The organism is Kribbella italica, assembly GCF_014205135.1.
GTDB classification, from domain to species: domain Bacteria; phylum Actinomycetota; class Actinomycetes; order Propionibacteriales; family Kribbellaceae; genus Kribbella; species Kribbella italica.
This window is the reverse complement of the sequence record NZ_JACHMY010000001.1, coordinates 8838609-8885108: the sequence shown is the minus strand read 5'-3', so window position 1 is coordinate 8885108 and position 46500 is coordinate 8838609. Positions and strand designations below refer to the sequence as shown.

Annotated in this window: 43 protein-coding genes and 1 pseudogene (1 of these 44 cut by a window edge); 19 read left to right on the top strand and 25 right to left on the bottom strand. The window is 67.1% G+C overall.

Features of this window, described 5'->3' with window-relative positions; genetic code table 11:
* The 6 genes from HDA39_RS44235 to HDA39_RS41720 form a co-directional block, all read right to left on the bottom strand.
* The coding region (locus HDA39_RS44235; RefSeq protein ID WP_202893295.1) for an IS5 family transposase at window positions 1–875 on the bottom strand (875 nt) is incomplete at its 3' end.
* Between the two features lie 469 nt (window positions 876–1344).
* Entirely contained in the window at window positions 1345–2355 is a 1011-nt protein-coding gene (locus HDA39_RS41740; protein WP_184805322.1) for an ArdC-like ssDNA-binding domain-containing protein, read from the bottom strand.
* Window positions 2352–2726 (bottom strand): hypothetical protein, encoded by a 375-nt coding sequence (locus tag HDA39_RS41735; protein WP_184805319.1) that lies wholly within the window; start codon window positions 2724–2726, stop codon window positions 2352–2354. Before HDA39_RS41735 ends, HDA39_RS41740 begins: the two co-directional genes overlap by 4 nt.
* Window positions 2727–2808: 82 nt before the next feature.
* A complete protein-coding gene (locus tag HDA39_RS41730; RefSeq protein WP_184805316.1) occupies window positions 2809–4059 on the bottom strand; it encodes a substrate-binding domain-containing protein in 1251 nt (416 codons plus the stop codon).
* Between the two features lie 386 nt (window positions 4060–4445).
* Complete coding sequence (locus HDA39_RS41725) at window positions 4446–4832, bottom strand: hypothetical protein (RefSeq protein ID WP_184805312.1); 387 nt, start codon at window positions 4830–4832, stop codon at window positions 4446–4448.
* A gap of 152 nt (window positions 4833–4984) precedes the next feature.
* The gene (locus tag HDA39_RS41720) at window positions 4985–6001 is read right to left on the bottom strand and encodes a helix-turn-helix transcriptional regulator (protein ID WP_184805310.1); all 1017 of its coding nucleotides are present in this window, start codon (window positions 5999–6001) and stop codon (window positions 4985–4987) included.
* Window positions 6002–6102: 101 nt separating this feature from the next.
* On the opposite strand from HDA39_RS41720, the gene HDA39_RS41715 reads away from it, so the two are divergent.
* On the top strand, window positions 6103–7416 hold the full coding sequence (locus HDA39_RS41715; protein ID WP_184805308.1) for an FAD-dependent oxidoreductase: 1314 nt from the start codon (window positions 6103–6105) through the stop codon (window positions 7414–7416).
* Window positions 7417–8107: 691 nt separating this feature from the next.
* Here the strand turns inward: HDA39_RS41715 and HDA39_RS41710 are convergent.
* From HDA39_RS41710 to HDA39_RS41660, 11 genes are all read right to left on the bottom strand, one after another.
* Complete coding sequence (locus tag HDA39_RS41710) at window positions 8108–8482, bottom strand: hypothetical protein (protein ID WP_184805306.1); 375 nt, start codon at window positions 8480–8482, stop codon at window positions 8108–8110.
* The gene (locus HDA39_RS41705; protein ID WP_337926116.1) at window positions 8479–10230 is read right to left on the bottom strand and encodes a type IV secretory system conjugative DNA transfer family protein; all 1752 of its coding nucleotides are present in this window, start codon (window positions 10228–10230) and stop codon (window positions 8479–8481) included. The genes HDA39_RS41710 and HDA39_RS41705 overlap by 4 nt, the downstream gene beginning before the upstream one ends.
* Window positions 10231–10234: 4 nt before the next feature.
* The gene (locus HDA39_RS41700; protein ID WP_337926115.1) at window positions 10235–11536 is read right to left on the bottom strand and encodes an ATP-binding protein; all 1302 of its coding nucleotides are present in this window, start codon (window positions 11534–11536) and stop codon (window positions 10235–10237) included.
* Between the two features lie 140 nt (window positions 11537–11676).
* Window positions 11677–13110, bottom strand: a complete 1434-nt coding sequence (locus HDA39_RS41695) for an SCO6880 family protein (RefSeq protein ID WP_184805302.1) — start codon at window positions 13108–13110, stop codon at window positions 11677–11679.
* A complete protein-coding gene (locus HDA39_RS41690) occupies window positions 13107–14378 on the bottom strand; it encodes a TrbL/VirB6 family protein (protein WP_475584056.1) in 1272 nt (423 codons plus the stop codon). The genes HDA39_RS41695 and HDA39_RS41690 overlap by 4 nt, the downstream gene beginning before the upstream one ends.
* 6 nt (window positions 14379–14384) lie before the next feature.
* Entirely contained in the window at window positions 14385–14753 is a 369-nt protein-coding gene (locus tag HDA39_RS41685; protein ID WP_238356294.1) for a DUF6112 family protein, read from the bottom strand.
* Entirely contained in the window at window positions 14750–15691 is a 942-nt protein-coding gene (locus HDA39_RS41680; RefSeq protein ID WP_184805298.1) for a C40 family peptidase, read from the bottom strand. The genes HDA39_RS41685 and HDA39_RS41680 overlap by 4 nt, the downstream gene beginning before the upstream one ends.
* Window positions 15688–16287: a hypothetical protein gene (locus HDA39_RS41675; protein WP_184805296.1), complete on the bottom strand. Its 600-nt coding sequence runs from the start codon at window positions 16285–16287 to the stop codon at window positions 15688–15690. Before HDA39_RS41675 ends, HDA39_RS41680 begins: the two co-directional genes overlap by 4 nt.
* 1 nt (window position 16288) lies before the next feature.
* Window positions 16289–16450, bottom strand: a complete 162-nt coding sequence (locus tag HDA39_RS41670; RefSeq protein ID WP_184805294.1) for a hypothetical protein — start codon at window positions 16448–16450, stop codon at window positions 16289–16291.
* A gap of 44 nt (window positions 16451–16494) precedes the next feature.
* Window positions 16495–17235, bottom strand: a complete 741-nt coding sequence (locus HDA39_RS41665) for a hypothetical protein (RefSeq protein ID WP_184805291.1) — start codon at window positions 17233–17235, stop codon at window positions 16495–16497.
* A 104-nt stretch (window positions 17236–17339) separates the two neighbouring features.
* A complete protein-coding gene (locus tag HDA39_RS41660; RefSeq protein WP_184805288.1) occupies window positions 17340–18431 on the bottom strand; it encodes a toprim domain-containing protein in 1092 nt (363 codons plus the stop codon).
* A gap of 343 nt (window positions 18432–18774) precedes the next feature.
* Here HDA39_RS41660 and HDA39_RS42025 point away from each other — a divergent pair, with 343 nt between their 5' ends.
* A complete protein-coding gene (locus HDA39_RS42025) occupies window positions 18775–18957 on the top strand; it encodes a hypothetical protein (protein WP_202893294.1) in 183 nt (60 codons plus the stop codon).
* Here the strand turns inward: HDA39_RS42025 and HDA39_RS41650 are convergent.
* The 3 genes from HDA39_RS41650 to HDA39_RS41640 are packed head-to-tail and all read right to left on the bottom strand — an operon-like array spanning window position 18944 to window position 21501.
* Window positions 18944–20005, bottom strand: coding sequence for an alcohol dehydrogenase catalytic domain-containing protein (locus HDA39_RS41650; RefSeq protein WP_184805285.1), 1062 nt, complete (start codon window positions 20003–20005; stop codon window positions 18944–18946). The two genes, HDA39_RS42025 and HDA39_RS41650, sit on opposite strands and share 14 nt — an antisense overlap.
* Entirely contained in the window at window positions 20006–20773 is a 768-nt protein-coding gene (locus tag HDA39_RS41645) for an SDR family oxidoreductase (RefSeq protein WP_184805282.1), read from the bottom strand.
* Window positions 20773–21501 carry a FadR/GntR family transcriptional regulator gene (locus HDA39_RS41640; RefSeq protein WP_184805280.1) on the bottom strand — a complete coding sequence of 243 codons (729 nt, stop codon included), beginning with the start codon at window positions 21499–21501 and terminating at the stop codon, window positions 20773–20775. The genes HDA39_RS41645 and HDA39_RS41640 overlap by 1 nt, the downstream gene beginning before the upstream one ends.
* A gap of 157 nt (window positions 21502–21658) precedes the next feature.
* On the opposite strand from HDA39_RS41640, the gene HDA39_RS41635 reads away from it, so the two are divergent.
* The 10 genes from HDA39_RS41635 to HDA39_RS41590 all read left to right on the top strand — a co-directional run bounded on the left by HDA39_RS41635 (window position 21659) and on the right by HDA39_RS41590 (window position 33229).
* The gene (locus tag HDA39_RS41635; RefSeq protein ID WP_184805277.1) at window positions 21659–22783 is read left to right on the top strand and encodes a substrate-binding domain-containing protein; all 1125 of its coding nucleotides are present in this window, start codon (window positions 21659–21661) and stop codon (window positions 22781–22783) included.
* The gene (locus HDA39_RS41630) at window positions 22780–24285 is read left to right on the top strand and encodes an ATP-binding cassette domain-containing protein (protein WP_184805274.1); all 1506 of its coding nucleotides are present in this window, start codon (window positions 22780–22782) and stop codon (window positions 24283–24285) included. The genes HDA39_RS41635 and HDA39_RS41630 overlap by 4 nt, the downstream gene beginning before the upstream one ends.
* Complete coding sequence (locus HDA39_RS41625) at window positions 24282–25295, top strand: ABC transporter permease (RefSeq protein WP_184805271.1); 1014 nt, start codon at window positions 24282–24284, stop codon at window positions 25293–25295. The genes HDA39_RS41630 and HDA39_RS41625 overlap by 4 nt, the downstream gene beginning before the upstream one ends.
* Window positions 25292–26272: a Gfo/Idh/MocA family protein gene (locus tag HDA39_RS41620; RefSeq protein ID WP_184805268.1), complete on the top strand. Its 981-nt coding sequence runs from the start codon at window positions 25292–25294 to the stop codon at window positions 26270–26272. Before HDA39_RS41625 ends, HDA39_RS41620 begins: the two co-directional genes overlap by 4 nt.
* Window positions 26269–27891, top strand: a complete 1623-nt coding sequence (locus HDA39_RS41615; RefSeq protein ID WP_184805266.1) for a glycoside hydrolase family protein — start codon at window positions 26269–26271, stop codon at window positions 27889–27891. The genes HDA39_RS41620 and HDA39_RS41615 overlap by 4 nt, the downstream gene beginning before the upstream one ends.
* A 145-nt stretch (window positions 27892–28036) precedes the next feature.
* Entirely contained in the window at window positions 28037–28654 is a 618-nt protein-coding gene (locus tag HDA39_RS41610) for an FMN-binding negative transcriptional regulator (protein ID WP_184805264.1), read from the top strand.
* Between the two features lie 238 nt (window positions 28655–28892).
* A complete protein-coding gene (locus HDA39_RS41605) occupies window positions 28893–30272 on the top strand; it encodes an FAD-dependent oxidoreductase (RefSeq protein WP_184805263.1) in 1380 nt (459 codons plus the stop codon).
* Window positions 30269–31585, top strand: coding sequence for an amidohydrolase family protein (locus HDA39_RS41600; protein ID WP_184805262.1), 1317 nt, complete (start codon window positions 30269–30271; stop codon window positions 31583–31585). Before HDA39_RS41605 ends, HDA39_RS41600 begins: the two co-directional genes overlap by 4 nt.
* Complete coding sequence (locus tag HDA39_RS41595; RefSeq protein ID WP_184805261.1) at window positions 31582–32013, top strand: MarR family winged helix-turn-helix transcriptional regulator; 432 nt, start codon at window positions 31582–31584, stop codon at window positions 32011–32013. Before HDA39_RS41600 ends, HDA39_RS41595 begins: the two co-directional genes overlap by 4 nt.
* A gap of 178 nt (window positions 32014–32191) precedes the next feature.
* Window positions 32192–33229, top strand: a complete 1038-nt coding sequence (locus tag HDA39_RS41590) for a methyltransferase (RefSeq protein WP_184805260.1) — start codon at window positions 32192–32194, stop codon at window positions 33227–33229.
* Window positions 33230–33257: 28 nt separating this feature from the next.
* Here HDA39_RS41590 and HDA39_RS41585 read toward each other — a convergent pair whose 3' ends face one another.
* A complete protein-coding gene (locus tag HDA39_RS41585) occupies window positions 33258–33980 on the bottom strand; it encodes an SDR family oxidoreductase (protein WP_184805259.1) in 723 nt (240 codons plus the stop codon).
* Window positions 33977–34774, bottom strand: coding sequence for an SDR family NAD(P)-dependent oxidoreductase (locus tag HDA39_RS41580; protein WP_184805258.1), 798 nt, complete (start codon window positions 34772–34774; stop codon window positions 33977–33979). The genes HDA39_RS41585 and HDA39_RS41580 overlap by 4 nt, the downstream gene beginning before the upstream one ends.
* A gap of 72 nt (window positions 34775–34846) precedes the next feature.
* Here HDA39_RS41580 and HDA39_RS44215 point away from each other — a divergent pair.
* Window positions 34847–35733 (top strand): annotated as a pseudogene (locus tag HDA39_RS44215) (SDR family NAD(P)-dependent oxidoreductase).
* A 609-nt stretch (window positions 35734–36342) separates the two neighbouring features.
* Here HDA39_RS44215 and xdhC read toward each other — a convergent pair.
* The 3 genes from xdhC to HDA39_RS41560 are packed head-to-tail and all read right to left on the bottom strand — an operon-like array spanning window position 36343 to window position 40981.
* Window positions 36343–37152, bottom strand: a complete 810-nt coding sequence (xdhC, locus tag HDA39_RS41570; RefSeq protein ID WP_238356291.1) for a xanthine dehydrogenase accessory protein XdhC — start codon at window positions 37150–37152, stop codon at window positions 36343–36345.
* Between the two features lie 17 nt (window positions 37153–37169).
* The gene (xdhB, locus tag HDA39_RS41565) at window positions 37170–39545 is read right to left on the bottom strand and encodes a xanthine dehydrogenase molybdopterin binding subunit (protein ID WP_184805253.1); all 2376 of its coding nucleotides are present in this window, start codon (window positions 39543–39545) and stop codon (window positions 37170–37172) included.
* On the bottom strand, window positions 39542–40981 hold the full coding sequence (locus HDA39_RS41560; protein ID WP_184805250.1) for a xanthine dehydrogenase small subunit: 1440 nt from the start codon (window positions 40979–40981) through the stop codon (window positions 39542–39544). Before HDA39_RS41560 ends, xdhB begins: the two co-directional genes overlap by 4 nt.
* An 874-nt stretch (window positions 40982–41855) precedes the next feature.
* Here HDA39_RS41560 and HDA39_RS41555 point away from each other — a divergent pair.
* The 6 genes from HDA39_RS41555 to HDA39_RS41535 form a co-directional block, all read left to right on the top strand.
* Window positions 41856–42446 carry an RNA polymerase sigma factor gene (locus HDA39_RS41555; RefSeq protein WP_184805248.1) on the top strand — a complete coding sequence of 197 codons (591 nt, stop codon included), beginning with the start codon at window positions 41856–41858 and terminating at the stop codon, window positions 42444–42446.
* The gene (locus tag HDA39_RS41550; RefSeq protein ID WP_184805245.1) at window positions 42443–43546 is read left to right on the top strand and encodes a CU044_5270 family protein; all 1104 of its coding nucleotides are present in this window, start codon (window positions 42443–42445) and stop codon (window positions 43544–43546) included. The genes HDA39_RS41555 and HDA39_RS41550 overlap by 4 nt, the downstream gene beginning before the upstream one ends.
* A gap of 433 nt (window positions 43547–43979) precedes the next feature.
* Window positions 43980–44327, top strand: a complete 348-nt coding sequence (locus tag HDA39_RS41545) for a hypothetical protein (protein ID WP_184805242.1) — start codon at window positions 43980–43982, stop codon at window positions 44325–44327.
* Between the two features lie 10 nt (window positions 44328–44337).
* Entirely contained in the window at window positions 44338–45354 is a 1017-nt protein-coding gene (locus HDA39_RS41540) for an NAD(P)/FAD-dependent oxidoreductase (protein ID WP_184805239.1), read from the top strand.
* Complete coding sequence (locus HDA39_RS42945; RefSeq protein WP_337926114.1) at window positions 45351–45689, top strand: MFS transporter; 339 nt, start codon at window positions 45351–45353, stop codon at window positions 45687–45689. Before HDA39_RS41540 ends, HDA39_RS42945 begins: the two co-directional genes overlap by 4 nt.
* A 213-nt stretch (window positions 45690–45902) precedes the next feature.
* On the top strand, window positions 45903–46500 hold the 5' portion of the coding sequence (locus HDA39_RS41535) for an MFS transporter (protein WP_337926150.1). Its footprint extends 443 nt past the window's final position; only the first 598 of its 1041 coding nucleotides appear in the window; its start codon is at window positions 45903–45905; its stop codon lies beyond the right edge, outside the window.

The following is a 46500-nucleotide window of genomic DNA, read 5'->3' as shown; positions in this document are numbered from 1 at the left end:
GAGTGCTGCCGCTGATCACGCTGACCCAGATCGGCATCATCGTGTGCATCGGCGTTCTGCTCGACACTTTGCTGGTCCGCACCGTCGTCGTCCCCGCGCTCGCTTTCCTCCTCGGCGACAGGTTCTGGTGGCCCAGCAAACCCCAGCGCACCGACCCACCGACGGACCGAGAACTCGAGCGGCAAACCGTACAGCTCTAGGGAATCGCTGATTATCGGGGGTTTGCGGCGCGCTGGACGGTGCGGCGGTCGCCGGGAGAGTTCCGCGCCGTTCGACGGACCGGCCATGGCCGCGAGTTTGGCCTTCCGGGCCGCGACCCGGAACTCAACAGCCGACAGATGCTCGTCACCGGTGACCTCGGGCCGTTTCTCCACGCCCTGGTATCCGGCGTCGGTGTAGACGACCTCGTCATCGTCTCGGACCAAATGGGCTGTCTCATCAAGATCGTGAACGTTCGCGCTGGTCGCACTCACCGAGTGGACGTACCCGGTGCCGGCATCCACACCGATGTGGGCCTTCATCCCGAAGGACCACTGGTTGCCCTTCTTCGTCTGGTGCATCTCGGGGTCACGGGTACCGGTGGCATCCTTCGTCGACGACGGCGCAGCGATGATCGTGGCCCACGATGGAACCTCCACGCATGACCCAGCCCTGCTCGGTGAGATCTCGTTCTGCGACTCGAACAGCTTGCGGCCCAGCTCGTGGGTTTCCAGCAGATGCCGAAACCCCAGCAGCGTGGTGGCGTCGGGAACCTGCTCGACCCCGAAATCCAAACCCATGAACTTCCGCATCGCATACGAGTCATAGCCCCCGACCCACCGCGACCACGGAATCGTTGCGTCCATCGCTTCGAGGAACTGCTCACGGCGCGACACCCGCCGCCGGTTCCCGTACTCGACATCTGAGAACGACGGCTACTCAGATCGCATACCTCACTATTTCCGGCCCCGACCCCAGCCAGCGACACCACACGGCCCGACAACCGAGAAAATCAGCGATTCCCTAGAGCCGCCGATGTCTACTCGCCGACGTGCGCGGATCGGATCCGGCCGGACGACCGGATCATCAGCCAGGTCTCCGACGACGGCCCGTACGGTGCCAGGGCCCAGCAGCTCACAGACGTGCTAGCGACTGAAGGCGGTCATCGCCCAGAAACCCTTCGGCGCTCCCGTTTCCGACGCCGCGATCCTCACCTCGGCTCGAGCGGTCCCGCGCTGCCCAGAATCGAATTGTCCTACTCGATGGTTCGCTCGTTCGAGCGCGGCCGCGCCCGGGGTCGTCGCCTCGATGCGCGTCTGACGCTGCCGCGCCCTTGCAGCGCCGCGACTGTCTCGTGCCCTCCCGTTACCAGGCCTCCGGTCCGAGCGGGACCCACATGTCGGGTTGAGCCATCAGGCTCAGGTGTCTCGTCGTGGACCTCCGGCCCCGCGAGGTTCCGCGTTGAGAGGTCAGATCGATCAGCTCGCGCGCCGCCCAGAGAACCCGCTCGCCGGTTCTCTGTACGATCCGCTCCCACTCTTCGTTGTCGACCGATGCCGCCGCCCAAGCGGCTATCAACGGGAAGGTCCTCCCGCGCATCTGCAGACCGTGATGCGCCAGGAGGATGAACGCCACCGACTCTGCTTCGACCTCTCGCACCTCGTGGTGGCACATCACATCGCCGGATGCGACGACGGCATCAGGATCGTGCAACATGATGTGCGCGACGTCGTGGGCCAGACTCGCGACCGCACGTCCTTCGCCCAGCCAATCAAGTCCGATCCGGCGCGCCTCGAAGTCTGTGAACCCATGAGGGGTTTTCTCCCCAGCTGGCTCCGCCGACAACTCGTACCCCTCGCGTTCGAAACACGTGATCAGCCCGTCCCAAAGCCCGACAGGTACGGAACCGGGCACTGGCCCAGACCTGGCCAGCTTCGGCAATGGTTCACCGGCAGTCTGCGACACATCCCACACATGCGCGACCCGGAAGCCAACCAGCCGGCGCCCGCGCCCCGATTTTGCCGCCTCTGAGTCGTCGACCAGGTCGTGGTACGTAGGGCGGGTGACCACTCCAGCGTCGTTGATCGAGCGCGAGAAGATCGGCGCGAAGATCCGTACCGGCTTCTCGTCTTTCGGCACATGGCGACCGAGATGCCTCCACATGCTCATGTCGCCGACCACTGTGGCGTCCGGCTTCTGTGCCGCGATCAGCACCGCGTTCCTGAAGCTGTAGTGGTGAAAGGCCGCTACCGTCTTCAGCCAGCGTGTCCAGTCGTCGGCCGTACGGAGTTTGCGAATCTCCTCGCTCAGCATCTCGTGCAACACGCCCAGCGCCGATGTGGACCGCTCCTTGTCCCCTGAGTCTGAACCATTCATGGCAGCTCAACGGCCGGACCCGTGTCGGGTTGATGAGGGCGAGCCTGTACAGCTCGACGACGTGCCCGGATCGGTTCCGACCGGGCGACCTTCATCGGGAACTCCGACCGCATCGGCCGGCGTTCCTCGTCGATGCCTGCCAGACCCCGGCACAGCCGTGCCGCTTCTCCCACTAGGTCCGTAACCAAGGCCAGTGGTTCAGTGAGCTTGGTCATAAAGGCAATGCGTTCGGCCACCAGCCATGTTCGCTGGCGCCTTCCCAGCGGTATGGCCGTCGGCAGCTCGTACGCCGGATCGACGCGGATCGCCTGGATTCGGGGGACGAACAGTCTTCGTGCCACAACAAGCTCGAACACCGCCCGCTTCTGCATCGCGGCAGCCGGGTAGGCGGACTGAACGAGTTCATCAGTCGCCCCGAGGACAGCAGTTGCAGTCCATCGATCAGGGATCAACTCAGCCGGCGGTCGCAGCGCGCTCCCAGGAAGGCCGACGGTCCGCCGCACAATGTCGTGCAACTCTGTGAAGGCGAACTCCCCCGGTAGCGACGTGATGCCTCCCAGATCTGAAACGTGGCGGTTCCACGCGGCAGCGGTCAGCATCGAAACCTCGTCGCTTCGATGCAAGGCGGTGTGAGCTCTTCGCAGGTTGGTGACGGTCGCGTCCCCGAGGCTCAAGCGAGGTGCACACGTGCCGACAGCTGTGAGGAGATAACGAGCGTGGCTGGAAGCCGTACGGACCTGAGCCGTCATCGATCGAAGGTCTCGGGTCAGCAGATCCTGCACCGGGATCTCCTCGTGCGGGCGCTGCCACTGCGCCGCCGCATACGCAATCTGCGTCCGGGGTGGCGAGCACCTCGGCGACGTTCTTCCGCGTGACGACGGTCGGGGTGAACAGCTCCGCCGGGGTGTCGAACAGCGTCGTCCTGCCGGCCGGCTTGTTGCCCTGGGCAAACTCGTGGGCGACCACCGCGGCCGCGTCGGCGACGATCTTGATCGGCTTGGAGATGGTGTTGAACTGGTCGCCGGCGATCACCCGCTGGACCGCGGCCAGCTCGGCGTCGTTGCCGGTCACCGGCGGCACCTTCGTACCGGCCGCCTTGAACGCGGCGATCGACGCGCCGCTGGTGCCGTCGTTGGCCGCCACCACGCCGGCGATCTGGTGGGGGAACCGGGTGATCTGGCCGCCGACCCACTCCTGCGCCTTCGGCGGCTGCCAGCCCGGGGTGTCGAACTCGGCCAGCAGCTTGAAGCCGCTCGGGTCGACCGCACTGTGGATGCCCTTCTTGATCAGCCCGGCCGCGGCGTCGGTCGGCGAGCCGTTGACCTGCAGGATGCCGCCGGTGGCCTTGGCCGCCTTCAGTTCGTCGACCAGCGACTGGGCGATCAGCTGACCGATCTTCTCGTTGTCGAAGGAGACGTAGTAGTCGGCCTTCTTGTCCGGGATCGGCCGGTCGTAGGCGATCACCGGGATGCCCTGCCCCTGCGCCGCCTGCACGATCGAGGCCGCCGCGGCGGAGTCGACCGGGTCGATCACGATCGCCTGCACGCCTTGGGCGAGCATCGAGTTGGCCTGCTGCTGCTGTTTGGCCGGGTCAGCGCCGGCGTTCTGGTAGAGCACCTCGCAGCCGCCGCACAGTTCCTTGATCTTCGCCTTGAACAGCGGAGCGTCGTACTGCTCGTACCGGGTGGAGGCGATGTCCGGCATCAGGAACGCGATCTTCGCGTCACCACCACCCCCACCGCCGGCTCGTTCTCGGCACCGCAGGCAACAATCATCGGCGTGAGCATCGCCGGCACGGCCATCAGCCGAAGTCTCATCCCGACCCGCCACTCAGGTTCCAGTGTTAACTTCACATATTTTTCTGTTACAAACACAAGCGCACCAAGCCACCGCCGTCAAGATCGGAGACCGGACGCGCGATGCGAGCGAGAGCTTCACCAGGGCCGGTGGAGAGGCGGTGCGCCAGGTCCTGGCGGATTTTGTTGCCCGCGACAACCAGTCAGGTCCGGCGCGCAGCTACGCCGACGTGTTGTTGCGCTGGTGGCTTCGGTCTGTGGGCGTCGAGTGGGATCAACCTCGGGGAGCCAAGGTCACTGCTTTGTCAGATCCGCAAGCTGAGCGGTGTAGTCAAGAGCGAGAATCTCGTACCGCATGACCAGTGTCGCGCCTGACAGACGCCACGCGTTCTCAGTATCGACGTCGGCCTGCAGCAGCCAGCAGTCACCGTGGCCGGGGCCGCCGCCACCGCCGACAAAGGAGAAGCTGTTGATCAACAGGTCCTGACCGTTGCTGATCGTGATTGACGGCCTTTTGGGCCGCCTCGACGGTCCACCTTCAGCGATGATGCCGATGAACAGACAACTCTGGCTGGGGCCCAGCCACAACCCGGTGTGGAAGACCGCGGTGCCATCGCTGGCTCGGCCTATGGCAGCCGGACCTACTAACTGAATCGGCGCTGGGTCTGCTCCTGCTGGCATGAACTTCCTCTCACCGTAGTCTTTCCCAGTGTTGCAGCGATACTTGATGAATGCAGTGACCCAGCGACCGTATGATCAGATTCCCATTGAATGTATTCCATTCGGGGAACAGCCGGTGAAAGGGCCATCAGCTGCTTGAGCCAACGCGCTGTTCACGGCCGAACGGGACCGGTGAGTTCTGTCGAGGTCATTGCGGCGTAGCGGTGCGCGATTTGTCGGCAGGCGTCGAGCAGGTCGGGCGGGTGCACCTCGGTGAGGTCGGTGTCGAAAGTGGCGAGGATTCCGGCGATGCCGGCCCAGGACCAGGCGCCGAGGGTGAGACGACAGTGGTTGGTGTCGAGGTGCTCGACGACGGAGCCGCCGGGTGCCCAGCGGGCCACGATATCGGCGGGCAGATTGAGGCGTGCGCTGCCGGTGCATTGCCAAGCCGCGGGGGTGTCACCGCGGTCGTGGCTACTCATGACGAAAAGGGCGAGGTCGCCTCCCGGCAGGTCCCGCAAGGTGAAGCTGCGGGTGGTCGGGCGGGGGTGCAGCCGGTCTACTCGGTGTACTCGCCAGTGACGATCTTCAAGGTCGTAGGCGATGAGGTACCACCGCCCCGCCCAGACCACGAGATGATGGGGTTCAAGACGGCGGGCTGTCGCGAAATCCTGGTCGCCGGGGGCGGGGCGTGTCCCATCGAGGCGGAGAAATTCTGCGACGAGGACATGACGCAGACGCACCGCGGTACCGACAGTTCTGAGCGCGGCGGGATCGATCGGGGGTGCGGGGAACTCCCAATAGTTTCGCAGTTTGGTCAGACGGAGGGATTCCATCACGGCGCGCAGCGTCTCGGGCATGGCCTGCTGCAAGGTTGCCAGTGCTCTGGCGGTGTCGTCCTGCAGGCCGAACACGGAGGTGTTCGCGGTTTGCAGCGCAATGGCCATCGCCAGTGCTTGGTCATGATCGAACAGCAGCGGCGGCAGGACGTACCCGGTACCGAGCCGGTAGCCACCATCCGGGCCGCGAACACTCGTCACCGGGTAGCCGAGTTCGCGCAGGGTGTCCAGGTCGCGGCGGACTGTGCGCTCGCTGATCGCGAGCCGGGCCGCAAGATCCCTCAGCGGCCACGTCCTGCGCGAGCCGAGCAGGGACAGCAGCCGCAGCGCCCTGTGTGACGTACTTGTCATTGCTCCATCCTGCCCCCAGTACTGGCCATCCCGAGTCCACTACTGCCGGCACCGTCTGTGGTGACGGGGCAACGATCATTCAGCAGAAGGCAGGTTCAGACATGCGGGTTGTCGTGGTTGGCGGCGGGATCGGTGGGCTCGCGTTGGGTGCCGGGTTGCGCCGCGGCGGGTACGAAGTGACGGTGTTCGACCGCGATACCGATGTCGCAGCGACAGGCGGTTACCACATCACCCTCGATCAGCGAGCTCAGTCGGCGCTCGAGCGCCTGGTGGATCCTGAGATCATGCGACGGCTGCTGGCTTCAGGATCGGCCTTGCGGCTGCGGGACCCCGACGCGTTCTGGGACCGGCGCGGTCGTCTTCTCGGGTACGGCCCGGACCTGAGTGGCAGCGCGAGCATCGACGTCGACCGCATCACGCTGCGCACGCTGCTGGCGGAGGCCGTCGGCGACGACCTGCAGCTCGGGCGGGCCGTGTCGGGCGTCGATGAGGACGAACAGGGTATGCCTCGGGTTCTGTTCACCGATGGTCCGCCGGTCACCGCGGACCTGGTGGTCGGTGCCGACGGAACACACTCGGTCGTCGCCCGCTACCTGGCGCAGGGGCCGACCAACCGCCCGGCCGGCATCATCGGATTCTCCGGTCGAACTCGCCGCGCCGACCTCAGTAGCGCCGAACGACAGCGGCTCGGGACACGTTCGACGATGGGAATCGGCCCGCGGGGCGCCGCGCTCTATGTCGGTTTTCTGGACCCGGTCGGCAATGCTGCACTCGACGCCCCCGAGCTGTGCATGTCGATCACCACCGGCCCGACGTACATCTGGGGCGCGATGTTTCCCGAATCCGCCCACACCGACTCCTTGCGCGATCTGCACGGTGCTCCGTTGCGGAGTGCCCTGCTCGACCGGTTCCGCGACCACAAATGGGCCGGCCACACGCTGGAGGTCATCGCCCGCGCCGATCCGGCCAGCGTAGCCGCGTTCCGGTTCAACGCTGCCTCGACCCGCGCCACCGATCTCGCTCCGTGGACCGCAGGCCGCTTCACCGCCCTCGGTGACGCTGTCCACGCCACACCACCCACTGCCGGCATGGGCGCCGGTGCGGCGATCCAGGACGCCGCGGATCTGCTCGGCCAGCTCGACACCCTCTCCGACGGCGACACGACGACCCTCACGAACGCGGTCGCGCGCTTCGAAGCTCAGATGCGCCAGCGCGGCAGTGAGGTTCTCTCCATGGCCATGAAGACCGTACGGCTGATCCTGGTGACCGACACCACCTTCGGCGCTGCGGCCACCACCATCGTCACTCCGCTCATGGCCGCTGTGACCCGGCTTCGACGGTCACCCGCCGCTGCCGTACGGGCCGTGCCCGCCACCCGTCAAAACAAGGTGTCGCGCACGGGCAGCGGCCGGTAGACGGGTACGAGGTCCCCGACGGAAGGCGGGAACCTCGTGGGGTCGTGTGTCAACCGCGTGATACTCGTCCGCGCAGGGCGGTGAAGGCGAGGGTGAAGCTCAAGGCTCCGACGCCGGCGATCGCGACGAGCCCGGGCCACAGGTCGGCCCAGACCCATCCGTTGCTGAGTAGTGAGCGCAAGGTGGCGAGCAGGTAGGTGACGGGGTTGTAGTCGGCGACGGTGGCGAGCCAGCCGGTCAGGGCCTCTTGGGGGAGGAAGGAGTTGGTGAGGAACGCGAATGGGAAGAGCAGCAGGAAGGAGGAGTTGACGGCGCCGGGACTGCCGGTGACCAGCCCGCTGGCACGGGAGACACCGGTGACGGCGAAGATGATCGCCGAGTTCGGCTCATCGCCGGTGCGGCACCTCTACCAACTACATCTCGGTCAAGAACTGGACTCCGGCGCTCAGCAAGTGACTCGTGCGCGCCAGGGCGGACAGCCGTTCGGGAGCTCTTCTGGCCAAGTTCACCAGCCGGGCCTTCTTACGCGTGACAAACAAGGATCTCCGGTGCCGTAGATGTCGATGGCAAGCCCGAACTCCTCGCGAGCAAGCGCGTTGCCTGCTATTTCGGAGCCGCGCACGCACGATCGCTCGGCGTTTCACGGACTCATGCCTGTGCGACAGCAATAGCTGACTTCGTCCGTTCCAGTTCAAGGATCGGGAGTTGGTTCCGGCCTATGGGTTGTCCTTGAGCAGCCGAGGCGTGATCCCCACTCTCGTAGGCGGCGCTGGGCGAGGTCGAGCTCGCGATGAAAGGTGATCGGATCTGAGGGTGATGAATCATCCTGGAAGCTGCCGTCCCACAGCGAACGCAAGGCGGACAGCTCTTCGACCAGGCTTCCGTGCTGGGCCCAGCAGGGCGGAATCACCTTGTGGTCGAGCTGATATCGCTCGACGGCCCAGCCGACCCAATCTGCGAGGGCTGCCAGTTGTTCGTCTACGGCTCGCGCGGTCAACGATCGCCAGCAAATGACCTGGGGATCGAAGATGTCGTCAAGGGCCATCAGCGACTCGTCGCCAATCAAGGCGACACCTGCCCGTTCCGTTTGACGCTCTGAGCGATCTCGGGCGCGTCCGGTCGGTCCGTCCAAGGCCTCAGCTTGAGCAGGATTGGTGGCGCCGTTCGCGCAAGTAGAACCCCGGTGCCGAACGGCAAGGTGCGGAGAACGTCAGGCGGAAGAACCGGCAACCGGCGCGTGCTCGTCGACCAGGTGCGGCCTCCGTCGGGTCCGCGGCTCCAATTGCGGAGTTCTTCATCTCGGTCGCCGCAGACCGCAGAGAGGTCTTGGAGGTCCTTAGGTTGGGCGGAACCGCCAAGGATGAGGCGGATGGTGGCGGCGTCCCACATGGCCGCGGCGGCCTGTTCGCCCCACCGTTCGCGGGCCTGGGCCAGGGACTGGATGACGACGAGAGTAGAGATGCCATTACCGCCGCCGTCCGCCATCAGGGACGGCAGGGAGGGGACGGCGCAGAGGTTGGCGATTTCGTCGAGCACGAGAGCGAGCGGGGGTTCCATGCGTCCTCCTTCTTGGTGGGCGGCGATTTGGCGTGCGGTCTCGGTGATGTCTTCCAGGAGGGCCGCAATGAAGGCAGAGGTGGCGCTGGCGCCGACGCCGGTACCGAGGAGGTAGATGGTGCCTTTGTCGGCGAGAAAGGTCTTCGGGTCGAGGCCGGCGCCGGGTGGTGGGTCGAAGGCTCGGCGTACGGCGGGATCGGCCAGGGCTGAGAGGGCGGAGCGGACGCCTGCCCAGATGGCGTCGCGGGTGCGGCCGTCCATGCAGACGATGCCGTCGAGGGTGTCGCCCCAGCCTTCGGCGGCCTCGTCGGAGTGGTTGAGGATGGAGACGGCTTCGATGGCGGAGGCAGGTTCGAGGCTCCAGCGGTAGAGGCGATCGATGCCGGTGTCGTCGATGGCGGCGGCGTGGAGAAGGCCACGGAGGGCCATTTCGGTTTGGCCGTGCCAGAACGCGCCGTCGGTGACGCCGCCTTTGGTGAAGCCGGCGCCCGCAGCGAGGCCGGAGGCGCGGACGATCGCGGTGGTTGGGTCTTCGCAGCCGCGGACCGGGGACCAGCGAATTCCGTCGGCCTTGCTGAGGCCTTGGGGGTCGAAGACGGCCACCGGCCCCTTGACCTTGCGGAGGCCGAGGGTGGCCACGAGGTTGTCGGGCCGGGTCGAGGTGGTGACGACGGCGCCCGGCGCGTCCAGGATGGCGTTGATGACGCTGTGGAGGCCCTTGCCTGAGCGCGGTGGTCCGACGTCGATCTCGGAATCCTCCACCGAAGACCAGCACTCGCGGCCTCGGGAATAGCCGCGCAATGTGCCGACTTCCTGAGGTCTGGGATGCTTCAACGACGGTCTGGCTGAGCGGCCGCGGCGGATGACCTGGCGCCGGCCAACTGCGTGCTCCACGTCTGCCCGGGTCGCCAAGCCGGGGCGCGCGACGAGGTTGCGGGCCCTGCCCTGGGTGCTAGCACGCCTGCGCTGGTAGATATGCGAACCAGCTACGCCCAGCGCCGCCGGTACAGCGGCGATCAGTGCAGCAAGCGTCCAGAACAGCAGCGGCCCGAAAGACTCAGAGGCGAGCCCGAAGGCTCGGGCCGGATGGGCGGGATCCACGAGTACGGCGACGCCGGCGGTCGATGGGGCATCCGTCCACCGGCCGGTAGTAATCAGGATGCAGAGGCCGCCGACGGTGCGGAGCATGAGGCCCGCGACGGCGACGGCAACGAGGCCGATGATCGCGAGATCTGTGCCTGGGGTCTTGTTAAGCACGGGGCTACATCCGGGCGTCAGTGTCGAAGAGTTCGACTTCGCGGGCGTGCCGTACGAGCTGTACGACGAACGACCGATCGGGCAGCCGCCACAGCGCACGGCCCTTCGGCAGCTTCCCTATCGTTGCGATCTCGACGTCGGTCAACCCGAGCAGCGTCGCCGTACGGGCGAGTTGGTCGGGCTCTTGGCGGAGCATGATCCGGGTCGAGCAGTCGGCGAGGAGACCTTCGGCCAGTGCGCGGGCTTCGGAGCCGAGGTCGCCGACTGCGGCCAGGTCGGACAGTCGGTGGATGATCAGGACGTTGGACACACCCCAGGCGCGGGACAGCTTCCACTGCTCCTGCATCCGGCGAAGCAGCGCCGGGTCGCGCATCACCCGCCAGCCTTCGTCGTACACGATGAATCGCTGCCCACCGGACGGATCGGCGACCGCGGCCTCCATCCAGGACGAGGCGCACGCCAGCGCCAGCCGCAGGGCATGGTCGTTGCCTCCCGAGCCGATGCGGGACGAGTCGAGCGAGACCATCGGAAGGGTGGCGTCAAACTCGGTGGTCGACGGGCCGTCAAACATGCCGGACAGGTCGCCGTGGACCAGGCGCCGGATGGCGTGGGCGACCTCGCGTCCGTCGTCGAGCAGCGCGTTCCTGTGCAGGCCGCCTCGGTGTGCGCGGTCGTCGTCGGGGTCGAACAGGGCGACGACGACGTCGGGGATGGTCGGGGCCGGGTTGGTGGTCGCCGTCTCGAGGGCGAGGTCGAGTGAGGTGTGTTCGACCGCCGTCATGGGCCGGCCGAGTGTGGACTCGGCGAGAGTTCCGAGCAGGGCACGGCGCCGGGACCAGACGATCTTGTCCCATTCGTCAGGCTGTACGGCGGCCGGGCGGGTGCCGGCGTCAAGTGGGTTGAGCCTGGTCGGCAGCCCGGGGCCGAGCTGGATGGCGGCACCCCCGATGGCTTCCGCGACGGGCGTCCATTCACCTTTGGGGTCGCAGGGGACGTAGGCGCGGTGGCCGAGGGCGATCGAGCGGGTGATGAAGGCCTTCGCGGTCGAGGACTTGCCGCTGCCGATGACGCCGGCCAGGAGCAGGTTGGGGTTGGTGATGACCTTGGACTGGTAGAGGACCCAGGGGTCGTAGACGAACGAGCCGCCACTGAAGACATCCGACCCGATATAGGTGCCATCAGCCCCCAATCCCCCTTCGGCCAGGAAGGGATAGGCAACCCGCAAGATCCTCGTCGTGGCACGGTGTGCGTCGACGAGCAGCGGCAAGGCATGCCGAGCGTCGTACGGCGCCCGCCGCGGCTCCACCGCAGACTCGAAGTCCCTCGACTCACGATCTCGCCTAGCCACGGGCCGCCCTCGCAGCGCGACCGCCTTGCGGTTGGCTCTGCGAGTGGTCCGGTCGAGCCCGGTCGGTTCGTACACGGCCACTGCACGTTCGTTGTGGTTCATCGCAATCCCGTTCCGAACGGGAGTGTTGTTGCCAGGAACCCGTCGAGTTGTTGGCCGACCAGGCGACGGAGGTCGATCAGAGCGCGGGCTGCGGCGATCTCCATCTCGGTGCAGGCTTCATCGAGCTTGTCCTCGTTGTCGGCCGAGACGGCGAGGAGGCCGATCCAGCGGACGTCGCCGTGACCGGCGGCCAGGTCTCTTTCGCGTTGGGCGACGTCGGCGTCAAGTTGGCGGTCTTCTTCGCTCTCCAGGCGGCCGATCTTGTTGCGCGTCGCGCGCTCGGTGACCCGGTCGACCTGGTGGCGGCGAGCGTCCCGTAGCGCTTTGGCGACCGGGATGGGTTGCAGAACGAGCGAGAAAGTACGGCGTACTCCGGGCTTGAGCAGTAGCGGTCCGAGGAAGGCCGGTGTTGCCTTCACGCGCGGCCATTCGGTGACGATGTAGACGCGGTGCATCGACGAGTCCGTACGAAGGTGGTCCCACTCGGCGTCGATCGCCAGCGGCCCGGCACCGGAGGGGTCGAGCGCTTCGAGGCTCGGGACGGTGCGGGTGGCGGCTGGGTCGAAGGCGACGCGCAGACTCATCGCGAGCTCAGGAGCGTTGAGCCAGCATCCGGCGACGCCGGCCGCTCCCAATGTCATCTGGAAGCCGCGGGCTTCGGCTTCCAAGACAGCTATCGCGCCCGACGTGCCGCCACCGTGCTTGCGGACTTCCTTCGACACCGCGTCGAGGTCGAGGGTGAAGGCAAGGAGAGTCTCGTGCTTGGCCGGCGCCGGAGCAGCGTGCCGGAGTAGGTCCTGGTAGATCGCTCCGGCCGGCTGCCGCGGATCGAGGCCCCGCTGCTCGGCCCAGTTCGTCAGGCTGTCCCCGGGATCCGGGAGGGTCCGCTCGAGGATCTGCGCGCGGACGATCCGGTTGCTCTGGCACAGCCCGGCGATCAGTTGCCCGTACGCCGTGACGCGGCGGTCTTGCTCTTCGGTGTTCTGCAGCAGGTGTGCGGGTCCTTCGATCCGCGCGACCGCCGTCAGCCGGCGGCGCCGAGGATCATGAACTGCCGCGATGACCGCCTCGGTGTCGAGGATTCGTAATGCGCCCTCGGACCCGGGCAGGTGCAGTGAGCCATGGATCGTCGGCCGGACGACCGAGGCCCGATACGACTGCTGTCTGCGGGCGATACGCAGGGCGTTCACGACGCGGAGCAGAAGCCACCGGTACGACGGCAAGTCCTCGATCCGAGCCAACGCGACCACAGCACAACAGATCGATGTGATGAGGCCAGTCAGACGGGCCGCGGAACCGGCATTGCTGATGATGTTCAGGACCAGCAGCACCGCCGCGAGTGCGAGGAGAGCGACCTGCATCGGTCGGAGACCGAGCAGGACAGTGTTGCGTTCCGGCCGGGGAAATCGAGTCGCCATCGTGGTCGTCATCCACGGTCCTCTCTGCTGTCGCTGGTCGAGTCGTTGCGTGGCGTATCCGGGGAGGCGTCGCCAGTGGGTGCACTGTCGACCGAGACTTCGCTGCTCGAGACGGCGATCGCGGTTGCTCCCTCTCCTCCACCAGACGGTGACGGTGTCGGCGCGGGGGCCTGCTGCGTAACGTCCGGCGCAATCTCCGCCGTCGAGGCGTCGGGGTTTCCGCCTCCGCGGTCCGAAGGCGTTCCTGCGGGGTTCGAGGCATCCGCCTCCGCCTGGTCGATGATCGCCTCGTCGTCGCCGGCGCGATCGGTGTCGTTGCCCACGACCGGCGATTCCTCCTTGCCATTCGACCCACCGAAGTGCTCGGCACCCCAGTGCTGCGCCTTCTCCACACCTTCCTTCGCCGCGGCGGTACCGACAGAGCCTTGCCGGATGGCCCGCGCGGCGCTGTGCCCCTGGTCGCCTGCCCAGTGGATGAAGGAGAAGGTCGCAGCGGGCGCGAAGGCAGCCATCGCCACCAGCAGTACCCCGGCCAGGAAGGTGCTGAGGTTGGCCGGATTGTTGCCCTGGTCCGCGGCACCCGTCGCCGAAAGCCCAAGCGCGAAGACGACGGCCATCGCGATCTTGGAGAACAGCAACGCGCCGACAACTTCGATCCATCGCCGCAGCCAGTGCCGCGTCGACGACCAAGTCCAGCTCGCCATCGCGATCGGCGCGAACACCACGAACGCAATCAGGGCGACCTCCCTGAACAGCAGCACGAAGTACAAAGCGAACAGGGCAAGGAGCGCCAAGAGCACGGCCAGCAGCAGGAACCCACCCAATGAGGCCGCGGTCAGCAGGCTGCTGATGTCGGTCAGCCGCTTCATGCCGTCCGCAGTCGCACGGTTGCCCAGGATCGCCAGCGAGATCTCATCGGTCACCGACCCGCAGGAGCTGATCACCGCGACCGCGAGCGGTACTCCCGCCGTACCGACCAGCGCGCGCCCTAGCCGGCCGGGTTCTCGGTGAATCATGGCGGAGATGCACTGGAGTACGAACAAGATGACCAGGATCGGCAGCGAGACGGTGACGATGAGGCTCAGGTTGGTCTGCCACCACTCCTGATCGAACCGGGGCGTCGTGCCGCTGCTGAAAGTCTGGAACACCGTCGCGGCCAGATCACCCAGACCATTCGCAGTCCATCTCAGGAACGACTCCCACACCGAGTTCGCCGCCGAGTTCCCGACATCGGACACGACACAGCTCACCGGATTGAGCAGACAGTCCGACCAGCTCATCGAGCCTCAGCCGACCGTGACGCCGCTGAACCAGCGGATGATCGTGTTGGCCGAACTGATCAAGATCGCCGCACCAGCGGCGATCAGACAGCCAGTCTTCCCCCTACCGGCGTGGTGGGCGTTGTTGGCGAAACTCCCCAACGCCCAGACAGCCGCCGAAATGACGAACGCGGCGACGCACACGACAAGTCCGAAGGTGACCAGCGCGCCGGCCATCTGCTTTAGTGCGGACAGCCCGGGGAGCCCGTTGGAGTTGGGGGTTACACCGGGGTCCTGATTCGCCATCTTGATGACGAGGTGGTCTCGCACTGACGCGAAAAACGTGGACATCATCTGGCCCTTCTCCGGCGATCGGTACGCCGGGACGGTGATCAAAATTGCGGTCTCTGGTAGATCGGTGGCGCCCAGCCGAGGTAGGTCGCGCCCCACTCCGCCTCGATGGCGGTGAGGTCGACCAGGTAGACGCCGCCTTCACCGGGGAACTGGTCGTGGATGTCGTTGGAGACGATGCGGCCGGCGCCGACGTAGACCGCGACGTGCCCGTAGAGTCCGCCGGTGTCCCAGAAGACGAGCGCGCCGAGAGGTGGCTGCCGATCGAAATGCGCGTTGCCAGACGCAACCATCTGCGACCACTGCTCGGCCGCCGACACGTAGCCCGCCCGCAGGCGCCCCCAGATGTTCGCGGCGAGCCGCGCGCAGAGCTGGTAGTAGCCGTGCTGTCCGACCAGCGCCATCGCTCGAGTGACCGCGGCCTCTGCGCCGGGCAACTCCCCCACCTCATCGATCGGCGGAAGCTGGCACAGCGAGTCCGGCGACAGGCCGACGACCTCTTGTGCCTGGGAGTACTTGGCGCGGTAGTTCCGGCCGTCGCTGAACGCCGAACGCTGGACCTCCTGCGCGGCCAGCCACGGGTCCATCTCCATCCACCCGGACACGTTGATCAGCGCTGTGTAGAACAGGACCGAGGCGCCCTCGGGATCCATCCGTACGGCGAGCGGTCCCCAACCATCGCGCTGTTGAAACAGGCCCCGAGAGTCTGGGCCGGCCGCGTCACCGTGGGCGACGTTCCGCAGTGAGGACTCCGTTAAGGCGGTCATCACTGCGATGACCTTGCCCTTCGGGTCGATGCGCAGTTGGTCGCCGGTCGCGACCACGATCGCCAGATTCGAACGCTGCTCGGCGTCCAGTACGACCTGGCCGACGACCGGCACCGGCGCGCAACTGCTCGCCCCTCCCCTGGCCGCCGCGATCGGCGGCACCAGCACCACACCGAAGGCGAGGCAAGCAACTGCGGCGACGGCCTTGAGAATCACAACGGGCCCTCGGCCGACGCCGACCAGAAGCGGCACTGCGGCGTACACACCACCGCCACTGTCACCGACCGTTCAGCCACTCGCGGCTGGTCGTCGATCACGTTGGTCTGCTGCCCTCGCACGACGAAGCCGTGCCAACCGCGCGGCGTCTGCGGAAGGCGCTGCAGGCGAGTCAGCGCCGGCGGTGTCTCGGCCGATACATCGGCGACGGTGGCCTTGCTGTCGTGCAGATCTAGCTGCTCCCACTGCCCGAAGTCAGGCAACATGCTGCCGGCCACCCGCGGACCGCCGGTGTCCATCGGATCGGCGAACATCTTCACCGCGTCCTGCCAGTCGAAGTACCCGTGCACCGTGCTGTCGTAGGACCAGATCGCCGTGGCGTACGCCGTCGCGTACATCTTCGGATCGGTCGTGTTCGGCCGATCCCAGGCCTTCAGGTACGGCGCCGCGTCGGCGCCGCTCGGCTCCGCGGCGGAGACCTGCGGCGTCTCGTCCCCAGATCCCTGCCACCGAGCGACGGTCACGCTCACCAGCGCGACCATGCCCAGCACAACCACCACAACGATCGCAGCCTTCGAGCGAAGGATTCCTGCCATGTCAGCTTCCACCTCCCGGTCGGCGCACGAGGCGCCGCCGCAGCGACGCCTCGACCGGCGCCGGGATGATCCACACCGCGCGCAGCACGCGCAGGTAGAGGCGGGCCTGCCAGCGGTAATACCGGACAAGCCAGTGCGAACGTCGGGGACTGTTTCTCGTCATGCCGGACTCAACGGCTGGGCTTCCGCCGGTTTGCAGCACCGCCCTCAAGCCGTCCTCGCCAGCCCGAACCCAGGCGTCTCCACAACGTGCACCGCCGGGAGTCCCCTGCCGGTCCGCCCGCCGCTGAACGTCTGGTCCCGGCCGGCCGCTGCGATAGTCCACCTCCGGACGACCGCGTCAGCGAAGACCTCCTCGCGGAGCTCCCCAGTCGCCAGGCGCGCGACGGCGGACCGGTTGGCCGCACCACCGCGCAACAACCACGCCAACCCCTCGGCTTGACTGCGTGCGGTCCCAGCGGCCATCAGGCGATCCCGGATCGCCGAGCGCTCGAACCTTGAGCCCTCGGTAGCCACCAGCAGCAGCCGTCTAGCTGTGCGCTCCGACAGCCCCGCGCCAGCCAACTCGGCAGCGATCAAGTCCAGCAGAGGCCCGAGCTGCATGACATGCTGCCGATCGACGCGCTCTGGAACGAAGTCGGTCAGCGGATGTCGCTGCCGTCGCAGCGTTTCAGCCCGTACGGCGTCCGCCAATCGCCAACGAACGGCGTTGGCCAGGAATCCCCAGTTCGCGGTCCCGCGCGAGCGCTCCGCAAGGAGCCTGCACCGCTCCCAGGCGATGACGCGCGCCCGCTGCGCGGCCTCCTCGGCCCCGAGAGCAGCTCTCGCCCGGCTGGGGAGAAAGGCAATGATCCTTTCCTCGATCCCTTCGGCCAGACGCTCCGACGGACCAGGCGCCCAATTCGATGCCGCGGCATCGGTGAGCAGTTTCTGAAGTTCGACAGTCACTGTTCGCTCCCATTTTCGCTTCGTGCGATCTGTGGGAACAAAGCTGCTTTCTGGTAAGGGCTCTTAGAACCGGGATCCGCAATCCAAGGAATCCCGGAAGAGACTCAGAACCCGAGGCTTGGCAACGGCGGATCAACATCGGCCGACAAGCTCAGCTCGCGCCGCACCCGCGGCCGCGCCGGCCGCTGACCGACGGCGTCCAGAACCTCTCGGGAGACGGTCGCGGCGTCGAGATTCAGCACCCGCGACAGCCGGCCGATCTCGTCCGAGACCAAGGGCGTCGGCAGCTGAGCGACGAACCCAGCAACCGCCCACAGCGCGCTCACCCGCCCGACCGCGTGATCCAGCACCCGAGACCAACGTCCCAACTCCAACTCGATCGCCAGACTCGCCAGCGGCCGGGTGTTCTCGAACTGCGCCCGCAGCCGACGCACGCCGTTGCCCAGCTGCAGGATCTGCGACGGATCCCGCTCGTGCGGTAGGTCCGCCACCAAGACATGCCGGAATGCCTCACCCAGAGGGCCAAGCTGCCGCACCGCGGCAGGCCGTCCAGCTGCATCGCCGTCAAAGGCAACGATCACCGTGTCGGACGTCGAGTAGTGCCGCAACATCGCGATCTGCTCCGCCGACCAGCTCGTCCCGCCACTCGAAACGCCACACCACTGCCGACGCCGGTTGCTGCACGCACCCACCGACACCGCATCAAAGGTGCCCTCGACAAGCACCGGAACTGCCCCCACCGCCAACTGCCGTTGCTGCTCCGCAATGCCGAACAGGGTCTGGCCCTTGCGATAGACCGAAGTCGTCGACGTGTTCAAATACGCCCCGGTCCCACCACGGCCACGGCCGATGAAACCAACCGGCCGAAGTTCGGCATCATGCTCGGCGAACATGATCCGATCCCGAAACCGATCGATCACATACCCACCCCTGGTCACAACCGACAACCCCGCCGCCACCAGAACCCGCTCCTCGAACCCGCGCGACCGCAGATGATCACTCAGGTGACACCACGCATCGGGCGCATACCCCACCTTCCACCGAGACCCAGGCTCCAGCACCTGCCCGAGCCTGCGCGCTCGCAGATGGCGAGCGGCCCACCCCACCGGCCTCACCGCCAACTCCTCGCAGTAGTACCGGATGGCTTCCTTGTGGGCCGCTACCGAGCGCTCGTTGTCTTCTCCGTTTCCTCCCATACAGCTCCCTCAACAGACCGGCTTACCGCCGGAGACTGACACTTGTCAGTCCACCGTGAGCGCTGATCGATCTGAGAGGAACCGTGATTCAGATCCCGAGAGTCCTGGATTTCGCCACTTGGCGCATGTGAATGAAGGTCCCACCGCGGCAGCTCAACCAATTGGGAGACATGCGAAAGGCCGTCGATCTCGTCACCCGCCATCACGGCGGCGCTTCGAGGCCTCCCGGTCTATTCGTCACTCTGGCTATCGAGGTCGCCATCGGTTCTTCGATGCTGGCCTCGGCAGCCTCGCTTTGGCCCGCGTCGTACGGCAACGCGTACTGCTCCGTCAGCCGGGCCAGGTGTTAGCGCCAAATTTCGCCAAGCGCGGCGGGATCCGGCTGATCGATGCTGACCGCAACGACTCCGTACCGGACATCCAGCCGAACGGCGACCCGAGTCGCGTGTGGGAACTGACGAGCGGCCACGACTGCATGATCACCGTCCCCGCCGAACTCGCCGGCCTCCTGCTCAGGATGGGCTGATGTTCGGCTCGGCAGCGGTGAAGGCGAGCAGGACCTTGCTGGAGCGGGATGGGTCGGCGGCTTCGTGGAAGGCTGCTTCGGCGTCGTCGAGTGGGAAGACGGCGGTGACGACCGGCGAGAAGAGGTCAGGACGGTCGGCGATGATCGCGAGCGCGTCGGGCAGCTCGGAGTAGAAGCGGCTCGAACCGGTCATGGTGAGTTCTCTGGTCACCGTGAGGTGCAGCGGGGCGGTGACGCCGTGGGGCGGAAGGTGGCCGAGGTTCACGATCGCGCCGCCGGGGCGCAACGCCTCGAGCGCCACCGCGACCGCTGCCGGTGATCCCGACGACTCGACGACGACATCGACGGTGGGGACCGGACCGGCCTGGTCGGCGCGGACGGTCTCGGTCGCACCGATCCGCAGCGCGAGTTCCAGCGGCTGGTCGTGAAGGTCGGTCACCGTCACGGTCCGCGCGTTCGCGGCGTGCGTGAGAGCAACTGCGAGCAGTCCGATCGGTCCGGCTCCGGTCACCAGCACGTCGCGGCCCTCGATGCGCTGTCCTAGCCGTTCAAGCCGCCGCAACCCATGCAGTACGACGGACGCCGGCTCAGCGAGGGCCGCCGTCCGCAGGTCAAGGGCGTCCGGGATCGGCACCAGCCGCAGCGCCGGGACCACCATCCGCTCGATGAAACCTCCGTCGGTGTGCGGATCGCGGGCAGCGCTGCCGAGGTAGCGAAGGTTCTCGCACAGGTGCTGGTCGCCTCGCGCACACAGGTCGCAATCGAGGCAGACCTGAGCGGGATGTACCACGACGCGGCTTCCGGCCGCTGGTCCCGATCCATCCGCGGCGGACTGCTCGACGACCCCGGCGATCTCGTGACCCAGCACCATCGGAGCTCGCAGTACCGACTCCCCCACCCGGCCGGAACGCCAGTAGTGCAGGTCGGAGCCGCAGATTCCGCCGAACACGACCCGCACCACGGCCTGGTCCGGCCGCGCGACCGGTACTGGCCGGTCCTCGATGGTCAGTACGCCCGGACTCGTGACGACCAACGCCTTGGTGTTCACTCAGATCACCGCCGTCAGGCCACCGTCGACATAGATGATCTGGCCGTTGACGAAGTCCGACGCTGCCGAGGCTAGCCAGATCGCCGGTCCGACGATGTCGTCCACCTGCCCCCATCGGCCGGCCGGCGTGCGTTTGGTGATCCAGCTGCTGAACTCGGGATCGGTGACCAGCGAGGCGTTGAGGTCGGTGTCCAAATAGCCGGGAGCCAGCCCGTTGACCTGCAAGCCACGTGGGGCCCACTCGGCGCACATGCTTTGCGTCAATCCGCCGAGACCGTTCTTGGCCGCCGCGTACGGCGCTGTGGACGGTCGCACCAACTGGTTCTGCACCGAGCAGATGTTGACGATCTTGCCGCTGCCGCGGGCCAGCATGTACCGCGCGAAGGTCCGGCCGACGACGAATGCGCTGGTCAGGTTGACGTCGACGACACGCCGCCAGTCCTCCGCGGGCAGCTCGGTCAGCGCGCCGCGGACCTGAATTCCCGCATTGTTCACCAGGATGTCCGGACAGCCATGGGCAGCGACGATCTCCTCGGCGGCCCGGACAACCGCCGCCTCGTCGACTACGTCGAAAGCGGCCACCTGGACGGCGGCGGCGGCGACACCTGGTTCTCCGCGCAGTGCAGCGGCGGCCTTCTCCAGCCGGTGCAGGTCGCGACCGTTCAGGACGACTTTTGCTCCAACCGACAGATAGCCCCGGGCGATGCCGAGCCCGATGCCGCGGCTCGAACCGGTGACCACCGCCAACCGCCCGGCCAGGCTGAACATCACTGCGCCCCGTCCGGCCCAAGGACCTCGACCCTCGAGGCCCGGACCAGTGCTGTCGCCGCTGCTTCGGCCGCCTTGGAGTCGCGGGCCGCGATCGCTTCGACGACCCGCTCGTGCCGCTGCAGGGAGGCCGGAGTGTCATCGGTGAAGAGCTGGTGGCGATCGGAGTACCGCGCGTGCAGGGTGGCGAGCAACGTCTGGACCAGCTGACTCAGTACGGCGTTGTTCGAGCCCGCCAGCATCGTGCGATGAAAACTCGTGTCGGCGGTGACGAAAGCGGACCGGTTCCGTGTCTCGTAGGCCTCCCGCATCTGCTGCAACTGGCCACTCAGCCGGTCGGCCAGATTCTCCGCCGCCTCGCGCGCGGCCATACTCGCGGCAACCGGCTCGACAGCTTCCCGCAGGGCCAGCAGCTCGGACAGCTGACGATCGGCGTCCGGCCCGTCCGACCGCCAGCCGATCACCTGCGGATCAAGCAGTGCCCAGGCGGTCTGTGGCTGAACGGTGGTGCCGACCTTGTGCCGCGGCCGGACCATGCCAAGCACCTCCAGCGTCCGCAACGCCTCCCGAACGACCGAGCGGGAGACCGCGTACTCCGCCTCCACCTGCTCCGGCGAGACGACACCGCCGACCGGAAGGTCGCCGTGCGCGATGCGTTGCCCGATGGCGTCGACGATGCGGCCGTGCAGGCCGCGCGACCGCGGACCCGGGTCTGCGGGATCTGTCATCCAGTGCTCCTGAACTTCGTTGCGTCAACTCTGCGGGCTTTGACGTTACCTCCCGGCACCGCTCGGACCGAGACAACAGTGCACCGAACTCTTGCAAAAGTCTGATTAAACAGACTATACATCCGGCAGGGGCGTTTCCACGACCAAGGAGAATGAGATGCCGAGGATCGCTGTCGCGAAGTCCGGTGTGGTGCTGCTGGCTGTCGCCACGCTTCTGCTGCCGGCGTGCAGCAAGGCCGGAGAGGACGCGCCCGCTGCCAGCCGGACGATGCCGGAGCTGCAAGGATCGGTCGACTTCAACGACGCTCCGTTGCAACAAGTCGAGGAGAAGATCACCACCGCCCTGCAGGGCAAGGACCTCAGCAAGGTGCGGGTCGCGATGGTGATCAACAACCCGTCGGCGTTCTGGACCGAAGGCCAGAAAGGGATGCAGAACGCCGCGGCCAAGCTGGGCGTCCAGGCGACCTTCCAGGCCCCGACCGGTGGCGACCTCAACCAGCAGTTGTCGATCCTCGACACGTTGCGCTCCGACAAGATCGACGGCTACTCGCTGTCGGCGGTCGATCCGTCCGCCGTCAAGGGACCCGTCAACGCGGCACTGAAGGCCGGCATCGGGGTGGTCGCGATCGACTCGGCCCTGTCCGGGACCAGCTCCCCCGTGATCTACCTGGGCACTCCGAACACCGAGGCCGGCCGACAGGCCGGTGAGGCGATGAAAACCCTCCTGGGCGGCAAGGGCGAGGTGGCGATCCTCACCGGTTCGCTGACCGCGTCCAACGCCGTGCAGCGCGTGGCTGGCTTCAAGCAGGCACTCGAGGGCACCGACATCAAGATCGTCGACACCCTCAACGACGACGCCGATCCCGCGAAAGCCTTGTCCAACGCGCAGACCGCCCTGCAAGCCAACCCCGGGCTGTCCGGCATGTACACCGTCTGGTCGTACGACGGACCGGCCGCCGGCCAGGCGATCAAGGCGGCCGGGAAGTCGGGATCGGTCGTCGTGGTGGCCGACGACGCAGAGCCGAAGACGGTCGAGTTCGTCCGCGAGGGCGTGATCCAGGCGATGATCCTGCAGCGGCCGTACCAGCAGGGCTACATGGGGGTCTATCTGCTGACCGCCATGAAGGTGCTCGGCGAGGACGCGACCCGGCAGTTGCTGCAACCGTTCCTGGCCGATCAGGACGGGGCGTCGACGCTGAGTTCGGGAATCGGCTTGGTGACGAAGGCGAATCTCGATCAGTACCTGGGCGATCTGCAGCAACTGGGCGTGAGCACCAAGTGACCGCCTCGGTCCAGGTGGTCGGCATTCGCAAGACCTTCGGGCAGACCGAAGTGCTGAACGTGGCAGACCTTCGGTTGCGCGGCGGTGAAGTCGTCGCGTTGGTGGGAGAGAACGGCGCCGGCAAGTCGACCCTGGTCAGGATCATCACCGGTATGACCTCGCCGACAGCGGGGGTGGTCAGGATCAACGGCACCGCCCTCACCCCCGGCGATCCGGCCCACGCACAGGCACTCGGCGTGGCCACGGTTTCCCAGGAGTTTCCGCTGGTCGGCCAGCTGTCGGCCGCTGAGAACCTGATGCTGAATCGCCGGACCGGTACCCGCCGGGTGATCTTCGACCGGCAGGAGACGGAGCGTACGGCGACGGCTCTGCTGGACCGGCTGCACTTCACCGTGCCCGTGCACCAGCGACTGTCCGCCTTGTCGGTGGCGCAGCAACAACTGGTCGAGATCGCCAAGGCCCTCGGCCGGGAGCCGTCGGTCCTGGTGCTGGACGAGCCGACCTCGGCACTCGGGCCGATCGAGTCGCAGCGCGTGCTCGACCTCGCCCGGGAGCTGGCAGCGCAGGGCAAGATCGTCATCTTCATCGGGCACCGGCTGGACGAGGTGCAACAGGTCGCCGACCGGGTCGTTGTCCTGCGCAACGGCCGCGTGGTGGCAAATCTCGAACCGCGGCAGGCCACCCAGGACGCGATCGTCCGCGCCATGGTCGGAGTGGAGCTGACCGAACTGGTCGGCGAGTTGCCGGCCATCGCCGGTCAGCCGGAGCCGATGCTGCAGGTGAGCGGGCTGACCGCCCCCGGCCTCGGCCCGATCGACCTGACCGCACGGCGCGGCGAGATCCTCGGCGTGGCCGGGCTGATGGGCTCGGGCCGCAGCCGGCTGATCCACACCTTGATGGGTTCGATCCCGGCGACCGGCGGATCGATGCGGCTCGGCGGAACCGACTACGCACCGCGTCATCCGGCGGACGCCGTCGCGGCCGGAGTGGGTCTGATTCCCGAGGACCGCAAGCGCCAGTCGCTGCTGCCCGGCGCTTCGGTCCGGTGGAACATGTCGCTGGCGGCCCTGCCGAGCCTGGCGCGGTGGCGATTCGGGTTGTCGCCGCGGTCGGAGCGCCGGTTCACCGACGAACTGCGCCGATCGGTCCGGGTCCGTTGTGCCTCGTTGGACCAGCCCGTCAGCACGTTGTCGGGCGGCAACCAGCAGCGAGCGATCTTCGGTCGCTGGTTCGCCACCAAGCCGAAGCTGTTGCTCCTGGACGACCCCACCCGGGGCGTCGACGTCGGGGCGAAGGCGGAGATCTACCGGTTGATCGAGCAGGCGGCGGCTCAGGGCGCCGCCGTCGTGGTCGCGTCGTCGGAGCTCGAGGAACTGATGCAGCTCACCCATCGGATCGCGGTGCTGGCCCGCGGCCGGCTGGTCACCACGGTCGATCGCGCCTCGTACAGCAAGCACGCCTTGATGACGGCCGCCAACCAGTTCCCAGGAGCAGCGCGATGACCCAATCACCGACCGTTCAGCAGCGGCTCGATGACTCCGAGCCACCACCGGGTACTGCGGTGACCCGGTTCCTGCGCGGTCAAGAAGTGGGGGTCATCGCCGCCGTCGTCGTACTCTTCGTCGTCTTTTCCACCGCCAGCGGCAACTTCGCCAGTACCGCCAACCTGCAGACGATGGGCGTCGACCTCGCACAGTACGGCCTGCTGGCACTCGGCGTCAGCTTCGTCATGCTGACCGGTGGCATCGACCTGTCCGTCGGATCGGTTGTCGCCTTCTCCGCCGTCTGGTCGGCGTGGCTGAACGTTCATGCCGGACTGCCGGGCTCGGTCGCGATCGCCGCGGCGCTGCTGACGGGGGTGGCGATCGGGCTCGTCCACGGGTTCGCGGTGACCGCGATCGGCGTACCGCCGTTCGTCACCACGCTGGTCACCTTGGTGATGGCCCGCGGTGCGGCGCTGGCGATCACGGCAGGCTTCCCGATCGACGGCATCGGTACCGCCTTCACCGACCTGGCCCAGTTGCGCGTGGCCGGAGTCCCGTTGCCGACGCTCATCTTCGCGGTGGCCTGCGTGATCGCCTGGCTGTTCCTGGAGCGTACCTATCCCGGACGTCAGGTGTATGCGGTCGGCGGGAACGCCGAGGCAGCCCGGCTGGCCGGTATCCGCACTAATCGGCGGATCATCCTGACCTACGTGGTCAGCAGCACCTGCGCCGCGGCCGTCGGGGTGATGGTCGCCGGGCGACTGGGAGTAGGCCAGCCGAGCATCGGCACCGGCTGGGAGCTGTACGCGATCGCGGCCGCGGTGATCGGCGGGATCAGCCTGACCGGTGGCATCGGCCGGGTGCTCGGTGTCGGTTTCGGCGCCATTCTCCTGGTCTGCATCAACAGCGGCCTGGTGATCCTGCACGTCTCCCCCTACTACCAGCAGATCGTGCTGGGCGCGGTGCTGGCGATTGCCATCGTGACCGATCGGCTCCGAGCGCGATCGTCGGAGAGGAAACAACGATGAACGCGATCAGAGTGGCACTGGCCGGGGCCGGCGCCATCGGAGAGATCGTTGCCCGTGACATCTACCCGGGCTTGACCGGGACCGAGCTCGTCGCGGTCGTCGATCCGGATCCGGACCGGGCCGCGGCGGTGGCGAAGCACAGCAAGGCTCGGGCGTTCGGGGCCTTGGGAGATGCATTGGACGACGTCGATGCGGTCGATATCCGGGTGCCGCATCACCTCCATACCGACGTCGCGCTCGCGGCCATCGAACACGGCCGGCATGTGCTGGTCGAGAAGCCGATTGCCACCACGATCGAGGACGCCCGCCGGATCGTCGACGCCGCCCGCGCGGCCGGCGTCGTACTGGCGGTCGCCGAGAACTACCCGCATCTGAAGGCCGTCCAGCAGGCGCGTTCACTGCTGGACGACGGCGCGATCGGCGAGACCCTTGCGCTTCGCTCCACCCGGGCTTACCAGCTCGGCGGAGTCTGGCGGCGCGACTGGCGGGAAGGCACCGGACCGGCAGGTGGGATCCTGCTCGACCAGGGCACCCACCAAGTCAGCCTGATCCGGCAGCTCGCCGGACCTGTCACCGCAGTGTCTGCCGTCGCCTCGCACGAAACGCTGACACTGACGCTTCAGCTCGACAGCGGGGTCGTCGCGCACTCCCTGCTCACCTGGCAGAGCCCCGGGACCTGGGACCAGACCGAGGCCACCGTGTACGGCGACGCCGGCCGCCTCGACGTCGTCGTGGACTACGAGCAGCACCAGGGCGGCTACGCGTTCTGGACGCCCGATCGCGCCGAGCGGCTCGGCAGCGAGAACTACTACGCCAGCCATGCCTCGATCGTGGACGACTGGGCAGCGGCGATCCAGCAGTCCCGCGATCCGCTGGTGACCGGCGAGGACGGCCTGGATGACCTTGCCGTGGTGATCGCCGCCGCGGACTCATGGCAAGCAAACGGAGCATTCGTCGACGTGAGGAGACAGCAATGACCGATGGGTTGAACAGACGCCGGTTTATCGGTGGGAGCGCGGGCGTGGTCACCGGCGCCGTGATCGCGGCCGGTGTGCAGCCGGCCGCCGCGGCGCCGAACCCCCAGCCGCCCGCCTCCGGGCGGCGCCCCGGAAAAGGCCCGAAAGCGAGCGTGGTGATGCGCGACGACTTCGGCCCGATCGCGGGCTGGCAACGCCAAGGCGTGGTGATGCGACAGGACCTGGCCTGGGAGAGTTCGCTGCTGCAGGACCCGTGCCTCGTCTACGGCGAAGGTGGCGGGCCGCTGTTCAAGCTGTGGTACGGCTCGCTGCACGGTGTCGGCTACGCGACCAGCCAGGACGGACGCCAGTGGACCAAAACGACCGAGCCGGTGATCAGACCGACGCTTCCGACGGAGAGCAATGCTCTCAACCAGCCGAGCGTGGTGTACCAGGGCGGCCGGTGGCACATGACCTACTTCGGAGTCGCGGCCGACGGGAACGGGGCGATCCACTATGCCTCGGCGGCGAACCCCCAGGGGCCGTGGACCAAGCACGGCGTCGTACTGACCTCGACCCTGCCCTGGGAGGACCGGTGGATCTACAACTCCTCCCTGCTGTACGACGGCGGCGTGCGGCTGTGGAAGATGTGGTATACGGCCGGCATGATCAAGTCGGCCGGCGGCGAACCGGAGTACATCTGTTACGCGACCGCCACGAACCCGGCCGGGCCGTGGACCAAACACCCCGCCAATCCCCTGCTCCGGCCTATGCAGGACGGCGGCTGGGCATCGCTCGGAGTCGGCGGTCCCAACGTGCGGAAGCTGTCCGACGGCACCTACGAGACACGGATCGTCGGCTGGCAGGCCGACTACCCGTCCCGCGGTGGCCGACTGACCTCTCCTGACGGCATCAACTGGCAGCTTGACCGGGCCGCGATGGAACTGGACCTCGGCGTCGTCGACGGGCCCGAGGACGCGATGATCTACCGCCAGTTCATTGTCGAGCACCAAGGCCGCAGCTACATGTACTACAACGTCAAGAACAACCGGCCGGGCTGGAACGAGACGATCAACCTGGCGATCTGGAGCAACAACCTGCAGATCGTCGATCCGGCCAAGTGGAGCATGAACCACGCCTGGCACGTCCCGACCGGCGCGTCCTTCGAGGTCCGCGACGGGCACGCGCTCTCGCTGGGCAACGCGCCGGCCGATCGCCCACAGACCCTGCAGGGCAACGTCCGGATCGACGTGCTCGACTACACGATCACCGCGACGATCACCCCGCTCAGCCAAGCTGTCAGCGACCGGGACAACGTGCTGCTGGCCCGCTACACCGATCGCGACAGTTACTACTATGCGGGTGTGGCCTCCTGGGGCAACAAGTACGCCATCGGCGTCATGGACAACGGCGTCAACACCAAGCTCGCCGGCACCGGAGCCAGCACGGACATCGTCGCCGGACAAGCACATCGCCTTGCGTTCCGCGTCGCCGGCAGCAGACTCGAGCTGTACGACAACGGCCAACTGGTCCTGGCGACCGAAGATCCGACGTTGATCCCGACCACCAGCTACGCCGGCCTCCAGACCACTCAGGGCCGCGGCCAGGCCAAGTTCGCCGCCGTCTTGGTCGAACGCTGACCCGGCCCGGGGCCGGGTCAGCGGGCGAGGTACCGGTACGGCGCCCGACAGGTGTCGTCCCGGTGCATCGCCCGCGGCCTGGCCCCGGCGCCGTTTTTGCCCGGGCCCCTGTCCGGGATTCGATCATCGAGCAACCATGGGGACCATGTACATACCCAAGCATTTCGCCGCGAACGACGCCGTGGTGCAGGACCTGCTGGTCAACCACGGTGCCGCCAACCTGGTCACCAGTACCCCGGACGGGCTGCTCGCGACCTTGCTTCCGTTCGTCTACGACGCCGAGGCAGGGGCACTGCTCGGGCATCTGGCGCGCAACAACGAGCAGTGGAGCCGGCCGGTCCTCGGTGAGGCGCTCGCGATCGTCAGCGGACCGGACGCTTACATCTCACCGTCTGCCTATGCGTCCAAGCGCGAGCACGGGCGGGTCGTTCCGACCTGGAACTACGTCACGGCCCACGTCTACGGCACCCTCGTGGTCCACGACGATCCGGCCTGGCTGGAGACCTTGGTACGGCGTCTGACCGCCAAGCACGAGGCCAGGTTCGCGCAACAGTGGTCGGTGGACGACGCTCCACCGAAGTACATCGCCGGGCAGTTGCGCGCGATCGTCGGCGTGGAGCTGGCAATCAGCCGAATCGAGGCGAAGGCCAAGCTGAGCCAGAACCGGTCGGCCGCCGACATCGACGGAGTGATCGCGGCACTCGACGCGCGCGGCGACCTCGACTCCGCCGAAGCAGTGAAAGCCGCAAAGCCTGAGAGCTGAGGTCCGTCTCGCCTTTGTGGTGAACAGCTCCCGAAGCTTGAGCGTCGGCGAACGTTGATGCCGGCGATGCCATCGTGGTGTTGACCTCAAGCCTGCTTGAACTCCTAATCTCAGTGGGGTGCACAACCGCCGCGGCCCTGGAGTGGATTGCTGACGAGCCGCTGCGGCGGCCACCCCACCCTGCGCTCGCGATCCTTCAACCGTTTCGAATGACTCACAGTCGCTAGGAGTCCTTGCCTTGTCCGCACCCTCTCGCGTCGCCGTCGTCGGCGCCGGACCTGCTGGCATCTATGCCGCCGACATCCTGACCCAACTCGCCCCCGGCACCCAGGTCGACCTGTTCGAGAAGCTGCCCGCGCCGTACGGACTGGTCCGGTACGGAGTTTCGCCGGACCATCCCCGGATCAAGAGGATCATCGAGTCGCTGCACGTGATGCTCGAGGCCGGGCGCATCCGGCTGCTCTGCAACATCGACATCGGCACCGACGTCACGATCGAGGAGCTGCGCAGCGCCTACGACGCGGTGATCGTCGCCACTGGGGCGATCACCGACATCCCGCTCGACATCCCGGGTATCGAGCTGCCCGGTTCGTTCGGCGCCGCCGACTTCGTCTCCTGGTACGACGGGCATCCGGACGTGGCCACCACCTGGCCCCTCGACGCGGAGTCGGTCGCTGTCATCGGAGCCGGCAACGTCGCTCTCGACGTGAGCCGGATGCTGATCAAGCACGCCCACACGCTGCTGGACACCGACATCTCCGACAACGTGCACAGCGGCTTCGCCGCCAACCCGATCCGCGAGCTGCACCTGTTCGCTCGCCGTGGGCCGGCCGACGTCCGGTTCTCACCGACCGAGTTGCGCGAACTCGGCCACCAGCACGACGTCGACATCGTGGTCGATCCGGCCGACCTGCACGGCGATCGCCACATCGAGCGGATGACCAAGCAGTTCGCCCCGACCCGGAATGTCGTGGACACGATGCGCGGCTGGGCAGCGATCGCCGACTCCGAACGCACCGCCTCGCGACGGGTCCATCTGCACTTCTACCAGGCTCCGGTCGCGATCCTCGGTGACGACCAGGTCGAAGGACTGCGGATGGAGCGGATGACACCGGACGGTTATGGTCACGTGACTGCGTCCGGAGCATTCGTCGATCACGAAGTCCAGGCCGTCTACCGCGCGATCGGCTACGCCGCGACCGCACTGCCGGGCGTGCCGTTCGACCACGCCACCCGCACGATCCCGCATCGGGACGGCGCCGTCGTCGACGACAACGGCGATCACATCCCCGGACTCTTCACCACCGGCTGGATCAAACGTGGCCCGGTCGGCCTCATCGGCTCGACCAAGTCCGATGCCCGGCAGACGGTCGAGACTCTGCTCGATCACTCCGGCCGTGACACCACGGCAGGTGCACCGGACATCGAGCAGCTCCTCGCCGCTCGCTGCGGGCACCGCATCGACTGGAACGGCTGGCTCCGCATCGATGCGGCCGAACAGCGGCTCGGCACCGATCGTGGCCGGCACCGGATCAAGATCATCGAACGCGCGGAGCTGACCACGATCGGCGGCGGCCGGCTGCGCCACTCTGCGTTGGCGGACGGGCGTCAGCGATGACGGACACCGGGGCAACCCTGGTCCGCGGCGCGACGATCCTGACCATGGATCCGGTGATCGGAGACTTCGATCGGGCCGACCTTCTGATCGAAGGGAGTCGGATCAGCGCGGTCGCCCCGGCGATCCCGATCGATCCCGACGCCGAGGTAGACGTGATCGACGCCGACGGACGCATCGTGATCCCCGGTTTCGTCGACACCCATCGTCACCTGTGGGAGGTGCTGGTCCGGGGCGGCGGACCGCACCACACCCTCGAGCAGTACTACACCGACGTCCTGGGGCACGTCGGCTCCCAGGTGACGCCCGAGGACGTGCACCTCGGGACGAAGGCCAGCGCTCTCAGCGCCTTGCTGGCCGGCATCACCACCCTGCAGGACACTGCCAACATCCAGCTCACTCCGGCGCACACCGACGCCGCGATCGCCGCGCTGCGCGAGACCGGCGTACGCGCGGTCTTCTGCTATGGGAACCCGTACCCAGTGATGGCGCGGTACGGCGCCGGGCTCGGCGACGACGTCCGGCGGATCCGGTCAGAGCTGCTGCCTGACGACGACGCCGACGTGACGATGGCTCTGCTCACCGAGTGGGGCGACGACGACGCCGAGCGGCGCAACGCTTGGCTGGCTCGGGATCTCGGGGTTCGAACCGCGCGTCACGTCGGCGCTTCTACCCCCCTCTCGCGGCTGCGCGACCTCGGCGTGCTCCAGTCCGGGACCACCTTCATCCACGGCAACGGATTGCCGCCCGACGAGCTCGAACTCATCGCCGACAGCGGCGGAACGCTCTCGGTGGCGCCGGCTATCGAACTTCTGATGGGCCACGGCATCCCCATGCTGGGCCGAACCCCGCCCGCTGTGCCGCTCAGCTTGAGCACGTCGGCCGAGGTCACGGTGGCTTCCGACTTCTTCACCCAGATGAGGGCGGCACTGCAGACCGGCCGGACGTTTGGCCGCGGTGCCGATTCCGGCCGGGAGCTGACCGTGACCGATGTCCTCGGACTGGCCACCCGCGACGGTGCCGCGGCGCTGGGTCTCGACACCCGAACAGGCACCCTGACTCCCGGCAAGGACGCTGACCTGATCATTCTGCGAGCTGACGACCTCGACGTCACGCCCGTGCACGATCCGGCCAGCACGGTCGTGCTGCAGATGGACCGCCGCCACATCGACGCGGTCTTCCGGGCCGGCCGCGCCGTGGTACGTGATGGCGCGGCGGTTGAGAGCCGGCCCGAACTCGTCAAGGCGCTGCAGGTTGCCGCCGCCCGGCTGGGCCCCGTCCCCCGCACCTCAGCCTCGCAGCAACGGCGTTCATGAATCGAGCAGCGGACGTGCAGCGGACGGACTGGACCGCGGACACCGACCTGGGTTGGTTGTTGCACACCATCACTCGCCGGCACAGCAACCTGGCGAACGACGTACTCGGTTCCTCGGTCGGCGGAGTCCGCGGGTACTGGATTCTGACCGTCGCCGCGACGTCGGCTCGCCGCCAGTACGAGATCGGCGATCAGCTGGGCATCGATCGCACCGTGCTGACGCATTTGCTCGACGACCTCGAGGCTGCGGGGCTGATCCAGCGCACGCAGGATGCTGGCGACCGGCGGGCAAGGCTGGTCCAAATCACCGATCAGGGCCGAGCTCGCTCGACTCGCTGGCTGGACGAATCGCCGACACCGACGGCCGGCTCCTGGTCGGGCTCAACTGCGCCGAACAAGCCCAACTGCGAGCCCTACTTCATCGTGTGACCTCCGCGCCGAAGCCGTCGACGGCCGAAGCGCCGATCGCACGCACCAATGATTGATCATGGCCTCAGTTCCTGAGTGTGAGCAGCAGAAATACGTCCGAGGTGGACGGCCGCAAATCCCTAAGGGATCTCACGCCCCCGAGGCCGCTGACCGAACACCTGACTACAGACGGGAAACGATGAGCACCGACGGGACCGCGAACGACGCGGAGTTCATGATCGACCTGGCCGAAAGCATGCTGTCGGCCCGCGCTCTGCAGATGGTCGCCGAGTTGGGTCTCGCCGACCTGTTCGGTTCGGTGCCCGGTGGGACTTTGCCGCTGGAGAAACTGGCCGTCCTCACCTCGACCGATCCGGTCGTGCTCGGCATGGTGCTGAGGCTGTTGTGCGCCCAGGGCATCTTCACCGAACCGAACGCCGACGAGTTCGCACTGACCCCGCGGGGTCAGGTCCTGCGGTCCGGCCATCGGTTCTCGGCCCGGGCCATGGTCCGTCACCACGGGTTCAACTATCACCTCGTGGACCGACTGGATCTCGCGCTGCGGACCGGTCAGCCCGTGTTCACCGAGGTGCACGGCCGGCCGATGTTCGAGCTGCTGCAGGCCAACGAGGAGCGCGGGCAGGTTTTCGACGACGCGATGGGCGACCTCAGCCGACTCGAAACCGACGCGGTGCTGGCGAACTACGACTTCACGCCGTACCAGCGCATCGTGGACGTCGGTGGCGGCAACGGCACGCTCCTGGCGTCGGTGATCACCAAGCACCCGGTGGCGACCGGAGTGATCTTCGACCTGCCCCGCCTCGCCCCTGCCGCCGAACAGGTTCTCGCGCAGTCTCCAGCAGGCGGGCGGCTCGCGTTCGTGGCCGGTGACTTCTTCGAGTCGACACCTCCCGAGGGTGATCTGCTCGTCCTGAAGTCGATCGTGCACGACTGGCCCGACGCGCAGGTGGTGCAGATCCTCCGTGCGTGCCGCCGGGCGCTACGGCCCGGCGGCAAGATCGTGCTGTTCGAGCGACTGCTGACCGGTGACCCGGGCCCCAGCCGGACGAAGAACTGGGACCTGTTGCTCTTCCTGATCCTTGGCGGCAGGGAACGTACCGACAGCGACTTCCGCCGGCTGTTGGCCGCCGCCGACCTCGAGCTGCACACCACCATTGCGATGCACGACACCCTGTTCGCCTTGGAAGCCGTTGCCGCCGGCACCAGCGATCGTTGATCCGCTCCAGGCCGTGAGACCCGCCCGCTCACGCCTGCGAGAGCGGGCTGATGACCAGTTCGTCGATGCGGACCTGTGGTGGCGACTCCAGGACGAAGCGGACGGCGCGGCCGACGTCGTCGGGGCTGAGCATGGCCGTCCGGGCCTCGGCGCCGGGCACCACGGGACGGAGGCGGAGGAAGTCGGTGTCCACGTCGCCCGGGCACAGATGGCAGGCGCGGACTCCGTGCGTGGCCTCCTGGGCGTTGAGTGTTTGGCACAGCGCCGCGAGAGCGGACTTGCTCGCGCTGTAGGCGACACCGGCGTACGGAGTGAACCGCCACGCCGAGTACGAGGAGATGACCACGACTTGTCCCTCGCCGCGAGCCCGGAGGTCCGGAAGCACGGCGTCCACGATCCGCAGTACGGCGTTCAGGTTGGTGGCGATCACCGCCTCTGCCTCGGCCATCGACTGATCCGCCCAGGTTCGCTGCGGTGTGTTCAGCCCCGCCGACAGGACGACGTCGTCAACGCCACCCCAGGCCGAGCCGATCGCGTCCTGCGCTTGGGCAATCGCCTCGGGGTCCCGGGCGTCGAGCGGCAGGACCAGCGCCTCACCGCCCGCTTGCTCGACCAGCGCAGCGGTCTCCTGCAACGGTTCCGTCCGCCGGCCGCTCAAGGCGACCCGACGTCCCGCCGACACAGCGACGGCGGCAGCCCGGCCCATCCCGCTCCCGGCACCGGTTACCCAGAGCACGCGCGGGTCGGTCATGAGTGGATCCCCGCGATCTCGTACGCCCGCTGCGGTAGCTGGGTGGCCAGCTTACCGCCGCTGACGTCGACCAAGGTCCCGGTAATGTAGCGCGACGCGTCGCTGGCGAGGAAGCAGATCAGGTCACTCACGTCGCTCGCCTCGCCCCAGCGCCGGATGGTCAGGGTGTCGAGCAGCCGGTTCTGCACGGCTTCCTCCTGCTGGGTGAAGTTGTTGATCGCACTCGGGATCATTCCGGGCGCATACGCGTTGGCAGTAACGTTCCAAGGGCCCAGCTCGCCGGCCAGTGTCCGGGTGAACTGGACGACGGCGGCCTTGGAGGCGGCGTACGCGGCACTGCCGATGCTCGGCACGATCGCCGCGAACGACGCCGCGTTGATGATCCGGCCGCTGCGCTGCTGCTTCATGGTCGGCATCACGGCCTGGCAGGTCCGGAACGTGCCTGTGACGTTGACCTCGAACACCTGGTTCCAGGTCTCGGCGTCGGTGGCCTCGATCTGGCCTTCCCCGAGGATGCCGGCGTTGTTGACCAGCACGTCGATGCGCCCGAACAGGTCGACGACCTGGGAAATCGCCGTCCGCACCGACTCGGTCGAACGGACATCGCAGACCACCGGGGCCCCGTCCAGCCCGGCCTCGACGCGCGCCGGTTCGAACCACGACAGCGCATCGTCGTCGAGATCGGTCGCCACCACCGTCGAACGTTCCCTGAGGAATGTCTCGGCGATCGCCCGGCCGATCCCCCGCCCGGCTCCGGTGACGACGACGACCTTGCCTTCGAGATCAAGTTGCATGCTCTGGTCCTCTGGGTAGCCGGATCGACGCGGCCTCGGAGTGAAGGCCGGGCCAGATCCTCACGGTATTGTATGTTTAATCATATCTTTCTTTGCGATGCTCAGGAGCGTACTCGGACGGCACCGGACACGGTGCTGCTCCTTGGTTCACACCAGAAAAGGACATCACGCGTAAAGATCAGTTTCACCGGCCGGCGGGTGCTCGTCACCGCCTCCACCAGCGGGATCGGTTTCGCCGCCGCGCAAGGGTTTCTGGCCGCCGGGGCGGACGTCGTCGTCAACGGGAGAACCGAGACGAGTGTCCAGGCTGCGATTGCCCGGCTCGACGGTTCGGGCTCCTCGCTCACCGGGTTCGCCGGCGATCTGGGCACCGAGTCGCCTGCGCCCAATTGGTGACCGAGCACCCCAAGTTCGACATCGTCGTCAACAATCTCGGTGTCTACGGCGAGCAGGACTTCTTCGACACGCCCGACAGCGAGTGGGAGCGGTTCTTCAGGACCAACGTGATGTCCGGTGTCCGGCTGGCCAGGGCCTACGCGCCGGCGATGGCCGATCGGGGTTGGGGCCGGATCGTGTTCGTCTCGTCGGAGTCGGCGGTCAACATCCCGGTCGAGATGATCCACTACGGCTTCACCAAGACGGCCCAGCTCTCGATCTCGCGTGGCCTGGCCAAGCGATTGGCGGGGACGGGCGTCACCGTCAACGCCGTACTGCCTGGCCCGACGTTGTCGGAGGGCGTGGCGAGCATGCTGCAAGCCGACGCCTTGCGCTCCGGAAACAGTATCGACAAGGTTGCCGCCGATTTCGTAGCGAACAACCGGAGCTCGTCGATCATCCAGCGGATGGCGACCGTCGAGGAGTCGGCGAACATGATTCTGTACGTCAACTCCGAGCAGGCGTCCGCCACCACCGGAGCGGCCCTCCGAGTGGATGGCGGCGTCGTGGACAGCATCATCTAGCTAGCGGTTTGTCCGGGTCTCGGACTCGGCAGCCTCGCCGGGGCGCAGGACGAGGTCGTGCTCCCCCAGCACCAGCCGCAGCAGTCCGTTGAGGACAGAGATCCATTCGTAGCCTTCGTGGGCGCGAGGGCTCGGCTCTTTCGACGACCCGGCTGGCCGCAATCACGATCTTGTACGCCTGAATCCCGCCGCGCCATCGCGTGAGCGGACGCATGCGTGCGGAGGTCGGCTCTTGCAGTGCCCGAGCTGCACGCCTTTCTGCCACCGTGCCAGGGACATCCGCCCAACTTCATCCCGTAGCCACCCCAGCCGAAGGTAGTACCTGCTCTACCTGCGGCCCTCCTGCGGCGGCCCGCCAATCACCGTTCGATTCCGTCGATAACTTGTCGACCGGGACCTGAAAAACGGCGATCGGTCTCAGCGGTGCAGCAGCTGGACAGTAACGAGTTGCTGCTGGCAACCGGTTCGCGACCTCAAGCGCGAATTAGCCCCACGCCAGATCCCTGTCCGGGGAATTCGCAGAGCAGTACGGCAATAGCAGTGACCGCGGAGCGCGCTCCCTGCAGTCGGGGGTGCGGAGTATCGAGAGACGCGCCGCGGGACGGCCCGTCACGCTTCTGCGGATATGCGCTCGGCAACGAACTGCTGCAGCAGCCAGGCAGCCACGCTGACCGCGATCACGGCCGGCTCCTTACCTGGCAGGTCCGCCAGCCCGATCGGGGTGGTGATCGTGTCGATCGCCTCGGCCGAGTTTCCATCCGCGGCAAGAGTGTGGCGGAATCGCGCCCACTTCGCATGGGACCCGATCAGTCCGATGGTGGCGAGCTGCCCATTGCGAAGGGCTGCGTCGCAGAGCGCGGCATCCTCCGCGTGGTCGTGCGTCATCACCAGCACATGCGTTCCCGGTGGTAGTTCGCCGATCACGAGCTCGGGCAACACGGGCACCTGGTGCACGTGCACTCCCGCCTCGGCGTCGTCCAGTACCGACAGTCGCGACGGCTCGAGCTGATCCGGCCGTGAGTCGACGAGGTGCAGCTCCAGGTCGTGCCGGGCAAGGATCCGGGCCAGTTCCAGACCAACGTGACCAATCCCGAAGATCGCGACGGACGGGACGACCGGCAGCGGCTCCAGCAGCACCTTGACCTGACCGCCGCAGCACTGCACGGCCTGCTGGTACAGCGCTTTGTCCGACAGCGCGAACTCGAGTACTTCGGGCTCGGAGGCGGCCGTCGCCAGTAGTGCTCGGGCCTGGTTGGTCGCGACCATCTCGAGGTTACCGCCACCAACAGTTCCCCAGGCCCCGTCCCGCGAGACCACCATCTTGGCACCGGCATCCCGGGGGGAATGTCCACGCACGGAGATCACGGTCACCAGCACACAGGGCAGACGCCTCTCACGCAGCATCTGAACAACTCGCATCCACGTCATCTCGATCGTCACATCCCGCTCAGCTCGACACGCGAAAGATCGATCGACAAATGGTTCGCGGCCCGTGCCTTCTCGAGCGCCCAGTACACGACCTCGGGTGTGGCAGGGCAGCCCAGATCTACGCTCGTTCCAGGCGGGCCGAATGCTGCTGCCGCCTGACGCAACGCCTCTCGTACGGAGAAGGCGAGCATCAGCGGCGGCTCTCCGACCGCCTTGGAGCCGTAGACGGAGCCGTCCTCGTGGGCCTTCTCCAACAGCTGGACGTTGAAGGCCTCGGGCATCTCTGAGAAGCTTGGCAGCTTGTAGGTGCTGGCGGCCTGCGTTGCCAGCCGGCCACGGTCAGGGCCGTCGCTCTCGTCCCAGCGCAGGTCCTCGAGCGTCAGCCAGCCGGCGCCCTGGACGAACCCGCCCTCGATCTGGCCGATGTCGATCAGCGGGCTGAGGCTGTCGCCCACGTCATGGACGATGTCGACCCGGCGCAGTGTGTAGGCGCCGGTGAATCCATCGACCTCAACCTCCGAGGCCGCGACGCCGTACGCGAAATACTTGAACGGCTCGCCCCGCATCGCGACGGCGTCCCAGTGCAGGCCTTCGGTGCGATGGAAGCCGGCCGCCCAAAGCTGGACGCGTTGGAAGTACGCCGCACTGACAACTTCCTCCCAGGTCAGCGTTTCGCCACCGAAGGTGAGCCCGCGGACCCAGCCGTCGGCGAAACGCACGTCCTGCGGGCTGATCCCGAGCTTGCCACCGGCAACGTAGACGAGACGCTCCCGGATCTGCTCACAGGCGTTCTTGATCGCCGCGCCGTTGAGATCCGCTCCGGCACTGGCCGCAGTCGCCGAGGTGTTGGGCACCTTGTCGGTACGGGTCGGAGCCAGCCGGACGCGAGCCGGCGGCACGCCGAGCGCGGTCGCCGCGACCTGCAACATTTTAGTATGCAGGCCCTGCCCCATCTCGGTGCCACCGTGGTTGATCAAGACCGATCCGTCCCTGTAGACATGCACCAACGCCCCCGCCTGATTGAGCGCGGCCAGGTTGAACGCGATACCGAACTTCACCGGCGTCATCGCCAGCGCCCGCTTCGTCAGCGGATGGGTCGCGTTGAACCCCTCGATCTCCGCCTTCCGGCGCTCGACCTCGCCGCTGTCCAGTACTCCGCTCCAGCAGGATTCGAGCCGCTCAGCATGACGGACCGGCTGCCCGTACGGCGTCGTTTGATTCGGCTTGTACAGATTGCGGCGGCGCAACTCCATCGCGTCGAGCCCGAGCAGCGGCGCACACCGGCCCAGTAGATCTTCTACGACCAGCATGCCCTGCGGTCCCCCGAAACCGCGGAACGCCGTCTGGGAGGTCTTGTTCGTCTTCGCGATCCGCCCGTCAACGCGAACGTTCGGGATCCAGTACCCGTTGTCGACGTGGCATATCGCCCGAGCCAGCACCGGCTCCGACATGTCAAGGCTCCACCCACCATCGGCGGTGAGCGTCGCGTCGAGTGCCACCAGACGGCCCTCGTCGTCGAATCCGGCCCGCCACTGGCTGTGGAAGCCATGGCGCTTGCCCGTCATCGTCAGGTCCTGCGTGCGGTTGAGTCGCACCCGCACAGGCCGCCCGGTCATTCTCGTGCCGAGCGCCGCGATCGCGGCGAACCCGTGCGACTGCATCTCCTTGCCACCGAAGGCACCGCCCATACGCAGGCACTGCACGGTCACCGCGTGACTGGCCACGCCGAGCACCTTCGCGACGATCTCCTGCGTCTGCGACGGATGCTGGGTGCTGCTCTGGACGAAGACCTGACCGCCCTCGTCGATCATCGCGAGCGAGGAGTTGGTCTCGAGGTAGAAGTGCTCCTGGCCGGCGAACTCGAACTCACCCTGGAACACCTGCGGCGCCGCGGCCAACGCCACCTCGACGTTACCGTTCTCCAGGCGCAGATCTGACCCCAGAAAGTTGCCAGCAGCAATCGCCTCACGAATTGTCACCAGCGACGGAAGTTCTTGGTAATCGATCTCCACGGCCGCCGCTCCGAGCCGGGCCGCCTCGAGCGTCTCGCCCAGTACCCAACAGACGGCGTGTCCGTGGAACATCACCTCGGCCGGGAACAAGGGCTCGTCGTGCTTGACCCCGGTATCGTTGATCCCCGGAACATCTTCGGCGGTCAGAACACGAACCACCCCCGGGACGTCGTACGCCGACTTCACGCGCAGGGCGACGATCCGGGCGTGCGCATGCGGCGACTGGACCGGCCAGGCATGCAGGACACCGTGTGTCCTCCCGGTCAGGTCATCGGTGTAGAGCGCTTCGCCGGTGACGTGCAGCGCGGCGCTCTCGTGCGGGAGCGGCAGGCCGACGACAGCTTGCCGGGGTCTTTCGGACAGTTGGCTCACACGCTGACCCCTTCTGCTGCGAGGTGCTCGGCGTAGAAGCGGCGAAGCGACTGGCCGAGCATCGCCGAGCGGTACGACGCACTCGCGCGGTGATCGTCGATCGGAGTGCCCTCGGCTGCCATCACGATCGCCGCCTCGTGCACGTTCGACTCGGTCCACGCCCGGCCGACGAGTGCCTCCTCGGTAGCCCGGGCACGCAGCGGAGTCGCGGCGACACCGCCGAGGCCGATCATGGCGCGGCGGACGAGGCCATCCTCGATGTCGAGCGCATAGGCGACGGCGACGCTGGAGATGTCGTTGAGGCGCCGCTTCGCGATCTTGTGAAATGCGGTAAAGGGTGCCAACGGCAACGGAAGCATGACGGTCCGGATCAACTCGTCCGGAGCCTTCAGCGTCTGACGGTACCCGGTGAAGTAGTCCGCGACGGGAACCGCACGTTCGCCGCGGCGAGAAACCAGGACGATCGACGCGTCGAGGGCCAGGAGAGCGAGCTGCGTATCACCGATTGGAGAGCCGGTCCCGAGATTGCCGCCGATGGTGGCGCCGTTGCGGATCAGCCGCGACGCGAACTGCGGGAACAACTGCTCGAGCAGCGGTACCCGGCCGGTGAGCCGCCTCTCGATTTCGGTCAGTGTCAGCGCAGCACCCAGCTTGATCTCATTGCGACCGATCTCGAACTCCCTCAACTCGGCCAACCGGTCCACCGCGACGACCAAGGAGTCGCGGGCACCGCGCAGGTTCACCTCGACCCCGACATCGGTCGACCCTGCCACGATCCGCGCTCGGGGCTGCTCGGCCAGCACCTCGAGCACTTCGTCCAGACTCTCCGGCCGGAGGAACTCTGCGCCGGCCACCGCCAACCTGGTCACCGCCGGCGCGGGCGGCGGAGAGGACAGACGAGCCGCCAGCACGTCGCCCGCCTCCGGACCACCCAGCGCGTACGCCGCGTCCCGGATCGGCCGATACCCCGTGCAGCGGCACAGGTTCCCGCTCAGCGCGTTGAGGTCGAACCCGTTGGGACCATGCTCGGGGTCATGCCGGTCCGCAGCGCGCGCAGTACGGCCGGGGCGGTAGTACTCAGCTGCCATGCTGCACACGAAGCCGGGGGTACAGAAGCCACACTGCGAGCCGCCCCGGACGGCTATCTCTCGCTGGACCGGGTGCAGGTCGTTGCTCGTACCCAGGCCCTCCGAGGTGACGATCTCCTGGCCCTCCAGCGAGGCAACGGAGAGCAGACAAGCGTTGATCGCGGTCCATTCCGTCGCGCTCTCGAGTCCCGGTCTGGCGACCAGTACCGAGCACGCGCCGCACTCACCCTCGGCGCAGCCCTCTTTCGCGCCCGTCAGGCCTCGGTCGCGCAGCCAGTCCAGCACCGTGGTGTGGACGGATACGCCGTCGAGCATGGCATTTTGGCCGTTTACCTTGATCGTCGACATGGTTTGCTACTCCAGTGGGTCCTTGCACTGTGGGATGAGGCTCACCTCGGTAAAGACGTCGAAGCGCCGGCCGCCAGCGATCAGCCTGTCGCCCGCCTGTTCGCCGCCTTGGTCGCCGGCTGCGCGCACGTATCCGACAGCGGCAGAGCCGTACCACCAGAGCAACCCGTCCGGCTAGTTGTAGACGTAGATAAGTATGATTAAACATCATATATCCATACTCACTATCGGCCGCGCCCGCTGGCAGGCCGGTCAGTCAGCACATCCCTCGTCAGGACGGCTGGGCACTCCGGACGATCCGATGCTCCTGATCTCGCGCGATGAACCGCGACCACACCCGACCGGCTCAACGCGTCCGCCGTCGCTGACTGCGGTTCCTCCGATTCCGGCTCCCGCGGGATCAAGGCGTTCGGGAACTCCTGGCGTACGACGTACAGGTTGCCTTCGAAGTCACGGCGGAGCGCCGCGAACGAGCGACTTCCGCGACGTGTCGGCACCAGTCTCACCAGTCGACGCATCGGTGACTGCTTCGAGCTCGACTGGCGCCAGGCGAACTGGTAAGCCTGCGCCGCAGCCGAAGAACGTCCGGGGCGGCTCCCCGGCCTAAGCTGCTAACGCCGGGACCGCCCAGGGCGGGGCCGCGGTCATCGTGGCCGAATGCAGCGCAGCGGTCAGGGCGTCCACCTCAACGTTGGGCGGCTCACACTTTTCCCCGTCGCGGCCGGGACCAGGTCCCGCGTCTTCCGTTGATCCCACAGCGCGTCAAGCGGAGACACGGCACATCGCCCGGTCTGCATGGGTTGGGCCGATCGAACTTTCTCGGCCAGAGTGTGTAGTGGTTTTGTTCCATCGGACATATACGGGTGTGGAAGCGATGACGAAGCCCGAGGGCCTGGATCTCGACCAACTGTTCCGTGATCACGGGCCAGCGATCGTCGCGTATGCCCTTCGGCGTACCAGCGATCTGGAAGAGAGTCGCGACGTCTGCCAGGAGGTGTTCCTGGTGGCAGTACGCCGTGGTGAAGTTCCCGCGGGGCGGGAGTTGCCGTGGTTGTACCAAGTGGCTCGCAACGTCTTGGACGCTCGACGACGCCGAGACGGCCGGTCTCACCGGGCCTATGCCCGAGTCGGCGACGAATTGGTCAGCGGCGAACCGGTCGCGCCGGTTGACCCGCTCGGCGATCAGGTCGCGGCTGCAGACGAGCTGGCAGGCCTGCTGCGCGTGCTGCGTGACGATCTTCGTCTCGCCGACCAGGAAGTGCTGATGCTGACCGCCTGGGAAGGGCTGAGCCGCGCGGATCTCGCGAACGTGCTCGGTTGTTCGCCGGCGACGGCGGTGGTGAAGCTGGTGCGGGCCCGGCGACGTCTGCGGACCGCTTGGCAGCGGCGCCTCGAGCTGGATCGATCCGCAGCCGGCACAACAGGTACGACCCGACAAGCCCTGACGATGGGAGAGCGCCGATGAAGAATACGAAGATCGATCTCATGGATTCACTGCGGAGGGTAGACCCGGCAGCAGGAATGTCAGATAAGGCACTGCTAGGCGATCGCCACGCCGCTGAGCCGCGCAGTGCGACTGAGGTTGCGTGGCCGGTCGGGCAGCGGAGTGTTGATGCGGCGGTAGTCGATTTGGCGCCTCGGCGACGGGTGACCCGCCGGGCAGTGTTGGTCGCTGGCGCCGCCGGTATCGCAGTGGTGGCGGGCGTGGGCCTGGTGGCGGTGGAGCCATTCGGGTCAACCGGTGTCGCGGTCGCCGCGACACCCATGGTGCTGGATGGCGAGCTGCGGGCCGGTCGCCCGGCCAAGCAAGAGCTCCTGGCTTTGGCTAAAGTCGCGGCTGCGGACAGGGCGCTTCCCGGTGACGCCTCGACGCACACGGTGCGGATGTCGACGTGGGATCTCTCGGCGCGCGCGGACGGGGATCGGCTCGATTGGGCCGTCGTCCCGGAGGAGTCCGACCTGGTCTGGAGCGCAGACCGTCCGGGTCGGCTGACAGTGCGGGCGGGAACGCCGTTCTTCCCGTCGGACCAGCACCGCGATGCGTGGAAGCGCGCTGGGGCGTCGGTCGAGCCGGGCACGGTGATCCGTGACGAGTCGGTACCTGCTGGCGGGCGTCGGATCACACAGCTCGGTTCCGGGCCATCGACCCACAACTTCGTGTACCCGCTGCCTGCCCAGCCGAGGCCGCTTCTTGCGGCGATCAAGGCCGGGCTTCCGGTCGGCGTCGACGTCGACAGCACTGGTGCTCTCGTGACTGGCATCAGGGATTTGCACAGGGAGACGGTGCCGTCGCCTGGGACTCGGGCGGCTGTGCTGCGGTTGCTGGCCGAGCGCGGTGACGTGGTGTCGCTGGGGCTGCTGCAGGACCGGGCCGGGCGTTCGGGCCGGGCGTTCGCGGTCGACACGACCTATACGGGTCGGCCGGAGCGTCAGGTGCTGATGTTCGACCTGGTCACCGGAGCGCTGCTGGCCAGCGAGGACGTGCTGACCAAGAACGTTGACGCACTACGGGTGCCGGCTCCCGCAGTGATCAGCTACGCGTTGCTCTTCCCAGCCGGCCGTTAAGGGAGTCGACGAAGTTGTGCCCGGTGCGGGAAACGCGACCGGGCACAATGCGGAGGAAGGGGATGCCGGGTCGGGCCGGCAGGAACAGGTCCTGGCCCAGTTTCAGTCGCGGGGGTAAGGGGTTGTAGTTACTCGGCCCGCTAGACGACAGCTTGTTTGAGGCTAGCCTCGATCCGGGACGCCGATTGACTTTTGCAACAGGATCCCTCCGATGGCGAGCCCGCGGCCTCGGGCTCACTCCAGGCCGGGCGCTCGGGCAAGGCGGAGTTGTAGAGGTCCAGAGCGATCTGCAGGGCGACGCGGTCATCGGCGGTGGCGAACCACTCGTCGCGCAGTCGGGCCACGTCCCTTCGAGCACCCAGTCGTTGGCGGCACGGGTACCGTCACCGTGGCCGTAGGTCAGGCGGGCGCGTGCCCCGGAGTCTCGAAGTAGATGCTCGAGGTCCAGGCCGCGCCAATGCCGCGCAGCACCGTCTGCCACATGTGCCGAGTGGGTGTCGATCATGCCGGGCACCACGAGTGTGTTGTCCTTGAATTCGATCTCCTCGAACGGCACCGCAAGCCGTGGCGTCGGGACCCGCTTGAACAGGCGCGTGAAGACCTCCTGCAGTTCCACTCGCGCAAGCTGTTGCCCAAGGCACTGATGCGGGTCGAACCCGAAGGCCAGCACTATCTGACGATTGTGCAGTTCGGATTCATGGCGGCGTTTGCCATGTCCGATGTTGCTGTAACTGGAACAGACATTGTCGCCTCCTCATCGATCAAGCAGGGTCGTCCTTGAGGTGATAACTATGGACAAGCAGAAAAATTTGACTGCTCAAGCGGTTGATGTCGTCGTCGTCGGGGGTGGGGCCGCCGGGTTGAGCGCAGCGTTGCTACTCGGCCGATCCCGCCGCTCGGTCCTCGTCGTGGACTCGGGACAGCCGCGCAACGCACCTGCCGGCGGAGTGCATGGACTGCTCGGCAGGGAGGGTGTTACGCCATCAGACTTGCTGGCCACGGGGCGCGACGAGGTCCGCAGCTACGGCGGAGAAGTCCTCGCCGGGGAGGTCAGCAGCGCACGACGAGACGAAGACGGAGACGGGTTCACCGTCACTCTTGACGACGGAATGCAACTGCGAGCTCGCCGCTTGCTGATCGCGACTGGCTTGGTCGATGTGCTACCGGACGTCCCCGGGCTCGCGCAGCAGTGGGGGCACGACGTCGTCCACTGTCCGTACTGCCACGGCTATGAGGTCCGCGACCGAGCAATCGGCATCCTGGCCACCGCGGCGCCGTCTGTTCACCATGCCTTGTTGTTCCGCCAGCTCAGCGACGACCTGACCTATTTCACTCACAGAACCGAGCTCACTGCCGAGCAGAAGGAACAGTTCGACTCCCTCGGCATCACGGTAGTTCTGGGAGAAGTCGCTGCGCTCGAGGTTTCCGATGGCAACTTGACCGGTCTCAAGATGGCGGACGGCCGGCTGATTGCTCGCGAGGTCATCGCGGTGGCGACACGCATGGAAGCGCGAGCAGGCTTCCTCGGTGAGCTCGGCCTGGACCCGGTGGAACATCCCAGCGGGATGGGACACCATCTGCCTGCGGATCAATTCGGTCGCAGCCCCGTGCCGGGAGTCTGGCTAGCCGGAAACGTGACCGACCTGACAGCGCAGGTCGGAGCATCAGCCGCCGCCGGAGCAACCGCAGCACAGCACCTCAACGCCGACCTCGCCACCGAGGACGCCCTCGCCGCGGTCGAACGCCGCCGCGCGACCGCGCAGACCCTCACTTCCGACGGCGCACCTTCAGAACTGAACGACGCGTGACCGGTGCCCACTCCGCTTCAGCCCCCGGCGCGGAGCAACCGTCGACGACGCGGCACCTCGGGCTGGCGCTGGCTCTCATCTCCCTCACCCAGTTACTGATCGTGGATGGCTCGATCGTGACCATCGCGCTGCCCTACATCGGCAGTGACCTCGACATGTCCGAGGCCAGCCTCACCTGGCTCATCATCGGCTATGCGCTCTCCTTCGGCGGACTGTTACTACTCGGCGGCAGACTCGGTGACCTGTTTGGCTACCGGCGAATGCTGATGACCGGTCTGACCGCATTCGCCGCTGCCTCCATCCTCGCGGGCTGGCCAGCAGCGAACCTGTTCTGATCACCGCCCGAGCGCTTCAGGGCACCAGCGCAGCTCTCATCGCCCCTGCGGCCCTCGCCCTGATCACCACGACCTTTCCGCAGGGCGCGGCCCGCAACCGGGCCTTCGGCTGTACGCCGCGATGTCCGGCGCCGGCGCGGGATTCGGCCTGATCATCGGCGGCTGGCTGACCGGCCTGGACAGCTTCTTCGGACTCGAACTCGAGGCTGGCGCCTGACGTTCCTGATCAACCTGCCGATCGCGCTGACCGTCGCGGCCCTGGCCCCCAGGCTGCTACGCGAGTCGCCCCGCAGGCCCGGGCGGATCGACGTCCCCGGCGCACTCACGAGCACGGTGGGGCTGGGCGCTTTGGTGTACGGCCTCACCAGGGCAGGCGAAGGGCATGGCTGGGCCGACTCCGGTACGGTCGTCAGCCTCGCCGCCAGCGCGGCGCTGCTCATCGTCTTCGTGCTGGTAGAACGACACGTAGCGCACCCTCTGCTGCCACTGCGGATCTTCCGCAGCCGAGTGCGCGCCGGCAGTTACATCGCGTTGACGCTCGCGATGGCCGCGATGTTCGCCATGTTCTACTTTCTCACCCTGTTCGTGCAGCAGATCCTCGGCTACCGGTCGCTGGTGGCCGGTATCTCGTTCCTGCCCTTGTCCCTCGGGATCGTGCTCGCGGCCACGATGGCAGGAAAACTGATGGCCCGCGTCCAGCCGCAGATCATCGCTGGCATCGGCACACTGCTCGCGGCCTTCTCGATGCTGATGTTCTCTCGGCTCTCGGTGGACGACAGCCCGGCCGCCGCGGTACTGGCCGCCGGCAACG

What these genes read in the sequence shown, in the direction of transcription:
- HDA39_RS41740 (WP_184805322.1), bottom strand. Translation starts at nt 2,355, where the DNA reads ATGAATGGTTCAGACTCAGGGGACAAGGAGCGGTCCACATCGGCGCTG.
- HDA39_RS41735 (WP_184805319.1), bottom strand. Translation starts at nt 2,726, where the DNA reads ATGCAGAAGCGGGCGGTGTTCGAGCTTGTTGTGGCACGAAGACTGTTC.
- HDA39_RS41730 (WP_184805316.1), bottom strand. Translation starts at nt 4,059, where the DNA reads ATGCCGGACATCGCCTCCACCCGGTACGAGCAGTACGACGCTCCGCTG.
- HDA39_RS41725 (WP_184805312.1), bottom strand. Translation starts at nt 4,832, where the DNA reads ATGCCAGCAGGAGCAGACCCAGCGCCGATTCAGTTAGTAGGTCCGGCT.
- HDA39_RS41720 (WP_184805310.1), bottom strand. Translation starts at nt 6,001, where the DNA reads ATGACAAGTACGTCACACAGGGCGCTGCGGCTGCTGTCCCTGCTCGGC.
- HDA39_RS41715 (WP_184805308.1), top strand. Translation starts at nt 6,103, where the DNA reads ATGCGGGTTGTCGTGGTTGGCGGCGGGATCGGTGGGCTCGCGTTGGGT.
- HDA39_RS41695 (WP_184805302.1), bottom strand. Translation starts at nt 13,110, where the DNA reads ATGACGACCACGATGGCGACTCGATTTCCCCGGCCGGAACGCAACACT.
- HDA39_RS41690 (WP_475584056.1), bottom strand. Translation starts at nt 14,378, where the DNA reads ATGAGCTGGTCGGACTGTCTGCTCAATCCGGTGAGCTGTGTCGTGTCC.
- HDA39_RS41675 (WP_184805296.1), bottom strand. Translation starts at nt 16,287, where the DNA reads ATGGCAGGAATCCTTCGCTCGAAGGCTGCGATCGTTGTGGTGGTTGTG.
- HDA39_RS41670 (WP_184805294.1), bottom strand. Translation starts at nt 16,450, where the DNA reads ATGACGAGAAACAGTCCCCGACGTTCGCACTGGCTTGTCCGGTATTAC.
- HDA39_RS41660 (WP_184805288.1), bottom strand. Translation starts at nt 18,431, where the DNA reads ATGGGAGGAAACGGAGAAGACAACGAGCGCTCGGTAGCGGCCCACAAG.
- HDA39_RS41645 (WP_184805282.1), bottom strand. Translation starts at nt 20,773, where the DNA reads ATGTTCAGCCTGGCCGGGCGGTTGGCGGTGGTCACCGGTTCGAGCCGC.
- HDA39_RS41640 (WP_184805280.1), bottom strand. Translation starts at nt 21,501, where the DNA reads ATGACAGATCCCGCAGACCCGGGTCCGCGGTCGCGCGGCCTGCACGGC.
- HDA39_RS41635 (WP_184805277.1), top strand. Translation starts at nt 21,659, where the DNA reads ATGCCGAGGATCGCTGTCGCGAAGTCCGGTGTGGTGCTGCTGGCTGTC.
- HDA39_RS41625 (WP_184805271.1), top strand. Translation starts at nt 24,282, where the DNA reads ATGACCCAATCACCGACCGTTCAGCAGCGGCTCGATGACTCCGAGCCA.
- HDA39_RS41620 (WP_184805268.1), top strand. Translation starts at nt 25,292, where the DNA reads ATGAACGCGATCAGAGTGGCACTGGCCGGGGCCGGCGCCATCGGAGAG.
- HDA39_RS41615 (WP_184805266.1), top strand. Translation starts at nt 26,269, where the DNA reads ATGACCGATGGGTTGAACAGACGCCGGTTTATCGGTGGGAGCGCGGGC.
- HDA39_RS41610 (WP_184805264.1), top strand. Translation starts at nt 28,037, where the DNA reads ATGTACATACCCAAGCATTTCGCCGCGAACGACGCCGTGGTGCAGGAC.
- HDA39_RS41600 (WP_184805262.1), top strand. Translation starts at nt 30,269, where the DNA reads ATGACGGACACCGGGGCAACCCTGGTCCGCGGCGCGACGATCCTGACC.
- HDA39_RS41595 (WP_184805261.1), top strand. Translation starts at nt 31,582, where the DNA reads ATGAATCGAGCAGCGGACGTGCAGCGGACGGACTGGACCGCGGACACC.
- HDA39_RS41590 (WP_184805260.1), top strand. Translation starts at nt 32,192, where the DNA reads ATGAGCACCGACGGGACCGCGAACGACGCGGAGTTCATGATCGACCTG.
- HDA39_RS41585 (WP_184805259.1), bottom strand. Translation starts at nt 33,980, where the DNA reads ATGACCGACCCGCGCGTGCTCTGGGTAACCGGTGCCGGGAGCGGGATG.
- HDA39_RS41580 (WP_184805258.1), bottom strand. Translation starts at nt 34,774, where the DNA reads ATGCAACTTGATCTCGAAGGCAAGGTCGTCGTCGTCACCGGAGCCGGG.
- xdhC (WP_238356291.1), bottom strand. Translation starts at nt 37,152, where the DNA reads ATGCGAGTTGTTCAGATGCTGCGTGAGAGGCGTCTGCCCTGTGTGCTG.
- HDA39_RS41560 (WP_184805250.1), bottom strand. Translation starts at nt 40,981, where the DNA reads ATGTCGACGATCAAGGTAAACGGCCAAAATGCCATGCTCGACGGCGTA.
- HDA39_RS41555 (WP_184805248.1), top strand. Translation starts at nt 41,856, where the DNA reads ATGACGAAGCCCGAGGGCCTGGATCTCGACCAACTGTTCCGTGATCAC.
- HDA39_RS41550 (WP_184805245.1), top strand. Translation starts at nt 42,443, where the DNA reads ATGAAGAATACGAAGATCGATCTCATGGATTCACTGCGGAGGGTAGAC.
- HDA39_RS41545 (WP_184805242.1), top strand. Translation starts at nt 43,980, where the DNA reads ATGCTCGAGGTCCAGGCCGCGCCAATGCCGCGCAGCACCGTCTGCCAC.
- HDA39_RS41540 (WP_184805239.1), top strand. Translation starts at nt 44,338, where the DNA reads ATGGACAAGCAGAAAAATTTGACTGCTCAAGCGGTTGATGTCGTCGTC.